The organism is Micromonospora sp. CA-263727 (assembly GCF_050942455.1).
Classification (GTDB): domain Bacteria; phylum Actinomycetota; class Actinomycetes; order Mycobacteriales; family Micromonosporaceae; genus Micromonospora.
On sequence record NZ_CP192031.1, the window covers coordinates 6,612,910 to 6,670,580 of the forward strand.

At 72.8% G+C, this 57,671-nt stretch carries 49 protein-coding genes and 1 pseudogene (1 of these 50 running past the window's edge); 25 read left to right on the top strand and 25 right to left on the bottom strand.

Features of this window, described 5'->3' with window-relative positions:
• Positions 1 to 210: 210 nt before the first annotated feature.
• Together ACQPYA_RS29070 and ACQPYA_RS29075 are read right to left on the bottom strand one after the other, a co-directional pair.
• Positions 211 to 933 (bottom strand): ABC transporter permease, encoded by a 723-nt coding sequence (locus ACQPYA_RS29070; protein ID WP_433530194.1) that lies wholly within the window; start codon positions 931 to 933, stop codon positions 211 to 213.
• Positions 934 to 982: 49 nt separating this feature from the next.
• On the bottom strand, positions 983 to 1,669 hold the full coding sequence (locus ACQPYA_RS29075) for an ABC transporter permease (RefSeq protein ID WP_433530195.1): 687 nt from the start codon (positions 1,667 to 1,669) through the stop codon (positions 983 to 985).
• A gap of 2 nt (positions 1,670 to 1,671) precedes the next feature.
• Between ACQPYA_RS29075 and ACQPYA_RS29080 the strand changes: the two genes are divergently transcribed.
• A complete protein-coding gene (locus ACQPYA_RS29080) occupies positions 1,672 to 2,667 on the top strand; it encodes an ABC transporter ATP-binding protein (protein WP_433530196.1) in 996 nt (331 codons plus the stop codon).
• A 119-nt stretch (positions 2,668 to 2,786) separates the two neighbouring features.
• Here ACQPYA_RS29080 and ACQPYA_RS29085 read toward each other — a convergent pair whose 3' ends face one another.
• From ACQPYA_RS29085 to folP, 7 genes are all read right to left on the bottom strand, one after another.
• Positions 2,787 to 3,278, bottom strand: coding sequence for a hypothetical protein (locus ACQPYA_RS29085; protein WP_433530197.1), 492 nt, complete (start codon positions 3,276 to 3,278; stop codon positions 2,787 to 2,789).
• Positions 3,279 to 3,356: 78 nt separating this feature from the next.
• Positions 3,357 to 3,662 carry a hypothetical protein gene (locus ACQPYA_RS29090; protein WP_433530198.1) on the bottom strand — a complete coding sequence of 102 codons (306 nt, stop codon included), beginning with the start codon at positions 3,660 to 3,662 and terminating at the stop codon, positions 3,357 to 3,359.
• Between the two features lie 66 nt (positions 3,663 to 3,728).
• The gene (locus ACQPYA_RS29095) at positions 3,729 to 4,946 is read right to left on the bottom strand and encodes an ABC transporter permease (protein ID WP_433530199.1); all 1,218 of its coding nucleotides are present in this window, start codon (positions 4,944 to 4,946) and stop codon (positions 3,729 to 3,731) included.
• Between the two features lie 211 nt (positions 4,947 to 5,157).
• Positions 5,158 to 5,643 (bottom strand): DUF3180 domain-containing protein, encoded by a 486-nt coding sequence (locus ACQPYA_RS29100; RefSeq protein ID WP_433533672.1) that lies wholly within the window; start codon positions 5,641 to 5,643, stop codon positions 5,158 to 5,160.
• Positions 5,644 to 5,725: 82 nt separating this feature from the next.
• On the bottom strand, positions 5,726 to 6,253 hold the full coding sequence (gene folK, locus ACQPYA_RS29105) for a 2-amino-4-hydroxy-6-hydroxymethyldihydropteridine diphosphokinase (protein WP_433530200.1): 528 nt from the start codon (positions 6,251 to 6,253) through the stop codon (positions 5,726 to 5,728).
• A complete protein-coding gene (folB, locus tag ACQPYA_RS29110) occupies positions 6,250 to 6,615 on the bottom strand; it encodes a dihydroneopterin aldolase (protein ID WP_433530201.1) in 366 nt (121 codons plus the stop codon). Before folB ends, folK begins: the two co-directional genes overlap by 4 nt.
• Entirely contained in the window at positions 6,612 to 7,553 is a 942-nt protein-coding gene (gene folP, locus ACQPYA_RS29115; RefSeq protein ID WP_433530202.1) for a dihydropteroate synthase, read from the bottom strand. Before folP ends, folB begins: the two co-directional genes overlap by 4 nt.
• 343 nt (positions 7,554 to 7,896) lie before the next feature.
• Here folP and ACQPYA_RS29120 point away from each other — a divergent pair, with 343 nt between their 5' ends.
• Genes ACQPYA_RS29120 through ACQPYA_RS29150 form a run of 7 tightly spaced genes read left to right on the top strand, consistent with a single transcriptional unit; the run spans position 7,897 to position 16,179 of the window.
• The gene (locus ACQPYA_RS29120) at positions 7,897 to 8,214 is read left to right on the top strand and encodes a hypothetical protein (RefSeq protein WP_433530203.1); all 318 of its coding nucleotides are present in this window, start codon (positions 7,897 to 7,899) and stop codon (positions 8,212 to 8,214) included.
• Positions 8,215 to 8,227: 13 nt separating this feature from the next.
• Positions 8,228 to 8,590 (top strand): hypothetical protein, encoded by a 363-nt coding sequence (locus tag ACQPYA_RS29125; RefSeq protein WP_433530204.1) that lies wholly within the window; start codon positions 8,228 to 8,230, stop codon positions 8,588 to 8,590.
• Between the two features lie 49 nt (positions 8,591 to 8,639).
• A complete protein-coding gene (locus tag ACQPYA_RS29130; protein WP_433530205.1) occupies positions 8,640 to 11,900 on the top strand; it encodes an ATP-binding protein in 3,261 nt (1,086 codons plus the stop codon).
• A 2-nt stretch (positions 11,901 to 11,902) separates the two neighbouring features.
• On the top strand, positions 11,903 to 13,846 hold the full coding sequence (locus ACQPYA_RS29135; RefSeq protein WP_433530206.1) for an MFS transporter: 1,944 nt from the start codon (positions 11,903 to 11,905) through the stop codon (positions 13,844 to 13,846).
• Complete coding sequence (locus ACQPYA_RS29140; RefSeq protein ID WP_433530207.1) at positions 13,843 to 14,400, top strand: hypothetical protein; 558 nt, start codon at positions 13,843 to 13,845, stop codon at positions 14,398 to 14,400. The genes ACQPYA_RS29135 and ACQPYA_RS29140 overlap by 4 nt, the downstream gene beginning before the upstream one ends.
• Positions 14,397 to 15,566, top strand: coding sequence for a M23 family metallopeptidase (locus ACQPYA_RS29145; protein WP_433530208.1), 1,170 nt, complete (start codon positions 14,397 to 14,399; stop codon positions 15,564 to 15,566). Before ACQPYA_RS29140 ends, ACQPYA_RS29145 begins: the two co-directional genes overlap by 4 nt.
• 13 nt (positions 15,567 to 15,579) lie before the next feature.
• A complete protein-coding gene (locus ACQPYA_RS29150; protein WP_433530209.1) occupies positions 15,580 to 16,179 on the top strand; it encodes a hypothetical protein in 600 nt (199 codons plus the stop codon).
• A 2-nt stretch (positions 16,180 to 16,181) separates the two neighbouring features.
• Here the strand turns inward: ACQPYA_RS29150 and ACQPYA_RS29155 are convergent, their stop codons facing one another.
• A complete protein-coding gene (locus ACQPYA_RS29155) occupies positions 16,182 to 16,739 on the bottom strand; it encodes a hypothetical protein (RefSeq protein ID WP_433533673.1) in 558 nt (185 codons plus the stop codon).
• Positions 16,740 to 16,936: 197 nt separating this feature from the next.
• Between ACQPYA_RS29155 and ACQPYA_RS29160 the strand changes: the two genes are divergently transcribed.
• Both ACQPYA_RS29160 and ACQPYA_RS29165 read left to right on the top strand, forming a co-directional pair.
• Positions 16,937 to 19,504 carry an FtsK/SpoIIIE domain-containing protein gene (locus ACQPYA_RS29160; RefSeq protein WP_433530210.1) on the top strand — a complete coding sequence of 856 codons (2,568 nt, stop codon included), beginning with the start codon at positions 16,937 to 16,939 and terminating at the stop codon, positions 19,502 to 19,504.
• Positions 19,501 to 20,214, top strand: coding sequence for a hypothetical protein (locus tag ACQPYA_RS29165; protein ID WP_433530211.1), 714 nt, complete (start codon positions 19,501 to 19,503; stop codon positions 20,212 to 20,214). The genes ACQPYA_RS29160 and ACQPYA_RS29165 overlap by 4 nt, the downstream gene beginning before the upstream one ends.
• Positions 20,215 to 20,262: 48 nt before the next feature.
• On the opposite strand, the gene folE is transcribed toward ACQPYA_RS29165, so the two are convergent.
• From folE to ACQPYA_RS29185, 4 genes are all read right to left on the bottom strand, one after another.
• Positions 20,263 to 20,931, bottom strand: coding sequence for a GTP cyclohydrolase I FolE (gene folE, locus ACQPYA_RS29170; protein ID WP_433533674.1), 669 nt, complete (start codon positions 20,929 to 20,931; stop codon positions 20,263 to 20,265).
• A 38-nt stretch (positions 20,932 to 20,969) separates the two neighbouring features.
• Positions 20,970 to 22,985, bottom strand: a complete 2,016-nt coding sequence (ftsH, locus tag ACQPYA_RS29175) for an ATP-dependent zinc metalloprotease FtsH (protein ID WP_433530212.1) — start codon at positions 22,983 to 22,985, stop codon at positions 20,970 to 20,972.
• Positions 22,986 to 23,323: 338 nt separating this feature from the next.
• Positions 23,324 to 23,899, bottom strand: a complete 576-nt coding sequence (gene hpt, locus ACQPYA_RS29180; RefSeq protein ID WP_111313873.1) for a hypoxanthine phosphoribosyltransferase — start codon at positions 23,897 to 23,899, stop codon at positions 23,324 to 23,326.
• 99 nt (positions 23,900 to 23,998) lie between these two features.
• Positions 23,999 to 24,136 (bottom strand): hypothetical protein, encoded by a 138-nt coding sequence (locus ACQPYA_RS29185; protein WP_433530213.1) that lies wholly within the window; start codon positions 24,134 to 24,136, stop codon positions 23,999 to 24,001.
• A gap of 152 nt (positions 24,137 to 24,288) precedes the next feature.
• On the opposite strand from ACQPYA_RS29185, the gene ACQPYA_RS29190 reads away from it, so the two are divergent.
• The gene (locus ACQPYA_RS29190) at positions 24,289 to 25,254 is read left to right on the top strand and encodes a GlxA family transcriptional regulator (RefSeq protein ID WP_433530214.1); all 966 of its coding nucleotides are present in this window, start codon (positions 24,289 to 24,291) and stop codon (positions 25,252 to 25,254) included.
• A 22-nt stretch (positions 25,255 to 25,276) separates the two neighbouring features.
• On the opposite strand, the gene tilS is transcribed toward ACQPYA_RS29190, so the two are convergent.
• From tilS to dacB, 3 genes are all read right to left on the bottom strand, one after another.
• Positions 25,277 to 26,329 (bottom strand): tRNA lysidine(34) synthetase TilS, encoded by a 1,053-nt coding sequence (gene tilS / locus ACQPYA_RS29195; RefSeq protein WP_433530215.1) that lies wholly within the window; start codon positions 26,327 to 26,329, stop codon positions 25,277 to 25,279.
• Between the two features lie 13 nt (positions 26,330 to 26,342).
• Complete coding sequence (locus ACQPYA_RS29200) at positions 26,343 to 27,410, bottom strand: zinc-dependent metalloprotease (RefSeq protein WP_433530216.1); 1,068 nt, start codon at positions 27,408 to 27,410, stop codon at positions 26,343 to 26,345.
• Positions 27,411 to 27,604: 194 nt separating this feature from the next.
• Positions 27,605 to 29,023, bottom strand: a complete 1,419-nt coding sequence (gene dacB, locus ACQPYA_RS29205) for a D-alanyl-D-alanine carboxypeptidase/D-alanyl-D-alanine endopeptidase (protein ID WP_433533675.1) — start codon at positions 29,021 to 29,023, stop codon at positions 27,605 to 27,607.
• A gap of 784 nt (positions 29,024 to 29,807) precedes the next feature.
• Here dacB and ACQPYA_RS29210 point away from each other — a divergent pair.
• Positions 29,808 to 30,314 carry an inorganic diphosphatase gene (locus tag ACQPYA_RS29210; protein ID WP_433530217.1) on the top strand — a complete coding sequence of 169 codons (507 nt, stop codon included), beginning with the start codon at positions 29,808 to 29,810 and terminating at the stop codon, positions 30,312 to 30,314.
• Between the two features lie 32 nt (positions 30,315 to 30,346).
• On the opposite strand, the gene eccD is transcribed toward ACQPYA_RS29210, so the two are convergent.
• The gene (gene eccD / locus ACQPYA_RS29215) at positions 30,347 to 31,747 is read right to left on the bottom strand and encodes a type VII secretion integral membrane protein EccD (protein ID WP_433530218.1); all 1,401 of its coding nucleotides are present in this window, start codon (positions 31,745 to 31,747) and stop codon (positions 30,347 to 30,349) included.
• Between the two features lie 99 nt (positions 31,748 to 31,846).
• Between eccD and eccCa the strand changes: the two genes are divergently transcribed.
• From eccCa to ACQPYA_RS29230, 3 genes are all read left to right on the top strand, one after another.
• Complete coding sequence (gene eccCa, locus ACQPYA_RS29220) at positions 31,847 to 35,797, top strand: type VII secretion protein EccCa (protein ID WP_433530219.1); 3,951 nt, start codon at positions 31,847 to 31,849, stop codon at positions 35,795 to 35,797.
• Positions 35,798 to 35,891: 94 nt separating this feature from the next.
• A complete protein-coding gene (mycP, locus tag ACQPYA_RS29225) occupies positions 35,892 to 37,196 on the top strand; it encodes a type VII secretion-associated serine protease mycosin (protein ID WP_433533676.1) in 1,305 nt (434 codons plus the stop codon).
• Positions 37,193 to 37,897 carry a phosphatase PAP2 family protein gene (locus ACQPYA_RS29230; protein WP_433533677.1) on the top strand — a complete coding sequence of 235 codons (705 nt, stop codon included), beginning with the start codon at positions 37,193 to 37,195 and terminating at the stop codon, positions 37,895 to 37,897. The genes mycP and ACQPYA_RS29230 overlap by 4 nt, the downstream gene beginning before the upstream one ends.
• Positions 37,898 to 37,921: 24 nt before the next feature.
• Here the strand turns inward: ACQPYA_RS29230 and ACQPYA_RS29235 are convergent, their stop codons facing one another.
• From ACQPYA_RS29235 to ACQPYA_RS29260, 6 genes are all read right to left on the bottom strand, one after another.
• Positions 37,922 to 39,100, bottom strand: a complete 1,179-nt coding sequence (locus ACQPYA_RS29235; protein WP_433530220.1) for a MarP family serine protease — start codon at positions 39,098 to 39,100, stop codon at positions 37,922 to 37,924.
• A 63-nt stretch (positions 39,101 to 39,163) separates the two neighbouring features.
• The gene (locus tag ACQPYA_RS29240) at positions 39,164 to 39,856 is read right to left on the bottom strand and encodes an NUDIX hydrolase (protein ID WP_433530221.1); all 693 of its coding nucleotides are present in this window, start codon (positions 39,854 to 39,856) and stop codon (positions 39,164 to 39,166) included.
• 66 nt (positions 39,857 to 39,922) lie between these two features.
• Positions 39,923 to 40,537 carry a TlpA family protein disulfide reductase gene (locus ACQPYA_RS29245; protein ID WP_433530222.1) on the bottom strand — a complete coding sequence of 205 codons (615 nt, stop codon included), beginning with the start codon at positions 40,535 to 40,537 and terminating at the stop codon, positions 39,923 to 39,925.
• Complete coding sequence (nth, locus tag ACQPYA_RS29250; protein WP_433530223.1) at positions 40,534 to 41,313, bottom strand: endonuclease III; 780 nt, start codon at positions 41,311 to 41,313, stop codon at positions 40,534 to 40,536. The genes ACQPYA_RS29245 and nth overlap by 4 nt, the downstream gene beginning before the upstream one ends.
• 64 nt (positions 41,314 to 41,377) lie before the next feature.
• Positions 41,378 to 42,601 carry a CapA family protein gene (locus ACQPYA_RS29255; RefSeq protein WP_433533678.1) on the bottom strand — a complete coding sequence of 408 codons (1,224 nt, stop codon included), beginning with the start codon at positions 42,599 to 42,601 and terminating at the stop codon, positions 41,378 to 41,380.
• A 79-nt stretch (positions 42,602 to 42,680) separates the two neighbouring features.
• Complete coding sequence (locus tag ACQPYA_RS29260) at positions 42,681 to 43,340, bottom strand: adenosylcobinamide amidohydrolase (RefSeq protein ID WP_433530224.1); 660 nt, start codon at positions 43,338 to 43,340, stop codon at positions 42,681 to 42,683.
• Positions 43,341 to 43,558: 218 nt separating this feature from the next.
• Between ACQPYA_RS29260 and ACQPYA_RS29265 the strand changes: the two genes are divergently transcribed.
• From ACQPYA_RS29265 to ACQPYA_RS29305, 9 genes and pseudogenes are all read left to right on the top strand, one after another.
• Positions 43,559 to 44,236: a Crp/Fnr family transcriptional regulator gene (locus tag ACQPYA_RS29265; RefSeq protein WP_013736306.1), complete on the top strand. Its 678-nt coding sequence runs from the start codon at positions 43,559 to 43,561 to the stop codon at positions 44,234 to 44,236.
• Positions 44,237 to 44,403: 167 nt separating this feature from the next.
• On the top strand, positions 44,404 to 45,066 hold the full coding sequence (locus tag ACQPYA_RS29270; protein ID WP_433530225.1) for a TetR/AcrR family transcriptional regulator: 663 nt from the start codon (positions 44,404 to 44,406) through the stop codon (positions 45,064 to 45,066).
• A gap of 31 nt (positions 45,067 to 45,097) precedes the next feature.
• Positions 45,098 to 45,889, top strand: a pseudogene (locus tag ACQPYA_RS29275) (TIGR03084 family metal-binding protein); the annotation flags it as partial.
• 190 nt (positions 45,890 to 46,079) lie between these two features.
• Entirely contained in the window at positions 46,080 to 47,783 is a 1,704-nt protein-coding gene (locus tag ACQPYA_RS29280; protein WP_433530226.1) for an acyclic terpene utilization AtuA family protein, read from the top strand.
• Positions 47,780 to 49,060, top strand: a complete 1,281-nt coding sequence (locus ACQPYA_RS29285) for an acyl-CoA dehydrogenase family protein (protein ID WP_433530227.1) — start codon at positions 47,780 to 47,782, stop codon at positions 49,058 to 49,060. Before ACQPYA_RS29280 ends, ACQPYA_RS29285 begins: the two co-directional genes overlap by 4 nt.
• Entirely contained in the window at positions 49,057 to 50,658 is a 1,602-nt protein-coding gene (locus tag ACQPYA_RS29290; protein WP_433530228.1) for an acyl-CoA carboxylase subunit beta, read from the top strand. Before ACQPYA_RS29285 ends, ACQPYA_RS29290 begins: the two co-directional genes overlap by 4 nt.
• A 12-nt stretch (positions 50,659 to 50,670) precedes the next feature.
• Complete coding sequence (locus ACQPYA_RS29295) at positions 50,671 to 52,725, top strand: biotin carboxylase N-terminal domain-containing protein (RefSeq protein ID WP_433530229.1); 2,055 nt, start codon at positions 50,671 to 50,673, stop codon at positions 52,723 to 52,725.
• A complete protein-coding gene (locus ACQPYA_RS29300; protein ID WP_433530230.1) occupies positions 52,722 to 53,912 on the top strand; it encodes an acyl-CoA dehydrogenase family protein in 1,191 nt (396 codons plus the stop codon). Before ACQPYA_RS29295 ends, ACQPYA_RS29300 begins: the two co-directional genes overlap by 4 nt.
• Before the next feature lie 565 nt (positions 53,913 to 54,477).
• Positions 54,478 to 54,798, top strand: coding sequence for a hypothetical protein (locus tag ACQPYA_RS29305; RefSeq protein WP_433530231.1), 321 nt, complete (start codon positions 54,478 to 54,480; stop codon positions 54,796 to 54,798).
• A gap of 588 nt (positions 54,799 to 55,386) precedes the next feature.
• Here the strand turns inward: ACQPYA_RS29305 and ACQPYA_RS29310 are convergent.
• Positions 55,387 to 57,189 carry an alpha/beta hydrolase gene (locus tag ACQPYA_RS29310; RefSeq protein WP_433530232.1) on the bottom strand — a complete coding sequence of 601 codons (1,803 nt, stop codon included), beginning with the start codon at positions 57,187 to 57,189 and terminating at the stop codon, positions 55,387 to 55,389.
• Between the two features lie 222 nt (positions 57,190 to 57,411).
• Between ACQPYA_RS29310 and ACQPYA_RS29315 the strand changes: the two genes are divergently transcribed.
• Positions 57,412 to 57,671, top strand: the 5' portion of a protein-coding gene (locus ACQPYA_RS29315) for a hypothetical protein (protein ID WP_433530233.1). 76 nt of this gene lie beyond the right edge of the window; only the first 260 of its 336 coding nucleotides appear in the window; the start codon lies at positions 57,412 to 57,414; the stop codon falls past the right edge of the window.

Sequence of the window (57,671 nt, forward strand, 5' to 3'; positions counted from 1 at the left end):
GGCGCGACCCGTCCGGGCCGGCCGCGTGTCCGACGGGCGATCCGCCGTTCGGCCGCCCGCAAGTTCCACCCAACATCCTGCCGCCAGCCACCGACAACTTCTGGCGGCGTTCGTCGCTGGAACGTCACCATCCAGGCGACCAATATCACAGTTAACCGGTAGGGTTTTGGCCCGTCAATGCGAGCCTCCGAGCCTGGCTGTGGTGCCGTCTCAGGAACCGGTGATGGCCGCTGCCGCGCGCCGATCGGCACCGCGCCGGGCGCGGCGCAGCGGGCGGGGGGTGACCAGCCGCTCGACGTACCCGAAGAGCAGTTCGACGCTGACCGCGAGCCCGGCGACCAGCAGGCCGCCGGCGAGGATCTGACCGCCGCCCACCGCGATGCTCAGGCCGAACCCGAATCGGATGATCTCGCCCAGACCACCACCGTTGACGAAGGTCGCCAGGGCCGCGGTGGCGACCACCTGGACCGCGGCGGTCCGGAAGCCGGCGGCCAGGTAGGGCACCGAGAGCGGCAGCTCGACCCGGCGCAGCACCTGCGCTCCGGTCATCCCCATGCCGCGGGCCGCCTCCCGGGTCTGCGGGTCGACCTGCCGAACGCCGGTGTACGCGTTGGCCAGGAGCGGCGGCACCGCGAACACCGCCAGGGCGACCACCACGGCCGGCCGGCCGAAGCCGAGAAAGGTCAGCGGAAGGATGGTCAGCAGCGCCAGGGTGGGCACCGAAAGGGTGAGGTTGGACACCAGCACGACCAGCCCGCCACCGCGGCCGCTGTGGCCCAGCCACAGCCCGAGCGGCCAGGCCACCAGGCAGCCGAGCAGCACCGCAGCCGCCGACATGCTCACGTGCTCGCCGAGCCGGTCCAGGATGCCGCCCGCGTTGGTCCAGTTCAGCGGGTCGTTGAGCCAGACCACCGCCTGTTGTACGGGATTCATCGCCGCCTCCGGCCGATCGGGTCCCACCGGCCGCCAGCCACCCCGGCGCTCACCCGGGCCGCCCGCGCAGCCACGGGGTGAGCAGCCGGCCGACGCCGATCAGCAGCAGGTCGAGCACCAGGGCCAGCAGGACGCAGAGCAGCGTCCCGGTCATGATCTGAGCCTTGTAGAAGTTGTTGTTGAAGCCGGCGAAGATGATCTGCCCGAGCCCGCCCCGCCCGATCACCACGCCGACGGTGACCAGGGCCACCGTGGAGACCGTCGCCAACCGCAGACCGGTGAGGATGCCGGGCAGGGCCAGCGGCAGTTCGACCCGGAGCAACCGGCCCCAGCGGCCGTACCCCATGCCCTCGGCCGCCTCCCGGACCTCCGCGGGCACCTGGTTGAGCCCGGCGACGGTGTTGCGGACGATCACCAGCAGCGCGTACAGCACCACCACGCTGAGCACGGTCGCGACACCGATACCCAGGTAGGGCGCGATGAACGCGAACAGGGCCAGCGACGGGACCGTGTACAGCACCCCGGTGAGTGCGAGAATCGGGCCGGTGAGCGGCCGGAACCAGTACGCCACCACGGCCAGCGGCACGGCGATCAACGCGGCGATCAGCACCGCCCGCAGCGTCAGGGTGGTGTGGTCGCGCAGCGCGGCCAGCACCGTGTCAGAGTTGTCCCGCACGTACTGCCAGGAGAACCACGGGTTACCCGGGTCGGCCCGGTAGCTCAGGCGGAAGGACATACGTGGACGTTACCCCGGTCGCCGACGGCGGTCAGCGCGCGGCGTCGATCACCCTCGACGGCATCGGTAAGCGTTATCCGGACGGCACCGAGGCGGTCCGGACACTCAGCCTGCACGTCGACGCGGGCGAACTGGTCGTGCTGATCGGGCCGTCGGGCTGCGGCAAGTCGACCGTGCTGCGGATGATCAACCGCCTGATCGAGCCGAGCGCCGGCCGGATCCTGCTCGGCGACGCGGACGTCACCCGGGTCGACCCGGTGGTCCTGCGGCGGCAGATCGGCTACGTCATCCAGAACGTCGGGCTGTTCCCGCACCAGACGGTGGCAGCCAACGTCGCCACGGTGCCCCACCTGCTCGGCTGGGACCGCAACCGCGCCCGACGCCGCGTCGAGGAGTTGCTGGAACTGGTCGGCCTCGATCCGGCACAGTTCGGTCGGCGCTACCCGCACGAGCTCTCCGGCGGCCAGCGGCAACGGGTGGGCGTGGCCCGGGCACTCGCGGCCGATCCGGTGGTGCTGCTGATGGACGAGCCCTTCTCCGCCGTCGACCCGATCGTGCGTACCCGGCTTCAGGAGGAGTTCCTGCGCCTGCAGGCCGAGGTACGCAAGACCATCGTGCTGGTCACCCACGACCTGGACGAGGCCGTCCGGCTCGGCGACCGGATCGCGGTGCTCTCCGAGGGGGGCCGGCTGGAACAGTACGACAGCCCGGCGGAGCTGCTCGGCTCCCCGGCCACCCCGTTCGTCCGCGAGTTCGTCGGCACCGACCGGGGCATCCGACGGCTGGTGGTCACCCCGGTCACCCGCGAGGTGCTCGATCCGCTGCCCGCCGACGGCGGGGCGGACCTGCCGGTGGTACCGCTGGGCGGCTCGGCGTACCACGCGCTGGCCGTCCTGCTCACCTCGGCCGGAGGACGCGCCCTGGTCACCGAGGAGGGTCGACCGGTCGGCCTGCTGAGCCGGGAGCGCGTCCTGGCGCTGGCGGAACCGACCGGCTGAGTGGCTGGCCGTCCCCGGACCGGCCAGCCACCAGCCTGTCGCGATCGGCCCGCAGCTCGGCGCTTCTGGTCGGCCGGCCATTCGCCGGCCGCGACCGGCCGGGTGCCGGCCGGCCGGGGTCAGCGCCGGCCCCGCCAACCACCCAGCGTGGCGATCCCGATGATCCAGCCGGCGAAGAGGCCGTACTCCGCGCCGTCACCAGCGGCCTGCAAGGCGCCGAGCAGCGACGGGTTGGTCCGGATCAGCGCGGTGAGCAGAGCCGCGAAGGCACCCGCGAAGACGTACGCCGCCCAGCCGGCGAAGAACTGGCTGAGGGTGCCCCGGGCGCGGGAGAGTTGCGAACCCGGGAGGAGGTAGAGGAAGAGTGCGGTCAGCACGACCACGAGGATCGCCTTCAGGTCGGCCGCGAAGATCTCCTGGATCGAGTCGGACGAGTCGAATCGCCAGGCCGGCCAGGCGAGCAGTCTCAGGAACCACCCGCCGGCGGTGCCCGGATCGGTGTTCTCCCTGGCCCAGTCGGCGTACCAGGGGCTGCCGAAGACCAGGACGAGAATGAGCGCGGCGAGTGTGCCGGTGCCCGGTGCGGTCTTGTAACGGTTGGTGAGAGCCATGGCCCCGCTAGTTCCCAGCGGATCGATGTGGGCAAACGCGAGACGCGATTTATGACGTTACGCCGGACTCCACAGCATTCAGTGCTTCATCAGGTAATCGATGAAGGCGGCGCGCAGCAGCGGGGCGGACTCCTCGTAGCCGTGTCCGGTCAGCTCCCGCCACAGGGCGGCCGCCTCGTCGATCGTCGGCCCCACCGAGTTCGGTGCCCCGTCCAGCGCGGCGGCCTCGTCCGCGTTCGGCAGATGCCGCAGCACCGACCAGAAGAATCCCACGTCCCGGCGTCCCCGGGCCAACGCGAACGACTGCTCGCGCAGTTCCTCGGTGGAGAGGGCGTCCAACTCCTCGAACGACCGGCCGCCGGAGATCGATGATGTGTCGGTCATGCGCCGAGCCTAACCGCCGAGATCACATCCGGCGCGCCGACGGCACGCGGGAAACACCCGCGCCGGTCAACGTTCCTCGGCGTCCTCCCAGGTACGCGGGCCGGTCTCCCACTGCCGGGCGCCCCACGGCTCGGGTGGGCTCCCGGTCGGTTGTGCCGGCAGCACGGGCGGCCAGTCACCGACCGGCTCCGGCCGCGCCACGGTCCATCCGCTGCCGTTCGTCGCGTCCATGGGCGGCGGCATGGGCAACGCCGCCGCAGCCGGCGCCGGCCGGCCGTAGCGCTCGACCAGCCGGGTCACCAGCAGGCCGGCAGCGATTACGGCACCACCGACCGCCCACCGGCTGACCGTCCAGCCGTGCGCCTGGGCGTACGCGAAGAAGAGGCCGATCGCACCGGCGGTCAGGAGGGTGCCGAAGACCCCGCCCCGCAGGCCGAAGGCGCTGGTGCCGGCGAGCAGCGCCACGCCCACCGCGAGCACCGTCCAGTCCAGCCCGGCGGAGGGCGTCACCGCACCGTCCGCCGAGGCGACGAGCACCCCCGCGAGCATCGCCAGCACGGTGGAGCAGACGTACCCGCCGGTGACGACGACCGCCGCCGCGGTGCCACGCCGCCGCGCCGGATCGGCGACCGGACGGAACCGGCCCACCAGCCGGCGGACCGGGCCCACCGCCCCGAACAACCCGCCGAAGACGGCGATCGCGGCGAAGCCGACGAAAATCTGGCCGGCACTGGTGCGCGGATCGTAGTCCGCCTGCACCAGCACCGGCGCGGAGCGCTGTTCGATATAGACGATGACGCCGGCCGCGCCGCCGAGGCTGGCCGCCCAGCCGGGCACGTGCAGCACCACGACCAGCAGTCCCAGCAGAAGCCCACCGAGCGCGGCCACCACGGCGGCCGTGCCGACGGCGACGGGTACGCCCCGATCACCCTGCTCCGCGAAGTGCAGCCCGGCGGCCACCGCCACCGGCCCGATCGCGAGGTTCACCCCGGCGGTACGCAGGCTCAACCCGGCCGCCAGCGCCAGCAGCCCGATGCCGACCACGGCGACGATGAGGTCACGCAGCCCGGCGCCCCGCAGCACGGCCGGGTCCTCCTGCCAGACCAGGTAGACCAGCGCGGCGAAGCCGAGCAGCAGGAGCGTCTCCCAGACCACGTAGACGCCGAAGCGGTCGCGGCCCAGCTCAGCATGCTCAGGGTCGTCTCCGGCAGAGTCCACCGGAACGGCGGGCACGGCCGAGATCGGCTCCGACTGTCCGCTTCGGCCCGGTTCGTCGTACACCATGATCCCTGCCTTCCAGCGGCCGCCCGGACTCCACCGACGCGCGGGCAGATCGGCGGCGGCCGTTGCCCATCCGGTCGCAGGCACCGTACCCGCGCTCCGAGCCGGGGCGTAACCCCCCTGCTCAGCGGTGGTCAGGAAACCCGGATCAGGCTCCAACGCCACCGGTCGCCGCCGGGGCCGCCGTAGCGCCGCGCGGTTTCCCGACAGTCTCTCAGCGCTGTCCTGGGCGGCTCTCCCAGTCGTCGGGCTCGTGCTCGTCCTCCGGTCGCTCCGGCACCCGGCAGGACCGCTCAAGCCAGAGCGCGGCGGCCACCAGGGCGATCGAGGCCAGCACGCCGGCGATGGCCGCCGGTCGGTCCTCGCCGGCCGCCCTCGTCGTCAGCACGAACAACCAGCCGGTCAGCCCCGCATAGAAGCCGGTGAAGATGGCACCGACCAGGGCGGACGCCTTCGCCAGCACGACGAACCGGGCGACCATCAGGGGATTGACCGGGTCGCGGCCGGGCCGACGATCGATCCGACCCCGGGTGTTGATCGCGGCGTACGCCTCCAGCACGGCGAGCCCGCCCAGAGTGACCACCGGCAGCCACGGCAGCGGCGGCAGCTGGCTGTACAGGAAGTTACTGATCAGCAGCCAGGCGACCGCCGCGGTGGCCAGGGCGGTCACCACCAGGGTCGAGATCCGGGTGGGGCCCATCCGCGACCCGTCGGGCGGTGAGGACTGCGTCACTCCGACCGCCTGCGCTCGCTGAACCTGATGATTCGCCCGCTGCGCCCACTCATGTCGTCGACTCTAACGCCAGATCCGGACGGGGGCGCAGGTCCGCAACGTCGGCGGTGGTCGGCCCGGAGGTCAGCAGGTCGGTCAACCAGCCGTGGCCGGGCAGTCGGCCGTAGGGCTGGATGTCGATCCACGGCCGCAGCACAAAGGCCCGCAGGTGCGCTCGGGGATGCGGCAGGATCAGCTCCGGGTCGTCGCTGAGCACCGGACGGTCGTCGTCGGTCCACACCCCGATCACGTCGACGTCGAGCGTGCGGGGTCCGAAGCGGCGCAGCGGGTCGCGTACCCGGCCGGCGGCGCGTTCCGCCGCCCGGGCCCGCGCCAACCAGTCGTGCGGGCCGGCCGCCGGGTCCGCCACCAGCAGCACGGCGTTCAGGTACGCCGGCTGCTCGGTGTCGCCCCACGCCGGGGTCTCGTACACCCCGGAGGCCACCAGGACGCTGTCGCCCAACGTCACCAGGGCGGTGCGCAGGTGGCCGAGCCGGTCGCCGAGATTGCTGCCGAGGGAGAGCACGGCGCGGGTCATCGGGTACGCCTCCGGCGCATCGTCACGGCCACGTCGGTGAAGGCGTGCGGGACCGGCGCCTCCGGCTTGTGCACCGTGACCGTCGCGCCGGCCACCCGGGAATCGGCCAGGCAGACCTCGATCAGCCGGTCGGCGAGGGTCTCGATCAGGTTGACCGGCTCACCGGTGACCACCGCCACCAGACGCTCGGCGAGTTCGCCGTAGTGCACGGTGTCGCGCACGTCGTCGGACCGGGCGGCCGGGGCGAGATCCAGCTCCAGTACGGCGTCGACGACGAACTCCTGGCCCCGGGCGCGTTCGAAGTCGTACACCCCGTGCCGACCGTGTGCCCGCAGGCCGGTCAGTTCGATCCGATCGGTCACCGGCGCGCTCCCCGGTCGGCGCGGCGATCGGCGTCACCGCATGCGGCACCGGCGCTCACGGCGTCGGGAGCGCCGGACGGGGGCACCGGGGCACCGGGGTGGGCCAGCCGCGGGCGGCCGGTGGCCTGCCAGACCGCGAGTGCGTCGACGGTCGCGCGCACGTCGTGTACGCGTACCCCCCAGGCGCCAGCGGCGACCGCGAGCAGGCTGGTGGCGACGGTGGCCGCCGCCCGCCCGCCGGTGGGGCGCGGCGTGCCGTCTGGCCCGGCCAGCAGCAGGCCCAGGTACGACTTGCGACTCGCGCCGAACAGCAGCGGATAGCCGAGTTCGAGCAGTTCGGGCAGCCGGGCGCTGAGCTGCCAGTTGTGTGCGGCCGTCTTGGCGAAGCCGAGGCCCGGGTCGATCACGATGCGATCCGCCGCCACCCCGGCGGCAAGTGCCGCCGCCACCCGTTGGCCGAGTTCGGCGCGTACGTCGGCGACCACGTCGCCGTAACTGGCCAGCTCACTCATCCGCCGGGAGTGCCCCCGCCAGTGCATCAGCACCCAGGGGCAGCCGGCGTCCCGGACGACCCGGGCCATGTCCGGGTCGGCGAGACCACCGGAGACGTCGTTGACCACGACCGCGCCGGCCGCGAGGGCCGCCTCGGCGACCCCGGCGCGGGTGGTGTCGATGCTGACCGGCACGCCGGCCGCGGCGAGTTCGCGGATGACCGGCACCACTCGGCCGGCCTCGGTCTCCGCGTCGATCCGGTTGGCGCCGGGCCGGGTCGACTCGCCACCGACATCAACCAACCCGGCCCCGTCGGCCCGCAGCCGGACGCCGTGTGCGACAGCGGCACCGACGTCGGCGTAGCGTCCGCCGTCGGAGAACGAGTCGGGCGTGACGTTCAGGACGCCCATCACCACCGGGGCCGTGGCCCCTGCCAGATCAGTCACGACTAGACGGTACCGGTCCTTGCGGCCGTTCCGATCTGCCCGGGTCATGGGCCTGACGTGGCAATTGAAACAGGTGTACGATCGGTCGTCCGGGCCGGATCGGGCAGACTCTTCGCGGCTTGTCGCAAAGGGGGGCGGCCCGTACGCTGTGGAATTGCCCAGCATCGAGACGGCGACGCGTTATGGGGAGGGCCGAAGCGGGACAATCCACCCAGAAATCGCCACTTTCCGTGGCGAGTGACGCACGCAGGGTCTCAGGCGCTGCGCAGAGTGAGCACCGATCCCGTCAGGCTTACCTACTGCACCGCCGCGGCACCGCCGGCCGCGACTTGGGGAGGTTTCAGTGATCGCCATCGAGCTGATGGAAACGGCGTCGACCAACGTCGCCCACCTGCTCTCCACCGTGGCGTCGTCGATCCCACTCGCCGCCGAGGAGCCGAAGGGGATCAACACCGAGGGCGTCGTCACCTTCTTCGCCAGCAAGATCGCTCCGATCCTGCTGGCCGTGCTGGGCGTCATCTTCATCGGCCGGGCCAGCCGGGGCGAGATTTCCAAGGTGCTGACCAGCTCCGCCATCGCGATCGTCGGGCTGGCCTTCATCGCCGGAGCCGCCACCCTCTTCTTCATCGGCGACTTCCTGATCAACCTGATCTTCCAATAGGTGCGGGCACGAGATGCGGCTGCGCACCGACGACGACATCTACCGGGCCCGCCTGGTCTATCTCGGGCCGCCCGGCTACACCCTTCCGGTCCACCTGCCGTACGCCCAGTACGGGCTGTTCATCCTGCTCGTTCCCCTCTACATGTTCATCCACTGGCTGGTCACGCTGCAGGTCGAGCTCTTCCCCGCCTGGGAGATCGCCCTCGCCATCGTGACCACCTCGTTCGTCTTCCGGTACGTCGACCCGGACCGGCCGGCGCGCATGGTGATCCGTACCGCGCTGACCGACTGGCGACGCACCCGGGAGCCGGCCGCCGAGCAGCGCGACCCGCGCCTGGTCGGTAGCAGGATCAGGATCCGGGAGGAACTGGCATGACCGGCTGCACGTCGTACGGGAGACCCGAGGACACGGGCAGGGCGATCGCATGAGCCGCTCCTCCACGCCGGGATCCCCGGCCGGGCACTCGGCCGCACCACACGGTAACCGTGCGCGTTCGTTTGACTACCCACAATCCGGGGAGCCCGACGACGCGTCCCTGGATCCGGCGCTCGCCGCCACTCCCGGTCACGGTGCCGTCGGCGTGTTCCAGGCGCCCCGTCCACCGCAGCGCCGAGCGATGCCGGCCGAGCCCACCCCGGCCACCCGCGACGGGGGCGACATCGACTCGCCCTTCCTGGACCTTTTCGGCGGGGCGTACGCCCGGCCAGGTCCCGCCCAGCGGGCCAACGCTCTCCCGACCCGCGCCGCGCCACCACCGGCGGCTCCCGCCGGACCGGCACCGGTGGCCCACCGGCGTACCCCGACCTCAGTGCCGGCGCAACCCTCCCGCCCGGTGCCCAGCGCGCCCCCTGTCCGGGCGGTCGAGGAGGCCCTGACGGCCGGCGGGCCGAGCGCGCCACCGCCCCCCACCCGGACGCCGCCACCGGCCGGCGACCGGCTACCGAACGCCCGCCCGCCCGCCGACGACCAACCGGCCCGCGGCGCGACCGCTCCGGCCGACACCACGACGCGAGCGCCGCGCCGGGCCGCGGCACCGGCCACCCGCGCCACCACGCCACCTCGACAGCGTTCCATGGAGCGCAGCGACCGGCCGATCAAACCGGTCCGGGTCCGCCCTCCGAAGATCAAGTTCGGGGACCGCGATCCCGCCGTCGAGCTGGCCATCACGGAGATCGCCGGTCACCTGACCTTCACCCCCAACACCGTCACCGCCTGGTACTGGCTGCCCGAGGTGCGCTGGGCCTTCCGGCCGGACGCGGAACGCGAGGCGCTGCTCTCGGCGATCTCCGAGCAGTACGCCGGCCTGGCCGGCTTCCGGCTGCACCTGCGTCGCACCACCCGGCCCTTCCCGGCCGACGAGTGGGCCCGCACTATCGACGGCAACACCGCCGCACCGCTGCCCGACGTCCCCGGTACGCCCAGCTGGGGCGACCACCTGGTGGCCGCGCAGCGACACCTGCTCTCGGTCAACCACGCCGAGGGCCAGACTTACCTCGGCGTCACCTTCGCCCGCCGCTCGCTCGGCGACTCGCTCACCGAACGGCTGCTGCGCACCTTCGGTCGAGGGGTCGCCGAGGGGGAGCGACGCAAGCTGGGGCGCACCGTCGAACAGTTCGACGAGGTGCTGGGCGCGTTCGGCATGCGCGGGCGGCGGGTCACCGCGCAGGAGTTGGAATGGCTGCTCTACCGGTCGGTGGCGCTCTGCATGGCGCCTCCCGGCACGCTCTCGCCCATCACCGACGGGCGTTGGGAACGCGGCGACCTGCTCGCCCTCACCGAACAGGTCGAGCGCTACCGCACCCCGTACGGCTCGACGGTCAAGCTGGTCAACCGGATGACCGGCGAGGAACGGCACGTGGCCGTGCTCGCCGTGGGCCGGATGGAGCCACTTGAGATTCCCGAGCGGCACGAGCCCTGGCTGCACTTCCACGAGCGGCTGCCGTGGCCGATGGAACTCTCCACCCGGGTCGACATCCTGGGCTCCGGCGACTCCTTCCGTAACCTGGAACACCGGCTCCGGATGATCCGGTCGCAGCAACTCGACTACGCCGAGCACGGCATCGACGCCCCGCCCGAGCTGGAACGCCTCGCCAAGCGCGCACTGGTGATCGGCGACGAGATGACCACCGGGCTGCCGGTCGACTCGGCCCGCGCGCACGGCTGGCACCGGGTCGCGGTGGGTGGACGTACCCGGGAGGAGTGCCTGGAGCGGGCCCGCCGGCTGATCCAGCTCTACTCCCGCGAGCTGCGCATCTCGCTCCAGCACCCGAAGAACCAGGACTGGCTGGCCCGGGAGTTCATCCCGGGCGAGCCGATCGCCAACACCGGATACGTCCGTCGGATGCCGGTGAACCTGCTCGCGGCGGCGCTGCCCCAGGCCGCCTCCACGGTCGGCGACCGACGCGGCGACCTGATCGGGCGCACCGCCGGCACCTGCCGCCGACCGGTCTTCCTCGACCTGCACTTCCCGATGGAGGTACGCGAACGCTCCGGCCTCGCGGTCTTCGTGGCCGAGCCGGGCGGCGGCAAGTCCACGTTGCTCGGTGCGCTGGGCTATCTGGCCGCCCGCCGCGGCGTACAGGTGACCCTGCTCGACCCGTCCGGCCCGCTGGCCCGGCTCTGCGCGATGCCCGAGCTGCGACCGTACTCACGCGTCCTCAACCTGACCGGTTCCGAGCACGGCACCCTGGCGCCCTACTCGCTGATCCCGACGCCGCTGCGCAGCGAGTTCGGCGCCGGAGCCGGCGGTGACCGCGAGTTCGAGATCGCGATCTCCAACGCCCGGGCCGAGCGGCGGATGCTGGTCCAGGACATCTGCATGATGCTGGTGCCGCCGCAGGTGGCCCGCGAGGCGTCCACCGCCACCCTGTTCCGGCACGCCGTGCGCCAGGTGCCCGCCGAGGAGACCTCCACCCTGGACGACGTGGTCAGCTGCCTCGGCCAGCTCGACGACGACGCCGGCCGGGAACTGGCCAACCTGCTGCTGGACACCGCGGAGATGCCGCTGGCCATGCTCTTCTTCGGCCGCCCGCCGGAGGGGCTGCTCGGGCCGGACGCGGCGCTCACCGTGATCACGATGGCCGGCCTCCGGCTCCCCGATCTCAAGATCGAGCGCGAGTACTGGTCGGCCGAGGAGGCACTGGCCCTGCCGATGCTGCACACCGCGCACCGGCTGGCGGTCCGCCGCTGCTACGGCGGTTCGATGTCGTCGCGCAAACTGGTCGGTCTGGACGAGGCGCACTTCATGGAGGGGTGGCGCTCCGGCCGCTCGTTCCTGGTCCGACTCGCCCGCGACTCCCGCAAGTGGAACCTCGCCGCGCTGGTCGCCTCCCAGAACCCCCGCGACATCCTCGGCCTCGACGTCCAGAACCTCGTCTCCACCGTCTTCGTCGGCCGGATCGCCGAGGACACGGAGATCGCCGCCGAGGCGCTACGACTGCTGCGCGTACCGGTGGACGACGGGTACGAGGCGACCCTCGCCTCGCTCTCCACCGCCGATGCGACCTCCGCCAACCGCCTCGGCTTCCGCGAGTTCGTCATGCGCGACGTCGACGGCCGGGTGCAGAAGGTACGCGTCGACGTCTCCTACGTGGACGGACTCCTGGACCACCTCGACACCACCCCCGCCGCCATCGCCGCCGCTGCCGGGGTGCTGCCGACCGTGCTGCCTGACATGGAGGAGTGACAATGGCGAGGGCCCGGGCAAGGATCACGGCGCTCCTCCTGGCGCTCGGCGTCCTCGCCGCGGCCACAATCGGTTGGCCCGGGCTCACCGCCACACCGGCATACGCGGCCCCGGTCGCGTACCAGGCCCCCACCGACCTCTGCACCACCCCGGAATGGCAGGCCGACTTCCGTGCCTGCGTGAAGAAGCTCCAGCAGGTCGCGGAGTCCGAGGCGACCTGTCTCAACCCGCCGACGCCGACCGCACCGGACTCCGGCATGGCCGGCTGGTTCGCGTCCCGGCCGGAGGCCTCCAAGTTGCCCGGACCGAAGGGCTACTACAGCGACTACGGCTACGCCGGCTACAGCTACAGCACCTACAAGATCGAAAGCGGGTGCGCTACCACCCTGCTGCACCCGGACTACAAGTTCACCAACACGGTCGCCAACGGCGAGTTCATGATAGCCACCGCGATCATCGGCGCCTCGAACGCGCTGCGCGAGCGCGCCTGGGACCCGGGGACGATGTGGGGCTGGGCCGACCCGCTGGTGGACCAGGCGACCAAGGCGATCTACCAGAAGGTGTTCAGCGTCTTCGGCATCGTCACGCTCTGCGTCGTGGGCCTCTACCTGCTCTGGCGGTCGCGCCAGTCCGACATGAGCACGGCGATGACCACGGCGGGTTGGGCGCTCGTGGTGATGGTGGCGGTCACCGCGCTGGCCGCCTGGCCGGTGAAGTCCGCGAACCTCGCCGACGGCGCCCTGGTCTCGACACTGGGTGTCGTACACGACGCCGTCGGCCCCGCGTCCAAGGACGTCCCCCCTGGCCGGTGCGCGATGCCCAACCCGGATGCCTGCACGGACAAGCGCCCCCCGGCGGTCCGGGCGAGCGACACCGCCACCGAGGGGATGCTCTACCGGAACTGGCTGCGTGGGGTGCTCGGCTCGGCCGACAGCGAGACCGCCCGGAAGTACGGTGCGGCGCTCTACGACGCCAAGTCCCTTTCCTGGGAAGAGGCGGAAAAGATCCGCGCCAATCCCCAGACTCGCGAAGCCACCATCAACGCCAAGAAGCAACAGTGGATGACGGTGGCGGCGCAGATCGAGCGGGAGGACCCGGAGGCGTACGAGTACCTGAAGGGTGTCCGGGACATGGACCGGGTCGGCGCGGGATTCATCGCCGTGCTCGCCGCCCTGCTCTTCGCGATGTTCGACCTGACCGCGTCCCTGCTCGTGCTGCTCGGCTTCCTGATCTTCCGGTGGGCGGTGATCGCCGCGCCGATCCTGGGCACGGTCGGGCTGCTCCGTCCGGCCAGCGCCGGCCTGCGGCGGCTGGGCAACGCGGTGGTGGCCGCGCTCTTCAACATCGCGATCTTCGGTACCGGGGCCGCCATCTATCTCTTCGCGGTCGACCTCATCATGAGCACGGCCACTCTCCCCGGCTGGCTGCAGGTAGTGCTGGTCTGGCTGTGCGGCGTGGTCGGCTGGCTGTTGCTCCGCCCCTACCGGCGGATCACCCAGCTTGGGGGCAAGGACAGCAGCGAGGCGGTCAGCTCGGCCGGCTCCTGGCATCGGCGGTTCTTCCGGGACATGCGTACCGCGGCCCGGCTCGACGTCGCCGAGCCCGGTGGCACCGCCGAGCCCAGCGTGGGGCGGCGCCGGACGGTGGTGGCCGAGCAGCCGAAGATGCGTCCGGAGGCCCGTCCGGATCCGGTCCCTGGCGGCGGCCGTGACGCTCCGGACCGTCCGGATGGCCGGAAAAGCACCGGCGCTCCCGCCCCCGCCGAGGAGCGATCCCCGGAACGCCGTCCGGTCGCACCTCGCCCCCGCCGTCGTCAGCCCGCCTCCTGGACCGAGCCGGATGTGCCGGACGAGAAAACCTCCTTCGTCATCTACCGACCCGGCTCGACCGAAGGTGCCCCCCCGGAGCAGAAGGCACCGCCCCGGATCCGCTCCGAGGCCCGGTGACGGTCGTGCGGCGGGCGATCGAGTTCGTGGTCACCCGGGTACTGCGATCCCGCCTGGGGGTCGCCCTCGGGATCGCCGTGCTGGTGCTCGCCGTGGTCGGTACGGCCCGGCTGGTCGCCGGACCCGGTGACCCCACGGCCGGGCTGAGCAACCGACCACCGGATCCGATCACCACAGTGCATCCGACCACCGGGGACGACGGCGCGATCTCGACGACCACCACCCCGTCGCCGGTCACCCGTCCCGGCGAACCGACGCCGGAGCGGGTCGCGGAGCGCTTCGTCGCAGCCTGGCTCGGCCGGCCCGGCCAGTCCGCCGGCGACTGGCACGAGGGCCTACGCGCCCTGTCGACCGCCGCCCTCACCGACAAGCTGACCGGCGCCGAGCCGGCCGGTGTGCCGGCCGGCGAGGTCGCGGGCGAGGTGACCATACGGCCGCGCGGCGAAACGTTCGTGGAGGTGCTGATACCGCTCGACTCCGGCGAGCTCCGGCTCGAACTGGTGGCGCCGGAGGGGCGATGGCTGGTGGATGCCGTGGACTGGGAGCAGGCATGACTGACGAGAGCCGCCCGCGCCGTGGACCGATCCGGGTCGGCGCGCTCGCTGCCGCCCTCACCGCGACGCTCGCGTTGCTCTGCTGCACCGGCGGCGCCGGCGCCTTCTTCCTCACCGAGTTGGGCGGGGACTCGGCCGAGCAGTTCACCCCGGCGAGCATGGAGTGCACCGGGGACTTCGAGGTCGACGTGACCGGCAGGATGCCGCGGTTCCCCCAGTACGGCGAACGTCAGCTCCGCAACGCCGCGGTGATCATCAAGGTCGGTCAAGAGATGAAGGTGCCGCCGCGTGGCTGGGTAATCGCGGTGGCGACCGCCATGCAGGAGTCCCGGCTGCTCAACCTCGCCAACCGCACGGTCGGCGAGTCACAGGACATCCCGAACGAGGGTGTCGGTGCCGACCACGACTCGGTCGGCCTGTTCCAGCAACGCGCGTCGTGGGGCACCGTCCGCCAGCGGATGAACCCGGCGTACGCGTCCCGCAAGTTCTACGAGAAACTCGTCGACGTGCCCGACTGGGAGAGACTGCCGCTGACCCTGGCCGCCCAGCGGGTCCAGATCAGCGCCTTTCCGGACGCCTACGCCAAGCACGAGGAGATCGCCTCCCGCATCGTTGACGCGTTGGCCGGCGGCGCGGCCCGGACCGCCCTGATCGCCGGGCAGGAGGTCTGCGACGCCGCCGCGTCGGGTGAGATCGCCGCCTCCGGCTGGACCGCGCCCATCCCGGGCGGCGTCGGCTCCGGTTTCCGGACCGCCAGCCGGCCCGGACACAACGGGGTGGACATCGCCGCACCGAAGGGCACCCTCATCCGGGTCGCGGCGACCGGTCGTGTCCTGGTCGCCCGCTGCGATCCCGACCGGGCGGGCCGGCACAGCTGCGATGCGGACGGCTGGCCGGGCAAGGGAGGCTGCGGTTGGTTCGTCGACGTACTGCACGCCCAGGGCATCGTCACCCGCTACTGTCACATGGTGAGTCGTCCCCAGGTCGCCGAAGGGGACACCGTGCAGGCCGGCGAGGTGATCGGCGAGGTGGGCAGCAGCGGCAACTCATCCGGGCCGCACCTGCACTTCGAGGTGCACGTCGACGGCGATCGCAGCAGCCGGGGCGCCATCGACCCGGTGCCGTTCATGCGGGCAAAGGGCGCACCGCTGCGGAACGCCGGGTGAGGTGCCGGCCGTCATGACCGAGCCGATCCCGGACCCGTTCGCCGACCAACCGGACTGGGCGCCGCAACCGCCCCGCCCGATCGAGATCGTGCCGGCGGCCGGCCGCGTCGAGCTACGCGGTCAGCGGGTGCTGGTCGGGCTACCCGGCCTCGGCTGGCGGGCGGACCTGCGGGCCGACGAGCGGGTGGTGCAGAACAGCCGCACCTACGTCCCGGTCATTCCCGAGCACGAGTGGTACCGCGCCGAGTCCGACCAGGTGGAGGTCTTCGCGCCGCTGGTCCCGGTCGAGCGGGTCTGGGTCGAGACGGTGGGCTCGCGGACCACACCGGCAACGGCGGTCGGCAGCAGCGTCCATCTCGTCTCCCTGGACGCTCCGGCGCACCGGGCGCCGACCCCCGTCTTCGAGACGGACTCGATCACCGGTAGGCGGGTCGTCCACATGGTCGGCTCCGTCGAGCACCGCGACCTGCGGGCGGTCACCGAGACCTACTCGGGTGCCGAGGGTGACATCTGCGTGCGTGTCGCGCCCGAGGTGGAGTGGTACCGCTGGGCCTGGCGGGGCCAGTCACCGACCACTCTGGAAGTCCCCGTCCACCTCCTGTGGATCGAGTAGTGTCAGCCCGCCATCGTGCCGGAACACACCCGCCAGTCGTCGCTCAACTGCGTGGTAAAGCTCCACGACTGCCGGTCACTCTGTCTGATGCCGTCGACCTCAGCTGACAACGTAAGGTCGACCCGCACCTCAGCACTGTCGCCATGCCGGTCTATCTCAAGCCTTCCCCAACTGACCGACATCTTGGTCCCGAACTGTTCCTCGCGGGCCATCAGGTCACTTCTTAGTAACCGAAGCTGATCCAGCTCGGCGTTGCCTTCACAGGTGAAAAGATCCGCACGGACGTCGTTGCGATCCACCAGGAAGGCACGGAGGTAGTTGTCCACCACCACGTCGGGCGCACTGCGGTCGGGGGTGGCGAGGCGGTCGTAGACCACGTAGCCGGTCACTCCGCCGCCCAGGCAGAGCGCCGCAAGCACTCCGGCGACCACGGTCAGCACGGTACGAAGCCGCCGCCGGGGCTGTGGTGGGGCCGGCGCGACCGCGGGCGGCGCCAAGTCCTCCGGCGGGGTCCGTTGCGCCGGTACGCGGGAAACCTGGGAACCGGCGGGGGGCGGCACTGATTCCACCCCCTGAGGCTATCGGCTGGACGCTGTGGACCCAATGCCCCAGATTCAGCAGATCGTGACGGAACACTGCCGACCGGTGAGTTCCACGACAACACCGGCGCATCGCCGACGCGCGTCCCGGAGCTCGGGCCCCCGCTGGGATACCGTCGTTCCTGCCCGGCGAGTGGTGCCGATCTCGGGCGGAGGAGGTGGACGCGGTGGGCGGTCCGAGGGCACGGACGCTCCGCGCCGCCGCCTTGCACCGTCGGGCTGCCGCAACGGTCGCGGCGGCGGCCACCGTACTCGACGAGACCCGGCCCGCCCCGGCCGACCAGCGCCGCCAGTACGCGCTGGCCGAGCGGCTGCGGACGGCGGCCGAGGTCCTCGCACCCGGCTGGGCGGGCACCACCCTGGACACCGTCGAGCCGACCGCCCCCGCCGGCGAGGGTCCGCCGCCCTTCGTCCGGGTCGGCACCGCCGCGCCGCTGGACGATGCCCGTTTCCCCGCGCTGGTCCCCCTGCTCGGCGCCGGCAATCTCACGGTGGACATCGACGCGGGCGATGCCCGGGTGGCCGGGCTGCTGCGGGCCGTACTGCTGCGGTTGGTGGCGTCGACCCCGGCGGGGGCGCTGCTGGTCCGAGCGGTGGACGCGACCGGTGTGACGCTGGCCCCGTTCGCGGCGCTCGGCGACGCCGGGGTGCTGTCCCCGCCGGCCACCGACGCCGCCGGGTTGCGGGCCGTGCTGACCGAGGCAGAGCAGTGGGTGGCACCCGGTGCGTCCGGTCCCCGCCGGCACGACCGGTCGCTGCTGCTCGTGGTGGCCGCGCTGCCCGAGCTGACCGGGCCCAGCGACCTGGCCCGGATCGAGACGCTCGCCGAGCAGGGCCCGGTCGCCGGGCTGCACCTGGTCGTCGCGGGCTGGCCGCCGGCCGATCGGGACCCACTGCCCAGGGCCACCGCGGTGGCCATGCGCACCGCGTACGCGCTGCTGGGCGATCCGCCCGGGGCGCCCTTCGCCACCGCGGGCGCCGGCACGCCCGGTGGGATGAACTCGCCGGTCTTCGTCGAACCCGATCCGCCGGCCGAGTTGGTCGACACCGTCTGCCGGCGGATCGCCGCCCAGATCGAGGCCGGCAGCCGGCTTTCCCTGGCCGGCCTGCTGCCACCGTCGGAGGACGAACTGTGGCAGGCGGACGCGACCGATGGGATGAGCACCACGGTCGGCGACGCCGGTGGCCGGCCGGTCTCCCTCGGGTTCACCGAGCTGACCCCGCACTGGCTGGTCAGCGGCCGGTCCCGGGCCTGCCGGTCCAGCTTCCTGACCACCGCCCTGCTCGGTCTGGTCGCCCGGTACGGCCCGGAGGAGTTGTCGTTGTACCTGGTCGACCTCGGCGAGGGCGAGTCCTTCGCGGAGTTTCTCCAGACCGAGCGGGACCGGTCCTGGATCCCGCAGGTCCGGGCCGCGGCGATGGCCGCCGACCGGGAGTACGTGCTGGACCTCTTCGAGCAGCTGACGGCCGAGGTGCAACGGCGTACGGAGGCGTCCGCCCGGGCCGGTGGGCAGCGCTTCACGGAGCTGCGCCGGCACCGCCCGCTGCCCCGGATCGTCTGTGTGGTGGACAACCTGCCGTTGCTCTTCGCCGAGCGGGACCGGTTGGCCGCCGACGCCGCCGCCCGGTTGGACGCGCTGACCAGGACCGGCCGGGCGTACGGTGTGCACCTGATACTGGCCGGCGAGGGTGGCCTGGGCCTGGCGGCCCGCCCCGACACCGGGCAGCGGGATTCGCTGCTCGGCCAGTTCCCGGTGCGGGTGGCACTGCCCGGCGGCGGGGCGGTGCTGGAGCCGACCAACGACTCGGCGGCCGGGCTGCCGGTGGGCAGTGCTGTGGTGAACACCGCCGGGGGCCTCGGCGGCCCGCGGGGCGCCACCCGGGGCCACGAGCGGATGGTCCGCTTTCCCGACCCGCAGGACGAGCCACACGCCGTGGAGCTGCTGCGGCACCGACTCTGGGCGGCCCGCACCGAGGGTGCCGGACCGCCGGTGGTCTTCGCCGGGTACGCCCGCCCGCTGCTGCGCAACGACCCCCGCTTCCGGGCGGCCGTCACCGGGCCGGCACTGGCCCCGTCCGCGCTGCTGGGACGGGCGGTGGATGTCGCGCGGAGCACGGTGGCCGTGCCATTCGGGCCGGCAGCCGGGCGTAACCTCGCGATCCTCGGCCCCCGACCGGAGGCGACCCGCCTGCTGGCGACGGCTGCCAGCAGTACGGCGGTTCATCATCCGCCGGGTACCGCGCGGTTCGTGGTCGCCGCGCCGGCGGCCGAGGCACGGCCGCTGGCCGATGCTCTCGCGGCGGAGCTGGCCCAGCGGCACCCGGTCGAAACAGTGGACCTCGCCGGGCTGCTCGCCGCCGTGGACGCCGGGGAACCCGCCTACCTGGTGGTGTTCGGCCTGGACGTGGCCCCGCCGGAGCAACTCCCGCCGCCGCGGCTGCGGATGCTGCTCCGTGACGGGCCACCGGCCGGGCAGCACCTGCTCGGCTGGTGGCGTACGGTGCCGTCGTTCGCGGCGCTGGTGGAGCCGGAGGAGACGGTCGACAAGCTGACCGCCGTGGCGGTGGCGGGCGTACCGGGTGCCCAGCTCGCAGCGCTGTTCGGCCGGACGGTGGAGTGGCGGCCCCGGCCCGACCGGGTGGTGCTCTGGGACGGCCCCGATGAACGTGGGGTCGTGCTGGTGCCCTATGACGTCCCGGATGACGAGAACGGTGAGCCGGCATGACCCTCAGCCAGTCGCCGGCCACCACCAGCGGTCCCGGCCAGCAGCGATCGGTCGACGCGCCGGCCGCGAATCCGGTGCCGGCGGCGTGGGCCGAGTACCTGGCCGCCGCCCGTCAGCTGGACGGGGTACGCCGGGACGCGGCGACCGCCGCCGGCGAGCAGGCCCGAACGGTCCAGGCCGCCCGGGACGAGTTGGCCGGCGTGCGTACCCGGCTGGCGCCGCAGGAGGCGCGGCTGCACGAGTTGGGCGTGCCACCGATCTCGCTGGTGCCGACCCCACCGGAGCTGACCGAGGCGACCCGGTCGATGGCCGGCGGCCCGGCAGCGGTGCTGACGGCGGTACGGGATGCCCGGCGATGGGCGTGCGCCGCGGACGACACGCTCGCGGCCCGCGGCCTGCCCCGGGTGGCGCACTGGCCGTCCCGGCCGCGCAACCTGCTGGTGTACGGGCCGTTGGGTCTGCTCGTACCGCTGTTCCTGGCGGTGGTGCACCTGCTCGCCGGCGCCAGCCCGGTGACCGTCCTGGCGCTGGTGCTGGGGCTGCCGGCACCGGCGGTCGCGTTCGGCCTGGGCTGGCTCGCGGTGGGACGGCTGTTTCCACCCCGGCCCGGGGAGCGGGTGGAGCGGACGCCCCGGTTCGGCGCGCTCGTCTGTCTGATCCCGGCGGTGGTCACCACCGCCGGGATCGTGCTGGCGATGCTGGCGGCCTGACCGCCCCGCCGGTTGATCCGGTGACGCCAGCGATTGGGTGGCCGCCGCTCAGCGGGGGATGATCAGGGACATCGCCTCGGCGCGGGACTTGGCGTCCCGCTGGAGGGTGCCGCGCACCGCCGAGGTGATCGTCTTCGCACCCGACTTCTGGATGCCCCGCATCGCCATGCACATGTGCTCGCACTCCAGGACGACCACCACGCCACGCGGTGCCAGCCGTTCCATCAGCAGGTCGGCGATCTGGGAGGTCAGCCGCTCCTGCACCTGCGGGCGTCGCGCGAAGACCTCGACCAGCCGGGCCAGCTTGGACAGGCCGGTGATCCGTCCGTCGGGCCCGGGGATGTAGCCGATGTGGGCGCTGCCCCGGAACGGCAGGAGGTGGTGCTCGCAGAGAGACATCACGTCGATGTCCCGGACGAGCACGAGTTCCTCGTGGTTGGCCTCGAAGGTGGTGGTGAGCACCGTGGCCGGGTCGACCCGCAAACCGGCGAAGAGTTCGGCGTACGCCCGGGCCACCCGGGCCGGGGTCTGCTGTAGGCCGTCACGGTCCGGGTCCTCGCCGACCGCGATCAGGATCTCGCGAACCGCCTTTTCGATCCGGCCGAGGTCCATGGTGTCCTCGACGGGGCGGCCGGTGAGCCGGCCGTTGACCAGCCGTGCGGCGATGTAGTCGAGGCTGTCGGTATCGGTGTCGGGCTCGGTGGCGGAGGCGGCCAGCCCCCGTTGCCGGGGACCGGCCGCCGCGTCGTCGGTGCTCAGTGCGAACCGTCCGAGTTGTTCGAGCTGCCGCCACCGACCGTGGCCTCTGCGCCGTCGGCCTCGGCCTGCACCTTGAGCGCCTCCTTCTCCGCCGGGGTGAGCACCGGCGGCTCGGTGGAGGGCTGCCGCTTGCCAAAGCCGTGGTACGGGGCCATCGGCGGCCGCTTGGCCACCCGGGCGCAGATCCGGGCCATGTCGGCGGTGGAGAGGGTCTCCTTCTCCATCAGTTCGAGCACGATGTTGTCCAGGACGTCCCGGTACTCGACCAGGATCTCCCAGGCCTCGTCGTGGGCCAGCTCGATCAGGGCCCGCATCTCGCCGTCGATCTCGGCGGCGACGACGTCGGAGTAGTCCCGCTCGTGGCCCATGTTCCGGCCGAGGAAGGGCTCGTCGCCACTGGTGCCGTACTTGATCGCACCGAGCTTGGAGCTCATGCCGTACTGCGTGATCATCGCGCGGGCCAGCTGGGTGGCCTTCTCGATGTCGTTGCCGGCACCCGTGGTGGGCTCGTGGAAGACGAGTTCCTCGGCGGCCCGGCCGCCCAGCGCGTACGCCAGGGTGTCGATCATCTCGGCGCGGGTCTGGGTGTACTTGTCCTCGGTGGGGAGCACCAGGGTGTGGCCCAGCGATCGGCCGCGGGACAGGATCGTCACCTTGTGCACCGGCGCGGCGTGCGGCAGCGCCCAGGCGACCAGCGCGTGCCCACCCTCGTGGTACGCGGTGATCTTCTTCTCCTGGTCGCTCATCACCCGGGTCCGTCGCTGCGGGCCGGCGATCACCCGGTCGATCGACTCCTCCAGCGACTCGTTGCTGATCGCCCGCTGGTCCTTGCGCGCGGTCAGCAGGGCCGCCTCGTTGATCACGTTGGCCAGGTCGGCGCCGCTGAAGCCCGGCGTCCGCTTCGCCACCGAGTCGAGGTCGACGTCGGGCGTGAACGGCTTACCCTTGGCGTGTACCCGCAGGATGGCCTTGCGGCCCTCCATGTCGGGGGCGTCGACCGGGATCTGCCGGTCGAACCGGCCCGGGCGCAGCAGCGCCGGGTCGAGGATGTCCGGCCGGTTGGTGGCGGCGATCAGGATGACGCCGCCCTTGACGTCGAAGCCGTCCATCTCGACGAGCAACTGGTTGAGGGTCTGCTCGCGCTCGTCGTGGCCGCCGCCCATGCCGGCGCCACGGTGCCGACCGACGGCGTCGATCTCGTCGACGAAGACGATCGCCGGCGCGTTCGTCTTGGCCTGCTCGAACAGGTCACGGACCCGGCTGGCGCCGACACCGACGAACATCTCCACGAAGTCGGAACCGGAGATCGAGTAGAACGGCACCCCGGCCTCACCGGCGACCGCCCGGGCGAGCAGCGTCTTACCGGTGCCGGGCGGACCGAAGAGCAGCACGCCCTTCGGGATCTTCGCGCCGAGCTGCTGGTACTTCCCCGGGTTCTGCAGGAAGTCCTTGATCTCGTGCAGCTCCTCGACGGCCTCCTCGGCCCCGGCGACGTCCGCGAAGGTGGTCTTCGGCGTGTCCTTGGTGATCATCTTGGCCTTGGACTTGCCGAAGTTGAGCACCCGGGAGCCGCCGCCCTGCATCTGCGACATAAAGAACAGCAGCAGCAGCACGAGCAGCACGATGGGGAGCAGGTTGACCAGCAGGCTGACCCAGATGCTGTCGGACGACACCTCGGTGTCGGCCGGCCCGGTGATCCGGTTGTTCGCCTTGGCGTCGAGGATCTGGTTCCAGACCTCGTTACCGACCTCGTACGGGAACTGGGCCTCGATCAGCTTGGTCTTGGTCTTGCCGAACTCGGCCTCCTCGGCCAGGTTCAGCTGGATCGTCTGTTCCTTGTCCTGGAAGACGACCTTCTCGATGCCGCCCCTGTTGAGCTGGTCAAGCGCGACGGACGTGTCCACCCGGTGGTAGCTGGGACCAGCGGTGAACAACTGACTGAGCACGACGGCGCCGAGGATGACCAGGATGACCCAGAACACCGGTCGGCGGAAGAAACGCGTACGTTCCATGCTGTTGTCGAGCGCCGAGACGCCCGCATCCTCCTGATCGACGTCCTGACCGACTGTGGGTGTCGCCGCCTGGGCGGCTGCCGGAGCCGCCGTGCGGGCCGGCCTCGACCCCGGGCGCGAATTGTCGCGCCACGGTCATTCGACGGTACACCGTACGAGACGGATGTGAGCTGGCGAGCCCAGCACTTACGCGTACGGCGAACCGGGAGTCGACCGGCGTGGTCGGGAGAGGACCTCCCCACCACCGCGCTCCACCGTAGCCCGATCAGCTGAAAGCCGGCTGAACGTCGATCGCTCCGGCACCGGCAAACACCAGGGCACGGGGAGGGCTAGGCAGCTCAGGATCGCGCGTAGACCTCCGGCTTGAGCACCCCCACGTAGGGCAGTTCGCGGTAGCGCTCGCCGAAGTCGAGGCCGTATCCGACGACGAACTCGGTCGGGATGTCGAAGCCGACGTACCTCACCGGCACCGTCACCTTGACCGCGTCCGGCTTGCGGAACAGCGCGACCACCTCGACGCTCGCCGCGGACCGGGACTCCAGGTACCGCAGCAGCCAGGAGAGGGTCAGCCCGGAGTCGACGATGTCCTCCACGACGACGACGTGCCGGCCGGCGATGTCCCGGTCGAGGTCCTTGAGGATGCGCACCACGCCGGAGGAGGTGGTGCCCTGCCCGTACGAGGAGATGGCCATGAAGTCCAGCTCGGCGGGGGGGCCCTGGCGGCCGAGGGCCCGGGCGAAGTCGGCCATGAACATGACCGCTCCCTTGAGCACACAGACGAGCAGCAGCCCGTCGGTGACGTGGGCGTAGTCCGCCGAGACCTGCTTGGCCAGTTCCGCGGTCTTCTCGCGGATCTGCGCCTCGGAAATGATCACGTGGTCGATGTCGGCGTCGTACCAGGAGCCGTCAGCCATGGCACTAGCCTGCCGTACGCCCCGGGTGGGCCGTCGGCGGGGCCGCCCCTTTCGGGGCGACCCGGGCCCGGGTTTTTCCGGCGAAGCGGATCAATCGCCTCAGCAGGGACGGGATCGCCACCGTCGGCCACCGTCGGAGGGCTTCCAGTCGGCCGAGTCCCGACTGTCGGCGGTCAGCCCGGCGACCGACGCGAGGGCGAGGAAGAGGACGAAGAGCAGCAGGAACAGGAAACCCATGGCGGCGCTCGCTTTCGCATGATTGCTGGTGTCTTGTCGCCGCCGGTGCGCACCGGACCAGTCCAGTCTGGGCCGCTCACCATGGGACCGGACAGTGGCAGGAATGCCATCCATGCTCGATTTTCGGCCACCTCTGCGGTTACCCTCGTCACATGCTCCGCTCCGTCGCCGTGCTGGTCCTGGATGGGGTCGCCCCGTTCGAGTTGGGCGTGCTCGCCGAGGTGTTCGGCACCGACCGCACCGCCGACGGCCTGCCCGGCTACCGCTTCGACGTGTGCAGCCCGCAGCGCGCCACGGTACGCACCTCCGTCGGTTTCCAGCTGCTGCCCAACGCCGACCTGGGCCCGATCGAGGAGGCGGACCTGGTGGCCGTCCCCGCGCACGACCCGACCACCACCGCCTGCCCGGAGGTGCACGACGCGCTGCGCCGAGCCGCCGACCGCGGGGCGTACCTGTTCAGCGTCTGCGCGGGCGCGTACCTGCTCGGCGAGGCGGGACTGCTCGACGGCCGGGAGTGCACCACCCACTGGCGGCACGTCGACGAGTTGCAGCGCCGGCACCCGAGCGCCCGGGTCCGCTGCAACTCGCTCTACGTGCAGGACGACCGGCTGCTCACCAGCGCCGGCACCGCCGCCGGCATCGACGCCTGCCTGCATCTGGTACGCCAGGAGCACGGCTCGGCCACCGCCACCCGGCTGGCCCGCCGGATGGTGGTGCCGCCGCACCGTGACGGCGGGCAGTCCCAGTACGTCGAGGCGCCCATCCCGAAGGCGCCGGAGGCACCCACCCTGGAGCCGGTGCTGGAGTGGCTGATGGGGCGGCTGGACCAGCAGATCACCGTCGACGAACTGGCCGACCGGGCCGGCATGGCCCCGCGTACCTTCGCCCGCCGGTTCCGCGCGGAGACCGGCACCACACCGCACGAGTGGCTGACCAATCAGCGGATCCTGGTGGCCCGGCGGCTGCTGGAGGAGACCGGGCTGACCGTGGAGGCGGTAGCCGACCGGGCCGGCTTCGGCGACGCCGCCGCCCTGCGGCACCACTTCACCCGCCGGGTCGGTGCCACCCCGCACGCGTACCGCACCATGTTCCGCGACCGCGACCGCATCCACGGCTGAGCCGGCGGCGCGGTCGCGGCCGTCACGCCCCGACCCTGCCCCCGACCGGCGGCGGCTCGGCGGGATCCGGCGTCCCGTCGAGCGTAGGCCCGGTCTCCGGCAGCAGGCGGCCGGCACGGCGCAGCACCCGCAGCCCGCCCGGCAGGTACGCCGCTCCCTGCCCCCGCCAGCCGGTGACCAGCGTGTCGAGGGCGGCGACATGCCGGTGCGACAGCGCGGCCGGCGGCGCTCCCAGTTCGTGGGCCCAGGCGCGCAGCACCCGGCCGAGTACCGCGGGTGCCAGGTCGGCCAGCGCCTTCACCGCCAGCCCACCGTCGGGATGCCGGGCGCCGATCAACGCCTCGCCGGCCAACTCGTCCAGTACGGCGTTGTCCGCCGCCACCAGCCGGGCGGTGCGGGCGAGGTTGTCCAGCACTCCCGGCCCGAGGGCCCGGACCAGCACGGGCAGCACGTCGCCCCGGACCCGGGACCGGGCGTACGCGGGGTCGCTGTTGTGCGGATCCTGCCATGGCGTCAGCCCGAGGGCCGTGCAGGCCGCCCGGGTCTCCGCACGGCTGATCTCCAGCAGTGGTCGCAGCAGCGGCACCCCGGCCAGATCCCGGCGCGGTGGCATGCCGGCCAGCCCGCGCGGGCCGGCCCCTCGGGCCAGGGCGAGCAGCACCGTCTCCGCCTGGTCGTCGCGGGTGTGCCCGGTGAGCAGCGCCGCCGCGCCGTGCCGCCCGGCCACCTCGGCCAGCGCCTGGTAGCGGGCCTGCCGGGCCGCCGCCTCGGGGCCACCTGGCCGGCCGGCGACCTCGACCCGGACCACCTCCACGGGCCCGAGCCCGGCCTGCTCCGCCCAGCGCGCCACCGCCTCGGCCCGCCGCGCCGACCCGGCCTGCAACCCGTGGTCGACGGTCACCAGGCCGGCGGCGCGACCCGTCCGGGACGCCACGAACGCGGTGGCCGCGGCGAGCGCGAGTGAGTCGGCCCCGCCGGAGCAGGCGACCAGCACCAGCCCGTACGCCGGCAGCTCGGTCAACGCCCGGCGGACCGCGACCCGGATCGCGGCGACGGACGGGGCGAGCGGAGCCATCGGTGCGGCGTGCTCAGCCGGCGGTCGGCATCGGGCCGACCGGCCCGTGCACCCGCGCCACCCAGGCGTCCGGTTCGCTCAACTCGGCCAGCCGGGGCAGGGTCAGCGGCGACTCGAAGATCCGGTTGAAGCCGGTCATCCCCACCCGGTCGACCACCGCGTGCACGAACTTGCGGCCCTCCGCGTACTGCCGCATCTTGACGTCGATGCCGATCAGCCGCCGGACCGCCTTCTCCACCGGGTTGCCGGCCTCCCGGCGCCGGTTGAACCCGGCCCGGATCCGCTCGACGCTCGGGATCACCTGCGGGCCGACGCCATCCATCACGAAATCGGCGTGCCCCTCCAGCAGGGTCATCAGCGCGGTCAACCGGTCCAGCACGGCCCGCTGCCCCGGCGTCTGCACGATGTCCAGCACGCTGGCCCGGCTCTCCGGGTTGCGGACCACGTCGGCGAGCGTGCCCACGCCGCGACGCAGCCGCTCCAGCAGGTGCTCACCGCCCTGGGCGGCGTCCACGAACGCCTGCACCTCGCCGAGGAAGTACGCCCGCATCCACGGCACGGCGGTGAACTGCGTCCGGTGGGTCACCTCGTGCAGACACACCCAGAGCCGGAAGTCGCGCGGGTCGGCCCCCAACTTGCGCTCCACCTCGACGATGTTCGGCGCGACCAGCAGCAGCTGCCCGGGGTCGGCGGAGAAGACCTCGTATTGGCCGAGCACCCGGCCGGACAGGTAGGCCAGCACGGTGCCCGCCTGCACCCCGGTGATCCGGGACCCGACCGCCTCGGCCAGCGCACCGGGCTGCTTGTCCTGAGCCAGCCGGCCGACCAGCGGTGTGATCACCGCACGCAGGCCGGCGACGTTGGTCGCGGCCCAGTCGCGCCGGTCGACCACCCGCACCGGCGGATGCGTCACCTGCGACGTCAGCCCCGTGTAGTCGGCGACGTGCCCGGCCGCCTCGTCGGTCAGCCGGCGCAGGTCGGCGACCACCTCGGTGGCCTCGGCGTACGACACCCGCGGGCCCGACTTGCCCAGGGCCCCCGCGGTCGCGGTGGCCAGATCCCAGTCCACGAACTGCGCCATGCAACCCACCGTACCCGCGCCGCGACACCCCACCCCCGGCTCGCCGGACGGGAAGGCGCTCGCCGGACCGGCGCGCCGGCAGTCGGGTCACCGCTCGCCGATCCGCTGTCTCGCCGTCCGGGCCGGCGCGTGGACACCGGACCAGCGCGCTCGGGCCGGCGCGTGGAGACCGGGCCGGCGCGCGGAGAGCCGGGTCAGTGGCAGCCGCAGGTGGCGAGAGCGGCGGCGATCCGGTCCAGCGCCGCCCGGGCCGGCTCCATCCCGTCCGGCGGCACCTGGTCGGTGAGCACGGCGAAGGTGAGCAGCCGCCCCTCGGCCGTGGTGACCACCCCCGCGATGGCGTGCACCCTGGTCAGGGTGCCCGTCTTGGCCCGGACCACCCCGGCGCCGGCAGCGGTGCCGGGGGTGGCTCCGTAGCGGTCACGCAGCGTGCCGGACCAGCCGCCGACCGGCAGCCCGCCGAAGATGCCGCCGAGTTCGGGCCGGTCCGGGCCGGCCGCGAGCGCCAGCAGTTCGGTGAGCAGCGTCGGGCTGATCAGGTTCTTCCGGGACAGGCCGCTGCCGTCGGCCAGCGTCAGCCCGCCGGCCGGCAGGCCCAGCTCGGCAACCACCCCGGCCATCGCCTCGGCGGCGCCGGCGTACGAGGCGGGCCGGTCACGGGCCAGCGCGACCTGACGGGCCAGTGCCTCGGCGACGATGTTGTCGCTCTCACTGATCATGATGTCGACCAGGCGGATCAGCGGTGGCGACTGCACCACGCCGAGTTCGGCACCGGGCTCGATGGTCTCGGCCGGCGTCCCGGTCGCCTCGGTCGGTGCCGTCGGGGCGCTGCCCCGCTGCACGGCGCTCTCCGGTAGACCAAGCAGTCGGGCGAAGGCCTGTCCGGCGGTCAGGTCGGGCTGGGTCACCCGCTCGGCCCAGCCCCGGCCGGCCTTCGGGTCCCGGCGCGCACCGTCGAGCATCAACGCGGTCACCGCGGCGCCGTATCCGCCGGTGGGGATGTCATCGTCCCAACCCGGCCCATATGCCGGCCCCGGGTAGAGCGAGGAGTCCACGAGCACCCGGGTCGGCGTGGCTCCGCCGAGCGCCGTACGCACCTGGTCGGCGAGCTCCTCCAGGCTGGCGGCGCCCGGGTAGAAGCCCTTGGCGCCGGCCGCCAGGGTCGGGTCTCCGCCGCCGACGATCACCACCTCGCCCGGCTGCTCGCCGGCCACCACCCGGGTCGGGACCCGGTAGCCCGGGCCGCGGGCGGTCAGCACCGTCACCGCGGTCAGCAGCTTGGTCACCGACGCCGGCACGGTGCCCTCGTCGCCACCGCGGTCGAAGAGGGCCTGTCCGGTCAGCGCGTCGGCCACCGCCACGTTGACCCGGCCGCCGAGGGCGGCGTCGCCGACCAGCGGGTCAAGCACGGCTTCCAGTCCCTCGGGGCTGGGCATCGGTGCGCCGGTGTCGGCGGCGGCCAGCACCTCGACCGGCGCGGGCTCCGTCGGCTCGGTGGGCGCGGGCGCGGCATCGCCGCCACCCAGCCACCGCCCCACCGGCCCGGGGCGCACCACGACCACGCCCACCATGACCAGCACGAGCACCAGTAATGCGGCGAGCACCAGCGGCAGGCGCCGGCGGCCGGCCGGGAGGGCTCCGGGGCCGCCCCGGCGGGTGGGTCGATCGGGCCACCGGCGCCGGCTGGGCCCGACGGCCGCTCGGGGGCCAGGGTCGCCCCCTGGCTGTTATCCGGGCTGGTTCCCGCCGTCAGGTCCTGGGTCTGCTCGGCCGGGTTCGGCGCCGCTCCCGGGTTCGGTTCGTGCGGCACGGACGCCGAGCCGCTCGGCGCGGACGCCCGGCCCACCGGTCCCGCCGGGCTGGTCGGCACGGACCCCCTACCCGCCGGTCCCGCTGCGTTGGTCGGCACGGACGCCTTGCCAACCGGACCGGCCGGGCTGGTCGGCACCGCGGCCTTGCCGAGCGGGCCTGCCGGACTGGTCGGCACGGACGCCTTACCGGTGGCGCTGGTCGGCGCCGGGGCCTTGCCGGCGGAGTTGGCCGGCACGGACGCCTTGCCTACCGGACCGGAGGCCGGACCCGTCGGTGGCGGGGCGGCGGAGGCGACCGGCGGGGTCGGAGACTGCGCCCGGAGCAACTGCGCGTCGGGCACGGGAACCCGTCCGGTCGCCGGCTTCGCCGACGGTTGGTTGGTACCACCTCCGGCAGCCCCGTCCGGACGGTAGTGTGAATCTTCCCTCCCCACGACCCCCTCCTCCCCCACCGGGAACCGGCCTGGGTGACACTACTTCGGTCCGAAGACTATGCGGCGGCCGGAGTCGGTGGGTGGGCATTCGCCTGTCCGGGCGAGGCCGCCGGTTCCGTCAAGCCAGCGTGGGCGAACGAGGGAGCGTGCAGATGGATTTCGACGTCACGGTTGAGATCCCCAAGGGTCACCGCAACAAGTACGAGGTGGACCACGTGACCGGCCGGATCCGGCTGGACCGCACTCTCTTCACCTCCACGCAGTACCCGGCCGACTACGGCTTCATCGAGGGCACCCTGGGCGCGGACGGCGACCCACTGGACGCCCTGGTGCTGGTGCCCGAGCCGACCTTCCCGGGCTGTCTGATCCGGTGCCGCACCATCGGCATGTTCCGGATGACGGACGAGAAGGGCGGCGACGACAAGGTCCTCTGCGTGCCCTACGAGGACCCGCGGCAGGAGCACCTGCGCGACATCCACCACCTCGGCGAGTTCGACCGGCTGGAGATCCAGCACTTCTTCGAGGTGTACAAGGACCTGGAGCCGGGCAAGTCGGTCGAGGGCGCCACCTGGGTGGGGCGTACCGAGGCCGAGGCCGAGATCCACGCGTCGTACCGGCGGGCCAAGGAGGCCGAGGAGCGCGGCGAGTCCGCACACTGATTCAGCAACCGTCCGACGGGCCCGGGAACCGCTCAGCCGAGCAGCCCCCGGGCCCGTTCGTACAGGCCGAGCACCGCGCAGGCGATCGGCACCACGGAGACCACCAGGACGGTGTCGGTGAGGTCGGCGAGCCGGCCGACGTACGGGGAGACCGGGCGGCGCGCGTAGGTGGTGCCGCCGGCCACCACCAACAGGGCGGCCAGCAGCCCGCCGACCACCAGGACGAGTCGGCCCGTCGGGTCGGCACCGCTGGCGAGCACACCGCCGAGGACCGCGTACCCGCCCAGCCCGGCGAGCACGGGTGGTACCCGGTGCCGTACCGCCACGAAGAGCCGGGCGCGGAGCAGCAGCACCGCCGAGGCGACCGCGACGAGCAGCCGGCTGGCGACGCCGTCGGTGACGCCCAGGATCACCCCGGCGGCCACGGCCAGCACGGCATGCCCGATCAGCATCCCGGTCAGCATCTCCTCGGTGCGGGCCACGGCCGCGTACACCCGGCCCCGGTCCGGCAGGTCGCGGGCCCGGTCCGGGTCGTCCGCGGTGCCGGTGGGCAGCGTGATCGGCGGCAGTGGCACCTTGCCCAGCCGGATGGCCAGCAGAGGGATCGCGCCGATCCCGAAGGCCAGCACGCAGAGCAGGACGGCCGCCGTGCCGGCCGGGCCGAGCAGCAGGCCGCCGAGGGCGGCCGGCCCGCCGGCCGCACCCACCACCACGCCGGCCACGAAGATCCGCTGGCGGGTGGCCACCCCGAGCAGCCCGAGCACCGACACCAGCAGCAGCGCCACCGAGCCGGCCAGCAACTCGGCGGCACCGAGCCAGCTCAGTGGGGCGAACGGTCCGACCGGGTCGCCCGAGCTGACCGCGAGGGCACCGGCCACCGCGGCGTACGGCAGCGCGTAGCCGCCGAGGACCGCCCCGGCCGGACCGTCGCCCAGGGCCCGGGAGAACACCGTGCCGGCCAGCACGAGCAGCACCGCCACCAGGGTCGCGGCCAGCCAGCCGGTGTCCCGGCCCGGTCCTCCGGCGAGCAGGGCGAACAGGCCGACGGCGACCGGCACGCCGGCGCCGGCGAGGGCGGCGGCCCGGGTGGCGCCGGGTGACCAGACTCCGCCGCGACGCCGCGCGGCGTCGGCGATCGCCTCCACCACGTCGTCGTACTCCAGCTCGGGCCACTCGGCGCGGGCCGGCACCAGGTGCAGCACCTCGCCGTCGCGGACGCCCTGGGCGAGCAGGGCCTGCCCGGTCGTGAGCACGCTGCCGTCGGCCCGCCGCAGCACCCAGCCGCCGTGCCGCTCCCCGTCGTCGGCGAGCCCCTCGCCGGCGTGACGCAGCAGCTCGGGCAGCAGTTCGGTGAGCGGGACCTGCTCCGGCAGGGCCACGTCGACCCGCCGCTGCGGGGCGCTGACGGTGACCCGGGCCAGCCCGATCGTCATCGACTGATCTCCATATCGAGCGGGTGACGGCTGCGCGTACGCGAGGACTTTACCTACCATGAGCCAGGCTCAGGTCACTGTGCGCGGTCGGGAGGTCGAGTGTCCACTGTCGTCATCCGCCGGCCACCGCGGCGGCCGGCGCCGGAGATACCGGCCGGCGAACTGCCGGTGGAGGCACCCCCGGAGATACCGGCCGTCACCGGCGCACGCTGGCACCAGATGCTGATGGTGCTGCCGATGCTCGGCGGCACGGTGGCGATGGCGATGATGTTCGGCCGGGGTGGCGGCGCCTACTCGTACGTGGTCGGCGGCATGTTCGGCCTCTCCTCGCTGGCCATGCTGGTGACCTCGTGGGGCAGCGCCTCGGGGACTCCGAAGAAGTCCGAGATGATGGCGGCCCGCCGGGAGTACCTGCGGCACCTGACGACGCTGCGGCGGCAGGTCCGGCGGACCGCGGCACGGCAGCGCGCCGGCCTCTGCTACCGGCACCCGGATCCGACGCTGCTCTGGTCGACGGTGGACAGCCACCGGGTCTGGGAGCGGCGTCCCACCGATCCGGACTTCGCGGTGGTCCGGGTCGCCGTCGGGCCGCAGACCCTGGCCACCCCGTTGGTCCCGCCGGTGACCCGCCCGCTGGAGGAGCTGGAGCCGATGACCGCCGGGGCGTTGCGGCGCTTCCTGGACGCGTACTCGGTGGTGCCCGACCTGCCGGTGGCCCTGTCGCTGCGCAGCTTCGCCCGGGTCTTCGTCCGGGACACGCCAGCCGGCCCGACCGGGTCGCCGGGCGCACAGGCGCAGGTCCGGGCGATGCTCACCCAACTCGCGGTCTTCCACGCCCCGGACGAGCTGCTCGTCGCCGTCTGCGCCGGGCCGGAACGGCGCAGCCTCTGGGAGTGGGTCAAGTGGCTGCCGCACGCCCAGCACCCGACCCGCAGCGACGCTCTCGGCCCGGTCCGGTTGGTGACCAGCTCGGCGGTGGAGCTGGAACGCCTGCTCGACGAGGTGTTGACCAGCAGGTCCCGGTTCAGCCCGGCCGGCCCCGCGACGGACGGACCGCACCTGGTCGTCGTGCTGGACGGCGGCGACCTCACCGGCGCCACCGAGCTGGCCGGAGACGGCGGCATCGACGCGGTCACCCTGATCGACCTGGACACCCCGCCGCCGCGCCTGCTGGACCGCATCGCCCTGCTCTTGGAGCTGCGGGGCGGTCGGCTGCATTCGCACACGGCGGACGGTCCCGCCGAGGTCGGCACCGCCGACGCGCTGACGGTCGCCGAGGCCGAGGCGGTGGCGCGCCGGCTGGCTCCGCTGCGGCTGGCCGCCGCCACCCGGGGCACGGAGGCGACGCCCGGCGCCGAGCCGGGCCTGCCGGAGCTGCTCGGTCTCGGCGATCCGGAGGGCTTCACCGCCGAGCAGGGCTGGGTGCCGCGGTCGGCGCGCGAGCGGCTGCGGGTGCCCATCGGTGTCGGTGTGGACGGCGGCGCGATCGAGCTGGATCTCAAGGAGTCCGCGCAGGACGGCATGGGTCCACACGGGCTGCTCATCGGCGCCACCGGTTCCGGCAAGTCCGAGCTGCTCCGTACGTTGGTGCTCGGGCTGGCCGCCACGCACTCCGCAGAGCAGCTCAACTTCGTACTTGTCGACTTCAAGGGCGGGGCGACGTTCGCCTCCTTCGACCGGCTGCCGCAGACCGCCGCCGTGATCACCAACCTGGCCGACGCGCTGCCCCTGGTCGACCGGATGGTCGACGCGATCAACGGCGAGTTGGTCCGCCGGCAGGAGCTGCTGCGCCGGGCCGGCAACTTCGCCAGCCTGCGCGACTACGAGCGGGCCCGAGTCGCCGGCAGCCCGCTGGCTCCGCTGCCGTCGCTGCTGCTGGTCTGCGACGAGTTCTCCGAGCTGCTGTCGGCCAAGCCCGATTTCATCGACCTGTTCGTGCAGATCGGCCGGCTGGGCCGGTCACTCGGTGTGCACCTGCTGCTGGCCAGCCAGCGCCTGGAGGAGGGGCGGCTCCGGGGGCTCGACACGCACCTGTCGTTCCGGATCGGCCTGCGGACCTTTTCGTCGCTGGAGTCCCGCACGGTGCTCGGGGTACCGGACGCGCACGAGCTGCCCCGCACGCCGGGGCACGGCTACCTGCGCTTCGGCACCGAGCCGTTGCTTCGCTTCAAGACCGCGTACGTCTCCGGGCCGCTCCGCCGACGCGGCCCGGCGGCCGGCGCGACCACCCCGGACCGGCCCCGCCTGCTCGCCTTCTCCACCCACTTCACGCCCGCGCCGCAGCCACCCGCCCCATCCGTCGCCGAGCCGGACGAGGACGACGGCCGGGAAACCCTGCTGGACCTGCTGGTCGGCCGCCTGGCCGGGCAGGGGCCACCGGCGCACCAGGTCTGGCTGCCGCCGCTGGCTGGCGCGCCCGCCCTGGACGAGCTGGTCGGCCCGCTCACGGTGGACCCGGTCCGGGGGCTCAGCTTCGGCAATCCGGAGCTGCACGGGGCGCTACAGGTGCCGGTGGCGGCGGTCGACCGGCCCTACGAGCAGCGCCGCGACCTGCTCTGGCTGGCGCTGGACGGCGCGGCCGGCCACGTCGCCGTGGTCGGCGGCACGCAGAGCGGCAAGTCCACCGCGCTGCGTACGCTGATCTGCGCGTTGGCGCTCACCCACACCCCGGCCGAGGTGCAGGTCTACTGCCTCGACTTCGGCGGCGGAGGGCTGGCCGCGGTGCGGGACCTGCCACACGTCGGCGGGGTCACCGGCCGTGCCGACCCCACCGGCGTACGGCGCACCGTGGGCGAGATGGCCACCCTGCTGGCCGACCGGGAACGCGCCCTCGCCGAATCCGGGGTGGAGTCGATGGCCGCCTGGCGGCAGCGACGCGCCGCCCAGCTCACCGCCGGTGAGCCCGCGGCCGACCAGTTCGGCGACGTCTTCCTCGTCGTCGACGGGTGGACGACCCTGCGCGGCGAGTACGACGACCTGGAACCGCTGGTCACCGACCTCGCCACCCGCGGCCTGTCGTACGGCGTGCACGTGGTGGCGACCGCGGTGCGCTGGTTGGACTTCCGGCCGGCGATCCGGGATCTCTTCGGCTCCCGCCTGGAGCTGCGGCTCGGTGACCCGTCGGACTCGCTGGTCGCCCGGCGGGCGGCGGTCGACGTGCCCGAGCAGTCGCCGGGACGGGGCATCACGGCCGAGGGCCTGCATTTCCTCACCGCGCTGCCGCAGCCCGCCGGCTCGGACACCGCCGGGCTGGTCAAGCAGGTGACCGCGGCCTGGGCCGGACCGGCCGCGCCCCGGGTACGACGGCTCCCGGCGGTGCTGCCGTACGCCGATCTCGACCTGGCCGACACCGCCGGGCTGCGCATCCCGATCGGGATCGCCGAGGCGGACCTGCGCCCGGTCGCCCTCGACTTCACCACCGAACCGCACTTCGTGGTCTACGGCGACGCCGAGTGCGGCAAGTCGTCGTTCCTGCGTGCCCTCGCCACCTCGATCGTCACCCGGTTCACCCCGGAGCAGGCCCGGGTGATCGTGGTGGACTACCGGCGCAGCCTGCTCGGTGCCATCGAGACACCGCACCTGATCGGGTACGGCACCGCCGCCGCGCACACCGCCGACCTGGTCGAATCGGCGGCCGGCTACATGCAGGGCCGGATCCCCGGCCCGGAGGTCGGCCCGGCGCAACTGCGGGACCGGTCGTGGTGGTCGGGGCCGGAGCTGTTCGTGCTGGTCGACGACTACGACCTGGTGGCCAGCGGGCCGTCGAACCCGCTGCGGGCGCTGGAGGAGCACCTGCCGCAGGCCCGTGACGTCGGGCTGCACCTGGTGCTGGCCCGGCGCTCCGGCGGCGCCGGGCGCGCCCAGTACGAGCCGCTCGTGCAGCGGCTCCGCGAACTGTCCACCTCGGGCCTGGTGATGTCGGGCAGCCCGGAGGAGGGCGCACTCGTCGGCCCGGTCCGACCCGGGCCGCTGCCGCCCGGACGCGGTCGGCTGTTCACCCGACGCGAGGGCGTACGCCTGGTCCAGTTGGCCCACTTGCCGCCACAGTGACGCCGACTCCACGGAACGTCCCTAGAAGCGGGACGGAACCGGTAATCTCCGATCGTCATGTGTCCTGCGACGAACGGCTGAGAATGTGACCAGGGTGCGGCACGGTGGCCCGCCAGGGCCCCGAGGGTTCGCGCACCGCGCGCTGCTCGCGGCGGCGGCTGCCGCGCTGTCGGCTGCCGTCGTGGTCGTTCCCGCCGCCGCCGTCCCGGTTTCCCCGTCCGCCTTCGGCGTCCCGGTGGCCTACGCGCCCGGTGACGCTACCGACCGCGCCGACCAGGTCCGCGACGAACAGTGGCAGATCGACAAGCTGGGTGCCAGGACCGCGTGGCGCACGTCGACCGGGCGCGGTGTGGTGGTCGCCGTCATCGACTCCGGGGTGGACGGTTCACACCCGGATCTGGCCGGGCAGGTGCTGCCCGGCATCGACCTGGTCAGTCCCGGTGGGGCGGCCGAGCCGGATCCGGTCGGTCACGGCACCACGGTGGCCGGCCTGATCGCCGGACGCAACGACGACCGTCAGGGCGTGGTGGGGCTGGCACCGGATGCCCGGATCCTGCCGGTGCGGGTCCTCGACGAGGAGAACCGCTACGACGACGCGCTGATCGTCGCCCAGGGCGTACGGTGGGCGGTCGACAACGGCGCCCAGGTGATCAACCTGTCGCTCGGCGGCAGCGGCGACAGTGCCGCCCTGGCCGCGGCCATCGACTACGCCTTCGCCCGCGACGTGGTGGTGGTCGCCTGCACGGGCAACCTCGCCACCTCGCCCGACGCCAAGGTCTGGTACCCGGCCCGGGAGCCGGGCGTGATCGCGGTCTCCGGGCTGGAACGCAACAGCGACAACCTGTGGAGCGGCGCGATCACCGGCCGAGCCACCATCCTCACCGCCCCCGCCAGCGGTCTCGTCGGCGCGCGTCCGCCCGGCGGGTACTGGCGGGTGCAGGGCACCAGCTTCGCCGCGCCGCTGGTCGCCGCCACCGCGGCCCTGGTCCGGTCCCGCTATCCGCAACTCTCCGCCGGGGACGTGGTGAACCGGCTGCTGGCCACCGCCAAGGACATCGGCCCCACCGGCCGGGACGACCGGTTCGGCTACGGCCTGGTCGACCCGGTCGCGGCGCTGACCGCGGACGTGCCGCTGGTGTACGACAACCCGCTGGACAACAACGACTCGCCGGGCGTGAGCGGCTTCGGCCCGGCCCCCGGCTCGGCGCAGGCGAACGACGCGGACGCCGAGCAGCTCGGCCTGACCGGGACGCAGCAGGAGACCCAGTGGCGGGCCCGGGCCGCCGGTGCGCAGGACGACGCCGCCACGGAGCGGCTCTGGGTCGGCTCGGCGATCCTGGTCGCGCTGCTCACCGGGGCGGCGCTCATGGTGCGCCGGTTCCGGCAGTCGTACCACTGACCGGACCGGCCGCCCCACTGCACCCGGACGGCCCGGGGCTGCGGCCCGTTCTCCCCGGTCTACTGACGCTCGTGCCGTTCACGCTGCTCGCGGCCCTGGTGCTGGGCGGCTGGCCGCCGCTGCGCCGGCTCGACGTGGCGGTGACCGGGCACCTGCACCGGTACGCCCTCGACCATCCGGCCTGGGTCCGGGTGATGAGCGTCTGGACCGACACCTTCGCGCCGATGCCGTTGCGCGCCGCGGCGCTGGTCCTGGTGATCTGGCTGGCCCACCGGGGTGCCCGCCGGCTCGCCGGCTGGGTCACCGCGACCATGGTGCTCGGTGGCCTGCTCGGGCCACTGCTCAAGCTGCTCGTCGGCCGGGTCCGGCCGGAGCTGCCCGATCCCGTGGCGCAGGCGCCCGGCCTGGCCTTTCCTTCGGGGCACGCGCTGAACGCGACGCTCGCCGCCGGGGTCCTCGTGGTGGTCTTCCTGCCCCGGAGCGGGACGCCGGCCGGCACCGGCCAGCCCGGGACCCGCGCCCGGTCGACGGTCCGGGCGGCGGTGTGGCTCGGTGCCCTGCTGCTCGCCCTGGTGACCGGGTTCAGCCGGGTCGCCCTCGGCGTGCACTGGACCAGTGACGTGCTCGCCGGATGGCTGCTCGGGGTGGCGGTGGTCGTCACCGCCGCCCGCGCCGGCCGGACCCGGCCGGCGCCCCGGTGACGGCCAGCTGCACCGGTGTGACGGTCAGGTGCATTCGCCGGTGCCGACGCCACGGGTACGCTGCGCGCCCTCCAGCGCCACCGGGCGCGCCTCGGCGGCGGTCACTGCGAAACCGGTGTTCGGGTCGCCGGCCGCCGCCGCGAAGATCACCCCGAGCACCAGGCCGTTCGAGGAGACCAGCGGCCCGCCGGAGTTGCCGCTGCGCACCAGCGCCCGGATCGTGTAGATCTCCCGGGTCACGCTTGCCGAGGAGTAGATGTCCGGCCCGGTGATCCGGTCGACGTCGCGGACCCGCGCCGACTGGGCGTTGTACGGTCCGTCCAGCGGGAAGCCGAGCACGATGGCGTCCGCGCCGGTCGCCGCGTTGCCGGCGGCGAACCGCATCGACGGGCCGGGCAGCCCGGGCACGTACAGCACGGCCAGGTCGCGGTCCGGGTCGTAGACGACGACCTCGCCCTCGTACCGGTCGCCGCGCATCTCCACGGCGACCGTACGGGTGCCGGCCACCACGTGCGCGTTGGTCATCACCCGGTCGTCCGCGTACACGAAGCCGGAGCCCTCGATCCGCCGGGAACAGCTCGGGGCCGAGCCGAGCACCTTGACCACCGAACGCTGGCCGTTGGTCACCACCTCGGAACCGGCGAGCGCCGGGTCGGGCGGCTCGACCTGCCGGGCCTGGGTACGCCGCAGGCCGTCGAAGACGTCCGGGAAGCCATCGGTGTCGACGGTGTCCCGCAGCGCGGTGGAGAGCTGCTGGGCCTGGTCGGGCAGCACCTGGTCGACCACGTTGAGCAGCGCGCTGCTGCGCACCGAGGCGGCGAGCCAGGGCAGCGAGGAGGAACCGAGCGGCACCGCCACCAGCCAGGCGACCAGGAGCACCGCGAAGAGCGAGACGAACGCGCCGCCGACGTCGTCGACCCGCCGCCCCACGTCACTGGCGATCGTGCGGCGCAGGTGGGAGCCGAGCCAGCCGGCGAGGGCCTGGCCGACCACGGCCAGGCCGAAGATGGCGACCAGTGCGATCAGCACCCGGGTGCCGCTGTCGACGAACTGCTGCGCGAACAGCGGCCCGATCTGGAGGCCGATCAGGGCGCCGAGGAAGAACCCGGAGAACGACAGCACCCCGATGACGAACCCCTGTCGGTATCCGCTGATCGCGAACACGAGCATGAGCAACAGCAGTACGAGATCCACGGCCGACACGGCTCAAGCGTACGGGCCGCAGGCTCGCGGGATGGCGATCGCTTGCGGAAGGTGACCGTGTGGTCAGCGGACAGCGCTCTCGTCGACCTCGTCGGTGCCGGCTGACGGAGCGGGGGACGTCCCGGTCGGCGGAAGATCGATCACCCGGTCGCGGGGCCACGGCCGGCTCCAGCCGCCCATCTCCAGCACCCCGGCCAGCACCCCGGCGGTGAAGCCCCAGACCAGCATCCCCCGGACGGAGAACGCGGGCCCGATCCAGCCGCTCGAATGGCGTACCCGGACGCGGTTTCCCGGGTCGACCAGCTCGGCGATCGGCATCCGGGCGACGTGCGCCACCTCGGCCGGCTCCCGGGGGTGCACCGGGTGCGGCGCGTGCCACCAGGCGAGCACCGGGGTGACCACGAAGTCGCTGACCGGGATCCAGAGCCTCGGCAGCTGCGCCAGGACGGTGACGCTGACCGGGTCGAGGCCGACCTCCTCGTTCGCCTCGCGCAGCGCGGTCGCGGCGGCGTCGGCGTCCTCCGGGTCGGCGGCCCCACCGGGAAACGCCGGCTGGCCGGCGTGGTTGCGCAGGGTGGCTGCCCGCTGGAGGACCAGCACGTCCGGCCCGGTGCCGGCATCCTCGCCGAGCAGCACCAGCACGGCGCTTTCCCGGCCGCCGCGCTCTGGCGTGACCAGCTGGGTGAAGTCCTCGGTACGCGCGGAGCCGAGCCGATCAAGCAGCGGCTCGATCCAGGCCGGCGGCTGCCGGCTCACGTCAGCCCGTTTCTCGCGCTCACGCCGCCACGCTACTGAGCCCAACGGCTCGCTCGCCACGCTCACTCACGCCGCAACCGTCAGCCCGAGATGCTGCTGGACAAGCTCGGCGAGCTGGGCGTCGTCGAGGGCGCCGGAGGTGTCGACGTGCCGGATCCGGCCCCCGGCGTCCACGAACACGGTCATCGGCACGAACTTGCGGCGCAGCGCACGCTGCACCGCCTCGCCCTGGTCGACCAGCATCGGGAACCGTACGCCGAAGTCCTCGCCGATGGCCTGGGCGGCCTCACGGCTGTCCCGGCTGTTCACCCCGATCACCCGCAGCTGCCCCTCGGCGCGCTCGCTGAGCCGCTGCAAGGCGGGCAGTTCCTTGCGGCAGGGCGGGCACCAGGAGGCCCAGATGTTGACCACCGCCGGGCCGCGCACGTCCCGCAGGGCGACCTGGGCCCCGCCGGTGAAGCAGGTGAGGGTCAGCTCGGGCAGCAGTTCACCACCGGCGGCATCCTCCGCCGCGCCGGCAGCGGCCGGGGCGGCGGTGAGGGCGGTGCAGTCCTGGAACGGCGACGGCCGGCCGGCGGCTGCCTCCGGACGGGTGGGCGTAGGCGCCTCGGTGCCGGCCGTGCAGGCCGTGGTGACCAGCAGCAACAGTGGCACGGAGAGCAGGGCGAGCCGGCGGGTCACGGCACCTCCGCCTGGACGGCCTGCACCGGCACCAGCTCCGGATCGACTCCGGCGGCCACCGCCAGGTCGCGGGCCCGGGGACCCTTGAGCAGCTTGGCCGCGGCGGCCGGCTCGGTCGGCCCGATGCCGTACGACGGGCAGAGCTTCGTCAGCGTGCACGCCCCGCAGGCGGGCTTTCGGGCGTGGCAGACCCGGCGGCCGTGGAAGATGATCCGGTGCGACAGCATGGTCCAGTCGCGCTTCGGGAACATCGCCCCGATCTCATGCTCGATCTTGACCGGGTCGGTCTCGGTGGTCAGCCGCCAGCGCTGCACCAGCCGCTGGAAGTGCGTGTCGACGGTGATGCCGGGGACGTCGAAGGCGTTGCCGAGGATGACGTTGGCGGTCTTGCGACCGATCCCGGGCAGCGTCACCAGGTCGACCAGCCGTCCGGGGACCCGGCCGTCGTAGCGCTCGACGAGGGCCTGGCCGAGCTGGATCAGCGAGTTGGTCTTGTTGCGGTAGAAGCCGGTGGGGCGGATCAACTCCTCCATCTCGGCCCGGTCCGCTCCGGCGTAGTCGGCGGCGGTCGGATAGCGGGCGAAGAGCTTCGGGGTGACCTCGTTGACCTTCTTGTCCGTGCACTGGGCCGAGAGGATCGTGGCGACGGCCAGTTCCAACGGATTGGTGTGGTTGAGTTCACAGTGCGCGTCGGGATGCGTCTCGGCCAGCACCCGGCCGATCCGCCGGGCCCGACGGGTCCGCCCGAGGTCGGTCTCGGTGGCACTTCTGGTCACGACGGCCAGCCTACGTCGTCGGGCCGACACTTCCGCCGGCCCATGCGTCCGGGCCGGGTTCGGCTCAGTCCTGGTCCGGCGGGCTGATCTTTCCGGCGTCGGTGAACCGGGCGCCGCTGTCCGGGAAATCGAGCTTGGTGAGGTCCCGGAGCAGCCCGAGGCCGCGATCGTCGGAGTCCATCGTCGGCTTGCGGTTGCCATCCATGTAGGTGGAGGTGAACGAGCCGCCGCCCCAGCTGCCGTCCGCCCTGAGCGACACCTTGAGCACCCCACCCCAGCCGAGCCGGCCGGTGTTGCTCAGCGAGTTGCCGCCCCCGGCGAAATTGCCCAGGCTGTACGCGATCAGTCGGCCCTGGTAGAACTCCATGCCGCGCAGCACGTGCGGACCGTGCCCGACGACCAGGTCGGCACCGGAATCGATCATCGCCCGGGAGAACTTGATCGGGTCGCCCCGGTTCTCGCCGAGGAACATCTCGGTGCCCGGCCGCACCCGCGTCATTTCCGACCCCTCGGCCCCCATGTGCACCTGCACCACGACGATGTCGGCCTGGTCGGCGGCCTTTTCGATCACCTTCTTCGCGGCCGGGATGTCGACCAGGCTGTTCGACCAGCGGTACGACGAGAAGCCGGCGACCGCCACCTTGACGCCCTTGACGTCGACCACGGTGATCTGGTCGGGTGCGCCGGTGTGCGCGAGGCCGTGCTCCTCCAGCGCCTTCTGGGTGTTCTCGTACCCCTTCGGCCCGAAGTCGTAGCCGTGGTTGTTGGCCTGGTTGAGCAGGTCGAAGCCGGCGTCGGCGAGATGTGCGGCGTACTCCGGCGGCGCCCGGAACTGGAAGCAGCGGGTGGAGTTGGCCCCGCACTTGCCGGTGCCGGTGTCCACCGTCAACGGCTCTTCCAGGTTGCCCATCACCAGGTCGGCGGCGAGCGCCTTCTTGACCGAGTCGAAGAAGCCCTTGCCGTTGTTGGGCGGCATCCGGTTGGGTGCCATGGCCATGACGATGTCGCCGGTGGCGGAGAGGGAGATCGTCTTGACCTCGGGCGCCTTCGACTCGACCGGCGCGCCGGTGCCACCGCCACCCGTCCCGGGCTGCCAGATCGGCCCCTCGCCGGAGTCGGCGCAGCCGGCGAGGAGAAGGGCGACGAGCAACGCACCGAGCGCGGCCACGCCACGGCGGCGCGGCCGGGCCAGAGCGTGGCGGCGCGGCGGCGCGACAGCGTCGCGGCGCGGCGGCGCCACATTGTCGCGGCGCGGTCCGGCCACACTGTGGCGGCGCGGTCGGGGCACGAGGGGGGCGGCAGCATACATCGTCGGCGACCCTACCGGGCGGGTAACGCCGCCACGACCGCCGATCGGCCGGGGAGTTTCAGCCCGGGAGCCGATCCGACCATGGGACGGTGCCGGTCCCGACCGCCAGCACGCCAGCGTGCACTGCCCGGGCCAGCGGCGCTCCCCAGGTGGACCGCGGTCCGCCGTAGGCGCAGGCCGGCCCGTCCGGTGGGCAGAGAATGGTGACCGCGTCGGTCGGGGTGCCGGTGCCGGGCAGCCCCAGCTCGGTGATGGCCTGGGCCTTCGCCTCGGTGGCCGTGGCCACCGCGTTGACCAGCGCCGCGTCGCCGAGCCGAGCCGGCACGTACGCCACGATGTTGACGGTGCCGACCCGCTGCGCCGGGGCCGGCCCGGCGGGCGCCGCCGCGGGGATCGGGGTGCCCAGGCCGACGGTGGCCCAGACCTGCACGCCGGTGTCGGTCCGTGTCACCACCTCACCGACGTCGACGCCGGTCAGCAGGCCCACCCCGGGACCGTCGAGGCCGAGCCGGCGGGCCAGCTCGGCCAGGTGGTCGGCGGGATCGTCCCGGTCGTACGACATCGGCACGGTCGCGTTCAGCACCCACCGCCGTACGCCGATCCCACCGCCCAGCGGCGCGGTGCTGACCGCCAGCAGCGGACGCCCGAGCCGCCACACGAGCAGCGGAATGTCCCGCCCATCCTCGCGGCGGCGGGTCAGCAGGGGCTCGCTCGGCACGCCGTGACCCTACGGCCACCCTACGGCCGGTCGGCACCGGCCCGGACGGGCGCGCGATCTTACTGGCTGATCACGACGGACACGTTACGCCCAACGATCAAGATTCCAGGGGTGCACCTCCGATTCCTGCTCACGTGCGCCTAGACTGGTCGGCGCGCGAGGGATCAGCGGACGGCGGACCCGGCCGAGAAGACGGCACGCGCAACCGGAGGTGCGCGATGGACGAGGTACTGGCCCGCAGCGGGATCTTCCAGGGGGTCGACCCGGAGGCTGCCGAGGCGCTCGCCAAGGAGATGGAGACGATCGAGGTCCGCAAGGGCGAGGTCGTCTTCAACGAGGGCGAGCCCGGCGACAGCCTCTACATTCTGCTGTCCGGCAAGATCAAAGTCGGCCGCCGGGCGGCTGACGGCCGGCAGAACCTGATCGCGGTGATGGGCCCGTCGGACATGGTCGGCGAGCTGTCGCTCTTCGACCCGGGCCCGCGTACGGCGACCGCCACCGCGGTCACCGACAGTCGTCTGGCCCGGCTGCGCAAGCAGGCACTGCGGCCGTGGCTGAACAACCGGCCGGAGATCGCCGAGCAACTGCTCCGGGTGCTCGCCCGCCGGCTGCGCCGGACCAACGACGCGCTGGCCGATCTGATCTTCACGGACGTGCCCGGCCGGGTCGCCAAGAACCTGCTCCAGATGGCCGGCCGCTTCGGCACCCGGGACGGCGGCGTGCTGCGGGTGACGCACGATCTGACCCAGGAGGAGATCGCCCAGCTCGTCGGCGCCTCCCGGGAGACGGTCAACAAGGCCCTCGCCGACTTCGCCTCGCGGGGCTGGCTCCGCCTGGACGGCAAGAGCATCATCATCCTCGACCCGGAGCGCCTGGCCCGCCGCGCGCGGGTCTGACACCCGCCGGCGGGTCCCAGCGTCAATCTGCCCAGCGTCGGTCTGCTCAACGCCGCATCGCCCCGATGCTGGTGGCGGCGAAAATCTTCCGCTCGGCCGCAGCCCATATGTGCGGGCAATAAAAAGTCAGTCTTGACTGTTTGTTTTCCGGACGGCAGGCTGTGCCCGTGCCCACCGCATCGACCCGCGTCCCTCAACAGGAGCGCAGCCGCGCCACCCAGGCCCGGCTGCTGGAGGCGACCGTCGAGTGCCTGGTCGAGCATGGCTGGTCGGGCACCACCACGACCATCGTGGCGGCCCGGGCCGGTGTCTCGCGCGGTGCCCAGCTGCATCACTACCCGACCAGGACGGCGCTGGTCACCGCCGCCGTGATCCACCTCACCGAACGCCGAGCGGCGGAGCTGCGCGCCGAGGCCGACGCCCTGCCGGCCGGCCCCCGCCGGCTGGACGGGGTGGTCGACCTGCTCGCCGCCGCCTTCACCGGCCCGCTCTTCGTTGCGGCCCTGGAGCTGTGGGTGGCCGCCCGCACCGACGCCGAGCTGCGCGCCGCCCTGCTGCCGCTGGAAACCCGGGTCGGCCGCGAGATGCACCGGCTGACCGTCGAGCTGCTCGGCGTGGACGAGCGCCGGCCGGGCGTACGCGAGGCGGTGCAGGCCACCCTCGACCTGCTTCGCGGGCTCGGCGTGGCCAACCTGCTCAGCGACGACTCGGTCCGCCGGGCCGCCCTGCTGCACGTCTGGAAACGCCAGCTCGCCACCCTGCTCACCCCCGTGACCGATCCGCCGGCAGCCACCCCCGCCGACGGCGGGCCCGCCGGAGATCGGCGCTGACCCTGACCGGCTCATCCCGCCCGGAGGCACCATGGTCGACCCGACCGTACTGCTCGTGGATCTGGCCGCCGAGTCCGAGCAGCTCGACGCGCTCGTCGCGGGGCTGCCGCCGCAGGAGTGGGAGCGCCCGACGCCGGCCCCGGGCTGGACGATCGCCCACCAGATCGCCCACCTGGCCTGGACCGACCACGTGGCGCAGCTCGCCGCGGCCGACGCCGGGGCGTTCCACGCCTCGATCGCCTCCGCGCCGGACCCGTCCCGGCTGGTCGAAGACGGCGCGGAGTCGTTTCTCGCCCCGCCGGCCGCGTTGCTGGCCCGCTGGCGGGCCGGTCGCTCGGCGCTCGCCGCCACCCTCGCCGCCGCTCCGGCCGGGCAGAAACTGCCCTGGTACGGCACCCGGATGTCACCGGCTTCGATGGTGACCGCACGGATCATGGAAACCTGGGCGCACGGTGAGGACGTCGCCGACGCGCTCGGCGTCTCCCGTCCCGCCACCGACCGGCTACGGCACGTCGCGTACCTCGGCGTCCGTACCCTCGGGCACAGTTTCGCCGCGCACGGCCGCGCGGTGCCGACGGTGCCGGTCCGGGTGGAGCTGGTGGCCCCGCACGCCGACGGCGGGAAGTGGGCCTTCGGCCCGGCGGACGCGGCCGACCGGGTGACCGGTCCGGCGCTCGACTTCTGCCTGCTCGTCACCCAGCGCCGGCACCGCGCCGACCTGGCCCTGGTCGCCACCGGCCCGATCGCCGACGGGTGGCTCGACGTGGCGCAGGCGTTCGCCGGCCCACCCGGCACCGGCCGGGCCCCACGCGCAGCCACCGCCACGCAAGCAGACACCGCCGCGCAGGCAGGTACCGCCGCGCAGCCGGACGCCGCGCAGACCGGCGCCGCCGCGGGCGGCGAGCCCGCCGCCAGGTTGCCGGCATGAGCCCGCGCGCCATCATGAGCGAGCGACTCATCGCGCTCAGTGCGGTGGTGCCTCATAGCGGCACGCAGCGAAGCGAAGGGCCGTCATGAGCGAGGTGCTCCGGGTCGGCAACGCCTCCGGCTTCTACGGCGACCGCTTCTCCGCCTGGCGGGAGATGCTCGACGGCGGCGAGTTGGACGTGCTCACCGGCGACTACCTGGCCGAGCTGACCATGCTGATCCTCGGGCGGGACCGGATGCGCGATCCCGACCTCGGGTACGCGAGGACCTTCCTCCGGCAGTTGGAGGGCACGCTGGGCAGCGCGCTCGACCGTAGGGTCACGCTGGTCACCAACGCCGGCGGACTCAACCCCGCCGGGCTGGCCGCCGCGATCCGCGCACTCGCCGACCGGCTCGGCCTCCCCGTCCGGATCGGGTACGTCGAGGGCGACGCGCTGGCCCGACCCGACGCGCTCACCGCGAACGCGTATCTCGGTGCGTTCGGCATCGCCGCCTGCCTCGACGCCGGGGCGGACGTGGTGGTCACCGGTCGGGTCACCGACGCCTCCCTCGCCGTCGGCCCGGCCATCGCCCGCTTCGGCTGGGGCCGCGGCGACCTGGACGCGCTGGCCGGCGCCACCGTTGCCGGTCACCTGATCGAGTGCGGGGCACAGGTCACCGGCGGCAACTTCAGCTTCTTCACCGAACTGCCCGACGGCGGGCGCCGGCCGGGTTTCCCGATCGCCGAGATCCACCCCGACGGCTCGTCGGTGCTGACCAAGCACGCCGGCACCGGCGGCGCGGTCACCGTCGAGACGGTCACCGCCCAGCTGTTGTACGAGGTGGGCGGGCCCGCGTACCTCGGGCCGGACGTGGTGACCCGGCTGGACACGGTGCGGCTGGACCAGGACGGCCCGGACCGGGTACGCGTCAGCGGGGTGCGCGGCACACCGCCGCCCGACACGCTCAAGGTCGGCATCAACAACCTCGGCGGCTTCCGCAACTCGATGACGTTCGTGCTCTGCGGGCTGGACATCCCGGCCAAGGCCACCCTGGTCTGCGCGCAGTTAGAGGAGGCGGTCGGCAGGGAGGGGCTGGAGTTCACGCTGGCCCGTACCGACCACCCGGACGCCACCGACACCGAGACGGCGAGCGCTCTGCTGCACGTACACCTGCGCGACGGCGACCAGGCGCGGGCCGGGCGGGCGTTCTCGGCGGCCGCGGTGGAGCTGGCGCTGGCCTCCTACCCGGGCTGCACGCTGACCACGCTGCCCGGCGACGCCACCCCGTACGGCGTCTTCACCGCCGACACCGTGCCGCAGGACGCGGTCGCGCAGGTCGCCGTGCTGCCGGACGGCACCCGGATGCCGATCGCCCCGCCACCGTCGACATGTTTGGAGGGGCCCCCTATACAACACCAGGCGTTAACAGGGGGCCCCTCCTTACATCCGAGTCGGCGGGGGGCGTTGGGTGAGTTGGTGGGGGCGCGCTCGGGGGACAAGGGCGGCGACGCGAACCTCGGCGTCTGGGCGCGTACGGACGCGACCTGGGCGTGGCTACGCGGCTGGCTCACCGTGGCGCGGCTGGCCGAGCTGCTGCCGGAGACGGCTCCGCTGACCGTGCGGCGGTACGAGCTGCCGAACCTACGGGCGGTCAACTTCGTGATCGAGAGGCTGCTCGGACCGGGGGTGGCCGCCTCCACCCGGTTCGATCCGCAGGCCAAGGCGCTCGGCGAACTGCTTCGCGCCCAGGTGGTGGACCTGCCGGCGGAGCTGGCCCCGGGACCGGATGACCGGGAGGAGAAGCGGTGACCATCGTGGACACTCCCGAGCGGCGGCAGTTGCGTGAGCTGACCCGGGCCTTCGTGACCAGGGAGGTCCTGCCGCACCTGGCCGACTGGGAGCGGGCCGGCGAGGTCCCGCGCGAGCTGCATGCCACCGCCGCGAAGATCGGCCTGCTCGGCGTCGGTTTTCCCGAGTCGGTCGGCGGCAGCGGCGGTGACCTGCTCGACTCGATCATCGTCACCGAGGAGATCATCCGATCCGGCGGGTCGTCCGGGCTCGTCGCCGCCCTCTTCACGCACGGCATCGCGCTGCCGCACATGGTGGCCGCGGCCGGCGGCCGGCTGGGCGGCACGCTCGGCAACCGGCTCGTCGGCACCGAAGGCGCCGAAAGCCTCGGGAACCCGGGAGGCACCGGGAGCCCGGCAGGCTTCGGGGGCCCGGCAAGCACCGGAAGCCCAGGAAACCTCGGGAGCGCCGACGACCTGATCGACCGGTACGTCCGGCCCACGCTGGCCGGCACGATGATCGGTGCTCTGGCGATCACCGAGCCGGACACCGGCTCCGACGTGGCGAGCATTCGCACCCATGCCCGCCTCGACGGCGACCACTACGTGGTCAACGGGGCGAAGACATACATCACCAGCGGCGTGCGGGCGGACTTCGTGACCACGGCGGTCTGCACCGGCCGGCCGGGCAGCGGTGCGCTGAGCCTGCTGGTGATCGACAAGGGCACGCCCGGGTTCACCGTCGGGCGGCGGCTGGAGAAGTTGGGCTGGCACTGCTCGGACACCGCCGAACTCTCCCTCGTCGACGTACGCGTGCCGGTGGCGAACCGGATCGGCGAGGAGGAGACCGCCTTCCTCGCGATCATGCAGCAGTTCGCCACCGAACGGCTCTCGCTGGCCACCCAGGCGTACGCCATCGCGCAGCGCTGCGTCGACCTGGCCGTGACCTGGTGCCGGGACCGGTCCACCTTCGGCCGACCGCTGGCCAGCCGGCAACTGGTCCGGCACCGGCTGGCCGAGATGCACACCCGCGCCGAGGCGGCCCGGGCGTACGTGCACCAGGTCGCCGCCCGCGTCGTCGCCGGTGAGCCGGTGGTGACCGAGGTGGCGATGGCGAAGAACGTGGCCGTGGCCGCCAGCGACTGGGTCGTCGACCAGGCCCTGCAACTGCACGGCGGGTTCGGCTACCTCCGCGATGCCGAGGTGGAGCGGCACTACCGGGACGCCCGGATCCTCGGCATCGGCGGCGGCACCACCGAGATCATGAACGAGATCGTCGCGAAGGGCATCGGCCTATGACCACACTGGAGAGCACGGTCGACTCCGGCGCGCCGGCCCAGCGGGCCAATCGGGAGGCGCTGCTGGAGCGCATCGCCGAGCTGGACGCCGCGCTCGACACCGCGCGGGCGGGCGGCGGCGAGAAGTACGTGGCCCGGCACCACCAGCGCGGCAAGCTGCTGCCCCGGGAACGCATCGAACTTCTGCTGGATGCGGACAGCCCGTTCCTGGAACTCTCGCCGGTCGCCGCGTACGGCACGGACTTCCCGGTCGGCGCCAGCGTGGTGACCGGGATCGGCGTGGTCGAGGGCGTGGAGTGCCTGATCGTCGCCAACGACCCGACCGTACGCGGCGGCGCGGTGAACCCCTGGTCGCTCGCCAAGACCCGGCGGGCCGGCGAGATCGCGCTGGCCAACCGGCTGCCGATGGTGAACCTGGTCGAGTCGGCCGGTGCGGACCTGCCCACCCAGGCGGAGATCTTCATCCCGGGCGGCCGGGTGTTCCGCGACCTGACCCGGCTCTCGGCCGAGAAGATCCCCACGGTCAGCGTGGTCTTCGGCAACGCCACCGCCGGCGGCGCGTACGTGCCCGGCATGTCGGACTTCACCATCATGATCCGGGACCGCTCGCAGGTCTACCTGGCCGGGCCGCCGCTGGTGAAGATGGCCACCGGGGAGGACGCCGACGACGAGTCGCTGGGCGGCGCGGCCATGCACGCCACGAAATCCGGACTGGCCGACTTCCTCGCTGCCGACGAGCGCGACGGCATCCGGCTGGCCCGGCAGTGCGTACGCCGGTTGAACTGGCGCAAGCAGGGCCCGTCGCCGCGCAACCCGCGCCCCCGGCCCCCGAAGTACGACCCGGAGGAGCTGCTCGGCATCGTCAGCGCCGACCTCAAGGTGCCGTTCGACCCGCGCGAGATCCTCGCCCGGGTGCTCGACGGCAGCGAGTTCGACGAGTTCAAGCCGGCCTACGGCACCGCGCTGGTCACCGGCTGGGGCGAGCTGCACGGGTACCCGGTCGGCGTACTCGCCAACGCCCGGGGCGTGCTGTTCAGCGCGGAGGCGCAGAAGGCCACCCAGTTCATCCAGCTGGCCAACGCCGCCGACACGCCACTGATCTTCCTCCAGAACACCACCGGCTACATGGTCGGCGCCGAGTACGAACAGCGCGGCATCATCAAGCACGGCGCACTGATGATCAATGCGGTGTCGAACTCGACCGTGCCGCACCTGACGGTGAACCTGGGCGCCTCGTACGGCGCGGGGAACTACGGCATGTGCGGGCGGGCGTACGAGCCCCGGTTCCTCTTCACCTGGCCGAACGCGAAATCGGCGGTGATGGGCCCGGCGCAGTTGGCCGGGGTGCTCTCCATCGTGGCCCGGCAGGCCGCCGCCGCCCGGGGTCGCGAGTTCGACGAGGACTCCGACGCGGCGATGCGGCTGATGGTCGAGCAGCAGGTCGAGTCCCAGTCCGGCGCGCTGTTCCTCTCCGGGCGGCTCTACGACGACGGGGTGATCGATCCCCGGGACACCCGTACCGTCCTCGGCCTCTGCCTGTCGGCCATCCACAACGCCCCGGTCAAGGGCACCGACGGCTTCGGCGTCTTCCGGGTCTAGGAGAGATCGCTCATGATCACGAGATTGCTGGTGGCCAACCGGGGGGAGATCGCCCGCCGGGTCTTCGCCACCTGCCGGGCGCTCGGCGTCGAGACGGTGGCCGTGCACTCCGACGCGGACACCGACGCGCCCTTCGTCGCCGAGGCCGACCAGGCGGTCCGCCTGCCGGGGAACACTCCCGCCGAGACGTACCTGCGGATCGAGCTGATCCTCGCTGCGGCCCGCAGGTCCGGCGCGGACGCCGTCCATCCGGGCTACGGCTTCCTCGCCGAGCACGCCGACTTCGCCGCGGCGGTGACCGATGCCGGCCTGACCTGGGTCGGCCCGCCGGCCAAGGCGATCGCCGCGATGGGCGACAAGCTGGCGGCGAAGGCGCTGCTGGCCGACGCGGGCGTGCCGATGCTGCCCAGTTGGACCGCCGAGGAGCAGGTCACCGACTTTCCGGTGCTGGTGAAGGCCGCCGCCGGGGGCGGTGGGCGCGGCATGCGGGTCGTCCGCGACGCCGCGGGGCTCGCCGAGGCGGTGGCGAGCGCGCGCCGCGAGGCGGCGTCGGCGTTCGGCGACGGCACGGTCTTCATCGAGCGGTACGTCGAGCGGGGCCGCCACGTCGAGGTGCAGATCGTCGGCGACCGGCACGGCACGATCGTGGCCCTGGGCGAGCGGGACTGCTCGATCCAGCGCCGGCACCAGAAAGTCGTCGAGGAGGCACCGGCATTGATCGCCCCGGAGCTGCGTGCGCGGCTGCACGAGGCGGCGGTGGCCGCCGGCCGGGCGGTCGACTACGTCGGCGCGGGCACGGTGGAGTTCCTGCTCGCGCCGGACGGCGAGTTCCACTTCCTGGAGATGAACACCCGCCTTCAGGTCGAGCATCCGGTCACCGAGGCGGTCACCGGCCTGGACCTGGTCCGGCTGCAACTGCTGGTCGCCGAGGGCGCGCCCGTGCCGCCGGGCACGCCGGTCACGCAGGGCCACGCGATCGAGGTACGCCTCTGCGCCGAGGACCCCGCCCAGGGATATCGGCCGGCGACGGGCGCCCTGCACCGGTTCACCGTGCCCGGGGTGGCCGGCGAGTTCACCCCGACTCAGGGCCTGCGGCTGGACTCCGGGGTGGTCGACGGCTCGACGGTGGGCGTCCACTACGACTCGATGCTGGCCAAGCTGATCGCCTGGGCACCCAGCCGCGCCGAGGCGGCCCGCGCCTTGGCCGGCGCGCTGGCCAGGGCCGAGTTGCACGGCGTGACCACGAACCGGGATCTGCTGGTCCGGGTGCTGCGCAGCCGGGAGTTCGGCGCGGGCAACATCGACACCGGTTTCCTGGATCGGCACCCCGAGGTTCTCGCCCCGCTGCTGCCGGCCGGTGAGCTACCCCTGGTCGTCCTGGCCGCCGCGCTGGCGTCGGCCGCTGCCCGCCGGGCCGCCGCGCCGGTGCTGGCGGGGCTGCCCTCGGGTTGGCGCAACGTGCCGGCGTTTCCGCAGTTCACACGCTTCACCGGGCCCGACAATGAGGAGATCGAGATCCGCTACCGGCTCGACCGGTCGGAAGCGCTCGCTGAGTGGTCCACCTGGTCTGATGTTGCCGGCAAACGCCGGGCCGCCCCAGAGGTAGCGCCGACCGCGAGTGGGCCCGGCGGTGACCCGGCCGCCGGGACGGACCCGGTGCCGGTCGTCGCCCTGGTCGAGGCCACCCCGGCGCGGGTGGTGCTCGACGTGGACGGGGTACGGCGGGTGTACGGCGTACACCGGGTGGGGTCGGCGGTCTTCGTGGACGGCCCGGCGGGGGCGGCGAGCCTGGTCGAGCTGCCCCGCTTCCCGCTGCCCACCGCGGAGCTGGCCGCCGGTTCGCTGCTCGCGCCGCTGCCCGGCGCGGTGACCCGGGTGCACGTCGAGGCCGGCCAGCGGGTCGCCGCCGGTGACCCGCTGCTGACCCTGGAAGCGATGAAACTCGAACACCCCGTGCTCGCCCCGACCGACGGCGTGGTCGCCGAACTGCCGGTACCGGCCGGCGGGCAGGTCGAGACGGGTGCCGTGCTGGCCGTGGTCACCCCCGTTGAGGAGGCATCGTCATGAACTTCGACCTGAGCCCGGAGCAGGAGCAACTCCGCGCCGCCGTCCGGGCGTTGGGCAGCCGGTACGGCCACCGCTACTTCGTGGCGAAGGCCAAGGCCGGCGAGCACACCACCGAGCTGTGGCACGACGCCGGCCGGCTCGGCTACCTCGGCGTCAACATCCCCACCGAGTACGGCGGCGGGGGCGGCGGCATCGCCGACCTGGCCATCGTCTGCGAGGAACTGGCCGCCGCCGGCAGCCCGCTGCTGCTGCTCGTGGTCTCCCCCGCCATCGCCGCCACCGTGATCAGCAAGCACGGCACCGAGGAGCAGCGCAAGCGCCACCTGCCCGGCCTGGCCGACGGCTCCGAGAAGATCGTCTTCGCGATCACCGAACCGGAGGCCGGCTCGAACTTCCACCGCCTCGGCACGACTGCCCGCCGCGACGGCGACGACTGGGTCGTCTCCGGCCACAAGTGCTACATCTCCGGCGTGGACGAGGCCGGCCACGTCCTGGTCGTGGCCCGGGTCGCCGACGAGAAGGACGGTGCCGGCGCGGCGGACGCCGCACCGCAGAAACTCAGGCCGGCGCTGTTCATCGTGCCGACCGACGCTCCCGGGCTGACCCGGTCCAAGCTGGACATGGAGATCCTGTCCCCGGAGAACCAGTTCCTGCTCTACCTCGACGAGGTACGGCTGCCCGCCGACGCCCTGGTCGGCGAGTCCCTGGACGCCGGCCTACCGGCCCTCTTCGCCGGCCTCAACCCCGAACGCATCACGGTCGCCGCGATGAGCGCCGGCACCGGCCGGTACGCGATCGAGCGAGCCTCCGAGTACACGGCCACCCGCTCGGTGTGGGGCGGGCGCACGATCGGCTCCCATCAGGGCGTGTCGCACCCGCTGGCGCACGCCGCCGTACAGGTGGAACTGGCCCGACTGATGATCCAGAAGGCGGCGGCCCTCTACGACGCCGGCCGCGACCTGGAGGCCGGCGTCGCCGGCAACATGGCCAAGTACGCTGCCGCCGACGCCGCCGCCCTCGCCGTCGACACGGCCGTCCAGGCCCTCGGCGGTGCCGGCATGACCACCGAGTACGGCGTGGCCACCCTGCTCGGCGCGGTACGAGCCGGCCGGATCGCCCCGGTCAGCCGCGAGATGATCCTCAACTTCGTCGCCCAACACGTCCTCAACCAGGACAAGTCGTACTGAGCGAGCGCCCCGAACGTGCCCAAGCCTTCCGACACTGTCGGCTGGCCGACACCGGACCAGAACGGCTGGGTGTTGCGACCTCCACAACGGTTCCCAATAATGACCTCTTACCCAAGGCGACTGATTGATCACACAGTGGCGCAATCGCCACACACGGAGCGTGATCGACCAAGGCAGGCGACATCCGGGGAGGGATAACCCAAAGGCATGTTTAGCCAGGAACACCAGGCACCCAGCAAGGTACCCGTTCCGTCAAAGTTCGTCACCGAGTGTGACTTAGCCGGATGGCGGTTTCCCCGAAGGTGTCGGCGTGTCACCATTGCAGCACGGGAGGCGTTTACCCAGTGACACGATCCCGTCACGCTAAGGGTGGCCCGTACGAAGACTTGCTGAGAGAGGTGGAGAGGGCTGGTTGGACCGTCACCGGCGGGGGAAACAAGCACTTCAAGCTCAAGTGCCCGCACCCGTGCAAGTGCATGAAGACCATGTCGACGACGCCATCCGACCCGAACTATCTGCGTAACATGCGCGCACAGCTCCAGCGGGTGACTTGTTGGGAGGACAAATGAAGATCGACATTCGTCTCGCCGCCGAGATGACATTCTTCGCCGACCCCGAGGGCACCGACGAGCAGTTCGAGGCGTTCCTGGATGCGGTGATGGACCAACTGGCCGCCATCGGTCGAGAAGACGTCGACCTCGCAGCGAGGTTGCGTGAGCGGTACGCCGAGTTCGAGACCACCGTCGAGGCGGCCGATTTCAATATGGCAGGTGCTGCCTTCATGATGGACCTGCGTACCGCCCTGCACGCCGCCGGCTGCAACACAGCCGACTGGCCACGGTTCGCCCCAAGCCACCAACACGTACGCGAACTTCAGGCCACCTGACCCGAACCCATGACAACGAGGCCCCCTACCCTTGGCAAGAGGGTAGGGGGCCTCGGTACGAGTGAGCATGCCAGCCGGGCCAGGCATTACGCTTCGACGCTGACTACTGAGTAAGCGTCCGGGCACTCGGCGGGGCAGAGACGCGTCACCGCTAACAGACCACGGCACGGTTGCTCTCGGGCGTCCTGATCCGTAGATAGCTATTCACACACAGCCCCACGGCACCCCCGAGACGGGCGCCGGGAGACTTTGCTCTGCCTCAACCCTGGCAGTAGCAGCCGACCAGCGCCAACCCGCCAGCGCCAACCCACGGAACCAGAGGCCACGTCCCGCGCCGCCCCCACGGGAGACTACGGAAGGTGACCGTTGCATTGGTTGAGGCAGAGAATGGACGCCGGAAGGCAATGTCACAGTCGGGCGGGACGTCACCGAAAGTGATGCCCGGGAGTCGGCGGCCGCGCGGCAGGCGTGCTCGATAGCCGGCAACCGACAGCCTGCGGGCTAGGCCCTAGGCGTTCGCCCACGAAAAGCCGGGGTACGGCGGGCGAGTGGGTCGCCCGCCGTACCCCGGCGTGGTGGAGCGGAAGCTCAGCGGACCGTCAGCGAGCCGACGGCCGGGAGCGGTGCGACCACCGGCGGCAGCTGCTTGGGGGTGCCGCGGCGCGGCGCACCCTGAGCGGCCAGGTCGCTCTTGGACGAGTCGGCCCGCACGGTCGCCTCCGGCTCCAGCAGGTCGTCGAAGGGCTGGATGTCACCGACGCAGACCTTGCCCTTCTTCGGCAGGGTCAGCTTGAGCAGGTACGCGTCGACAGCCCCGGTCGCGCAGGCCGACGTGCCGTAGGCGGTGTGGCCCCAACTGTCGCTGGACAGCAGCCGGCTGTTCGGCAGCAGCTTGGCCGAGGCCACCGCGCCCTTGTAGTTGGTGGCCGGATCCCAGTAGTTGCCGACGACCAGCACCGGGTTGATGGTCCGCCGGTTGAACGGGCCGGTGTACCGGTCCTCGTCGCGCACCGTCCAGGTGTCCCGGGCGCAGGGCGCGCTGATCCAGGCCCAGAGCCGGCCGAAGTACTGGTCACGCTGGTCGGCCTTGGCCGCCCGGCTCGGCCAGGAGCCGGCGTCCTTCGGGTGGTTCGCGTCGGTGCAGTCCACCCCGAGGAAGGTCTCCAGGCCGTTGTCGTACGGGAAGTCGTAGGCGCGGGCCTGCTTCCTGGCCTCGGCGGCCAACTGGACGACGGAGGCGCGGGCCTGCTCACGGGCCGCCGTCTTCGCCGACGGGTCGGTCAGCACCAAGAGTTCCGCCGTCAGGAAGGCGACGTCGTAGTAGCCGTACGGGCCGTAGAGCCCGCCGAGGATGGCCGAGACGAAGTCGGCGTAGGTGACGGTGAACTGGCCGAAGTCCGGGTCGTCGACCACCAGCGGCTTGGCCTTCAGCCGCTTGGTCAGCAGCTCGAACTTGGCGGACGGGTCACCGTCGGCCAGCGGGCAGGCGGCCACACCCACGACCTTGCACCGCTTCAGGATCTCGCGCAGCGCCCTGGTGGCACCCTGCGCGCTGCGCATCCGGTCCTCCTGGAGGAGGTTGCCGTCCTTGCCTTTGCCGAACCACGCCGTCGGGTCCAGCACACCGTCGATCACCACGGCGCGCACCCGGTCGGGGAACATGTTCGCGTAGTACTGCCCGAGCACGCTGCCGTAGCTGAAGCCCAGGTAGGTCAGCTTCTTGTCGCCGACCGCCCGGCGCAGCACGTCCATGTCCCGGGCGACCTCGGCGGTCGACATCGCGCCGCTGAGTGGCTTGCCGGTGGTCGAGCAGGCCCTGCCGACCGCCTTCGAGGCGGTGACATACGCCTTCTCCTCCTGCCTGGTGTACGGGAAGGCGACGTTCAGCCCCTCGTACGCCCGGGTCTGGTCCTTGACCGACTTGAAGCACTTGACCTGATCGCTGGCGTTGACACCACGCGGATCGACGCCGACCACGTCGAAACGGTCGAGCACGTCGTCACCGAGGAAGTACGGCGCGGCGAGGGCGATGCTCGTGCCTGAACCGCCCGGACCGCCCGGGTTGAGGAAGAGGCTGCCGATCTTGCGCTTCTGGTCCCGCGCCTTGACCCGCAGCACGGCGATCTCGGTCTTCGCTCCCGTTGGCTTGTCGTAGTCCAGCGGCAACCGGACGGTGGCGCATTCGGCGTAGTCGTAACAGCGGTACCAGTCCAGTTTGGGCGTGGGCACCCGGTCGACCCGTAGTCGCTCCAGCACCGTGGTGCGGTGCGAGAACTTCGCGGTCGTGCTGCCAACCGCGGTGGGAGCGGCGGTGGCGGGTGCGATCGCCGCCCCGGCGAGGAGCACGCCGGCGAGTCCTGCTGCCGCCAGGGCCCGGATTGGTCGTGGCATGTGGACGCCTTCCGGTGGGGTATGGGACATGTCAAGTCGAAACTCGACCATCGCCACTCTAGAGATGCCGGGCAATGGATGGCACCCGAACAATGTCCTGAAACCGACATAAGGCAGACCGGTGTAACGGTCTGTTTATTCCGCGCGCCCGTGTTATCAACTGTTACGGCACGGCTACGCAGCCGCTATTGACAGATCGGCAATCTCCGACATTCTGGACGCATGAGACGGTTTCCCCGGCCCGACGCGCGGACGGTGGCGGTGGTCGCGGGACTCGCGGCGCTCTGGCTACTCACGACGCTCGTCGTCGGGCGCCGGCAGGACCTGCTGGGCGTGGCGACGGCTCTGCTCTGCGTCCTGCTCGCCACCGTCGCCGGGGTCGCGGCGACCGCCGCCCGTCAGCGTGACGGCGACGACCCGCGGGATTGCGGGCAGTCCGCCCGGCACCCCGGGACCCAGCCGCCGGGCATCGACGCGGACAC

Coding starts and splice junctions, on each gene's coding strand:
- ACQPYA_RS29070 (WP_433530194.1), bottom strand. CDS start 933: ATGAATCCCGTACAACAGGCGGTGGTCTGGCTCAACGACCCGCTGAAC.
- ACQPYA_RS29075 (WP_433530195.1), bottom strand. CDS start 1,669: ATGTCCTTCCGCCTGAGCTACCGGGCCGACCCGGGTAACCCGTGGTTC.
- ACQPYA_RS29085 (WP_433530197.1), bottom strand. CDS start 3,278: ATGGCTCTCACCAACCGTTACAAGACCGCACCGGGCACCGGCACACTC.
- ACQPYA_RS29090 (WP_433530198.1), bottom strand. CDS start 3,662: ATGACCGACACATCATCGATCTCCGGCGGCCGGTCGTTCGAGGAGTTG.
- ACQPYA_RS29095 (WP_433530199.1), bottom strand. CDS start 4,946: ATGGTGTACGACGAACCGGGCCGAAGCGGACAGTCGGAGCCGATCTCG.
- ACQPYA_RS29100 (WP_433533672.1), bottom strand. CDS start 5,643: ATGGGCCCCACCCGGATCTCGACCCTGGTGGTGACCGCCCTGGCCACC.
- folK (WP_433530200.1), bottom strand. CDS start 6,253: ATGACCCGCGCCGTGCTCTCCCTCGGCAGCAATCTCGGCGACCGGCTC.
- ACQPYA_RS29125 (WP_433530204.1), top strand. CDS start 8,228: ATGCGGCTGCGCACCGACGACGACATCTACCGGGCCCGCCTGGTCTAT.
- ACQPYA_RS29130 (WP_433530205.1), top strand. CDS start 8,640: ATGAGCCGCTCCTCCACGCCGGGATCCCCGGCCGGGCACTCGGCCGCA.
- ACQPYA_RS29135 (WP_433530206.1), top strand. CDS start 11,903: ATGGCGAGGGCCCGGGCAAGGATCACGGCGCTCCTCCTGGCGCTCGGC.
- ACQPYA_RS29145 (WP_433530208.1), top strand. CDS start 14,397: ATGACTGACGAGAGCCGCCCGCGCCGTGGACCGATCCGGGTCGGCGCG.
- ACQPYA_RS29150 (WP_433530209.1), top strand. CDS start 15,580: ATGACCGAGCCGATCCCGGACCCGTTCGCCGACCAACCGGACTGGGCG.
- ACQPYA_RS29165 (WP_433530211.1), top strand. CDS start 19,501: ATGACCCTCAGCCAGTCGCCGGCCACCACCAGCGGTCCCGGCCAGCAG.
- ftsH (WP_433530212.1), bottom strand. CDS start 22,985: ATGGAACGTACGCGTTTCTTCCGCCGACCGGTGTTCTGGGTCATCCTG.
- hpt (WP_111313873.1), bottom strand. CDS start 23,899: ATGGCTGACGGCTCCTGGTACGACGCCGACATCGACCACGTGATCATT.
- ACQPYA_RS29185 (WP_433530213.1), bottom strand. CDS start 24,136: ATGGGTTTCCTGTTCCTGCTGCTCTTCGTCCTCTTCCTCGCCCTCGCG.
- ACQPYA_RS29190 (WP_433530214.1), top strand. CDS start 24,289: ATGCTCCGCTCCGTCGCCGTGCTGGTCCTGGATGGGGTCGCCCCGTTC.
- tilS (WP_433530215.1), bottom strand. CDS start 26,329: ATGGCTCCGCTCGCCCCGTCCGTCGCCGCGATCCGGGTCGCGGTCCGC.
- ACQPYA_RS29200 (WP_433530216.1), bottom strand. CDS start 27,410: ATGGCGCAGTTCGTGGACTGGGATCTGGCCACCGCGACCGCGGGGGCC.
- ACQPYA_RS29210 (WP_433530217.1), top strand. CDS start 29,808: ATGGATTTCGACGTCACGGTTGAGATCCCCAAGGGTCACCGCAACAAG.
- eccD (WP_433530218.1), bottom strand. CDS start 31,747: ATGACGATCGGGCTGGCCCGGGTCACCGTCAGCGCCCCGCAGCGGCGG.
- ACQPYA_RS29265 (WP_013736306.1), top strand. CDS start 43,559: ATGGACGAGGTACTGGCCCGCAGCGGGATCTTCCAGGGGGTCGACCCG.
- ACQPYA_RS29280 (WP_433530226.1), top strand. CDS start 46,080: ATGAGCGAGGTGCTCCGGGTCGGCAACGCCTCCGGCTTCTACGGCGAC.
- ACQPYA_RS29290 (WP_433530228.1), top strand. CDS start 49,057: ATGACCACACTGGAGAGCACGGTCGACTCCGGCGCGCCGGCCCAGCGG.
- ACQPYA_RS29295 (WP_433530229.1), top strand. CDS start 50,671: ATGATCACGAGATTGCTGGTGGCCAACCGGGGGGAGATCGCCCGCCGG.
- ACQPYA_RS29300 (WP_433530230.1), top strand. CDS start 52,722: ATGAACTTCGACCTGAGCCCGGAGCAGGAGCAACTCCGCGCCGCCGTC.
- ACQPYA_RS29305 (WP_433530231.1), top strand. CDS start 54,478: ATGAAGATCGACATTCGTCTCGCCGCCGAGATGACATTCTTCGCCGAC.
- ACQPYA_RS29310 (WP_433530232.1), bottom strand. CDS start 57,189: ATGCCACGACCAATCCGGGCCCTGGCGGCAGCAGGACTCGCCGGCGTG.